We start from the raw sequence: 46,440 nt of genomic DNA on the forward strand, positions 1-46,440 counted from the left end.
TGCCGCACTGCTGTTCGGAATTGCGTTCCACCTGGCCACCGGGCAGCCCGTCATCCCCGTACGCGATGTCACGCAGGGCCTTGCCGACAACTTCAGCAGCAGCGGCAACGCATCCCTGTCTCGCGGTCTGATCGGCGGAGGCATTGTGGCGCTCATCCCAATCGTGTGGACGGTCATCTCCGCGCGGCGCACCAAGGCCAAGAAAGTCGACCCCGCCGATATTCCTGACGAGGACTGACTCCGTACCCCAGGTAAGAATCTACACCCTCACGTTGCGGCACACGCCCTCAATGTGCGGGCGAGAGTTAGGCAAAGAGCAGCTCGCCGAACTCCGCGAGGGCTTCCAGCCCCACGGGTTCGGCCGGCAGGAGCGGAGTCTGCGCAATAACGGCATCCGCACCCACCTCGGCGCGCAGGTGGGACACCCACTGCTCCTCCATCGCGCGTCGAGCCTCGAGGAGCTCCCCAGCACCGGCGGGCGAGCGCTTGTTCACGACGTATGCCAGCACTCCTACGTGCGATTCCGCGAGCTGATCGCGCAGCTCGATCGTCTCGAGCACGGGAAGACGTTCTGCGGCGAGCGCCACGACGAACCCCGTGACCGCCTCGTCCTGCAAGGTGGTCCGCAGGGACGACAACAGCTCGCGCCGTTCGTACAGCAAGTGGCGGATGCGCCGCTCGCGACGTGCCTTCGGGCTCCCCTCGTCGCCGGTCATTGGATTGCCACCCATGGCACGCACCGCCCTACCGAATTTGTCGGATCGCTGACGATTCTCCAGCAAGGCATCCGTCCACTGCGCCATTGCCTCGGGCAGGGACAACAGCCGCGACGTGTGGCCACTCGGCGCGGTATCGAAGACGATGAGGTCGTAGCGCTCCAGGCCGTCCCGCGTGAGCTTTGCGACACGCTCGAGCAGCGCGGCCTCGTGCGAACCGGGAGCGGCCGCCGCTGCTCGCAGGTAGCGCGTCACCTCACCGCGCATTCCATCAGCGACGAGTCCGTAGAGGTGTTCGCCGATCGCCTCGATGTGTTCCTTCGCGGCACGCTCGGGATCGATTTCGAGGGCATCGAGGTTGTCTGCCAACCCCACCGGCGAACCGCCTATTGTCCGTCCGAACAGGTGGCCCAGGTTGTGCGCCGGGTCGGTCGACACGAGCAGCACCCGGCGGCCCCCTCGAGCCTGGTCAAGAGCGACGGTCGCGGCGCACGTCGTCTTGCCCACGCCGCCCTTGCCTCCGAAGAAGATCACCCGCCGCGTAGACACGAGTTCACGCAAGGTCATGCTAGTGGCCTCCTCCTAACAACACTTGATGCCATCCGTGGGCGGGCGGTCCATGCCCATGCGGGTATGCCAGGCGTGGAACTCCTCGAGCACGATCGGGTAGAGCTCCATCGTGTAGGCGCTGGCGGGGTTGGGGATTCCGAGTGCCTCGCCACACACGTAGAGCATGAATAGGTCATCCTCGTCGCGCTGAGCCCGAGCGAGGGCCTGTCGGTAGGGGCCGTAGTAGTACTCTCCGAGCCCCTCGGTGAATGCGGCGAAGCCGCGCCGAAGCTGTTCGACGCGGCATCGCAACCCACCGTCCTGGCGGGCGGGCGTCCCGTTCTGGGACGCCTGCCCGCCCGACGAATCACAGCCCGCAGACTGGGGCGAATTATCGGTCACTTGGAGCCGGTTTCCTGCAGGGGATCGGCGACGGTGCGCCGCTCGACCGGATCCTCGTCTTCGGGTTCGGGATCGCTCCGTCCAGCCTTAACCATGGACGACACCGATTCGATGACGGTCCAGAGCGCGGCCACAAAGATCGCGGAGCCCAAGCCCAGCAGCAGCCAGTTCTGCGCGGCGAAGAACTCCCCAAGCTGGATCACCAGTGCCCAGAACGTCATGGTGAAGACGAAGAGGAGCGGGATGAGAATCGGCAGGACCGGCCTGCGTTTGCGCAACAGCATGACGCCCAGGACGGACAAGGTAAGCACCGCCAGGATCTGGTTTGTCGTACCGAAGAGCGGCCACAGGATCATGCCACCGTCGCCGGCTCCGCCCTCACCCGCACCGAATGCCAGGCCGAGGCCCAGTGCGAGCGCAATGATCGTGCCGACGACCGGGGTGATCTTCACACCCATCTGCGAGCCGATTTCCGCGATGATGAGGCGGTGCAGACGCACGGCGGTATCCATCGTCGTTGCGGCGAAGAGGATGGCCATTGTCGCGAGGACCGTTGCGGACAGGCTCAGCGGGATGCCGAGTCCCTCGTTGAGGATGTTGCCACCGCCGGCGACGAAAGCACCAATTCCGCCGTTCGCGTAGGCCTCCTGGAAGTCACCTATGGCATTGAAGCCGGAGGACACGGCGATGATCGTACCGAGCGCGAGCAGGCCTTCGCCCACTGCACCGAAGTAGCCGACGAAGCGGGCGTCGGTTTCCTTGTCGAGCTGCTTGGACGAGGTGCCCGAGGCGACCACGCCGTGGAAGCCGGAGATCGCGCCACAGGCGACGGTCACGAAGAGCAGCGGCCAGATGGGTGCCTGGCCGGCGGGCAGTTCCGAAGCCACCGGGTCGAGGAGGACCGTCGGCGCGGAGATGATGATCGCGGCATAGAGGATGCCCAGGCCGATGAACAGCTGGAGGCCGTTGATGTAGTCACGCGGCTGGAGCAGCATCCACACCGGCAAGAGCGAGGCGACGCCCGCGTAGAGAAAGAGGACGACGATCCAGAACGCCTGTGCGGACATGCCCATGATGGTTTCGGGCAGGACGATCGGGAACTTGTCGCCCAGGATGATGAGCGCGTAGAGAACCACGACGCCGACGAGCGAGACGATCGGCAAGTTCCACTTGAGACGGTAGATAGCCTGGCCGATGCACAGCGCGACGGCGATCGCACCCCAGGTCGGGATGACTGCGGACGGTGTGGTGACGAGCAGGCCGGCGATGATCGAAGCAAACACCGCGTTGACGATGATGATGAGCAGGAAGATAACGACGGTGAAGAGCAGCGAGCCCCGACCACCGATGTAGCGCTTGGCCAGGTCGCCGATCGTGCGGCCCTTGTTACGGGTCGAGGCCCACAGCGCACCGAAGTCGTGCATGCCGGCGAAGAACACCGTACCGATGGTCACCCACAGGAATGCCGGCAGCCAGCCCCAGATCATGGCGACCGCGGGACCCGTGATGGGCGCCGCACCCGCTACCGAGGTGAAGTGGTGTCCCCACAGCACCCACTTGTTGGTGGGCACGAAGTCGACGCCGTCGCGTTGCGCGTGCGCGGGGGTGATGGCGTGCTCGTCAAGCTGGTAGACCTTCTTGGCGAGGAACTTGGAGTAAAGAAAATAGCCGGCCAGGATCATTACCAGGCCAATAAACATGATGACGAGTGAGTTCATCTACGATCATCTCCCGCGGCCCCCATTGGCCGTAGTGGCGGTCATTGTCTTGGGCGGCGTCGACACTCGGCGCCACACCGCATATGTCATCGCATGAGCAGCCCACGATCAAACACCATCGCATGCGCGTTTGCGCACCATTTAGATGCATAAACGCTCTGCGATATGCGAAGAATCATAACTGAATTGCCATCGTTTCTGTGACTTGTATCCCAGTTACCTGATCACGTTCTGATTACGAATTCCATCACGTCGATTGCCGGAACCGCCGCCGAGGCGCCCGCCAGCGCCCGCGCCCCTGGCACCTTGGGCGAACCCCGAACAGCAGGCACCTCGGGAGCGTGTGCGGCACTCCCCTGACGCGACTCAGTCCGTTGTGACGGCCCCGACTGCAGCCGAGCGGACCAGCTTGGCGTACTTGCCGAGCGTGCCGTGCAGGCGCGGGTTCTCCGGCAGCGTCCAGTTTTCGCGACGGCGGTCGAGCTCGGCCTGATCAACGTGCAGGTCGATTGAACGGGCTGCAATGTCTACGGTGATCCTGTCGCCGTCTTCCACAAAGGCAATCGGCCCGCCGTCAACGGCCTCAGGAGCGACGTGGCCGATGCACAGACCGGTTGAACCACCCGAGAAGCGGCCGTCGGTGATGAGCAGAACGTCCTTGCCGATTCCGGCACCCTTGATCGCGCCGGTGATGGCGAGCATTTCGCGCATACCCGGGCCGCCCTTGGGACCTTCGTAGCGGATGATGATGACGTCGCCGGCTTTGAGCTTGCCTTCCAGAACAGCGTCCATTGCAGCCTGTTCGCGGTCGAAGACACGCGCGGTGCCCTCGAAGACATCGGCGTCGAAGCCCGCCGACTTCACAACCGCACCCTCCGGTGCCAGCGAACCGGTGAGCACCGTGAGCCCTCCGGTCTTGTGGATGGGGTTGCTCATAGCACGAACGATCTTGCCGTCCGGGTCCGGCGGGTTGATGTCCTTGAGGTTTTCCGCAACCGTCTTGCCGGTGACCGTCATGCAGTCACCCTCCAGCAGACCGGCATCAAGCAGAGCCTTCATGACCACGGGAACGCCGCCCATCTTGAAGACGTCGTTCATGACGTAGTCTCCAAACGGCTTGACATTGCCCAGGTGCGGGACCTTGTCGCCGATGCGGTTGAAGTCATCAAGCGAAAGGTCAACACCGGCTTCGTGGGCAATTGCCAGCAGGTGCAGCACCGCGTTGGTCGAACCGCCGAAGGCCATCGTCACGGCGATCGCGTTGCAGATCGATTCGTAGGTGATGATGTCCTTGGTGGTGATGCCGCGGCGCAGCAGCTCGACCACAGCCTCGCCCGATGCGCGGGCGAAGAGCGTGCGGTTGGTGTGGATAGCCGGCGGAGCGGCCGAACCCGGCAGCGACATGCCCATGGCTTCGGCGGCCGAGGCCATCGTATTGGCGGTGTACATACCACCGCAGGCACCTTCACCAGGGCAGACAGCGCGTTCAATGGCGTCGACATCGGCTTCGGTCATCTTGCCGGCACGGCAGGCGCCGACCGCCTCGAAGGCGTCGATGAGGGTGACTTCCTTTTCGGTGCCGTCCGACAGCTTTGCAGTACCCGGCATGATCGAGCCGTTGTAGAGGAACACGCTCGACAGGCCCAGGCGGGCTGCCGCCATGAGCATGCCGGGAATCGACTTGTCACAGCCGGCCAGGAGAACTGAGCCGTCCAGGCGCTCAGCACCGAAGACGGTTTCCACCGAGTCGGTGATGATTTCGCGGCTCACCAGCGAATAGTGCATACCCTCGTGGCCCATGGAAATGCCGTCGGACACGGAAATCGTGCCGAACTCCAGCGGGTAGCCGCCGGCAGCGTGGACGCCTTCTTTGGCAAAGCCGGCGAGCTTTTCCAGGGTGAGGTTGCAGGGGGTGATTTCGTTCCACGAACTGGCCACGCCGATCTGCGGCTTTTCCCAGTCGTCGTCGCCCATTCCAACTGCCCGCAGCATGCCGCGGGCAGCGGCGCGTTCGAGTCCGTCCGTTACGTCGCGCGAACGCGGCTTGATATCTGGTGTTTCGCTCATAAGCGCAGTCTAGATCCTCTTGTCCACATGCTGGAGAACGTGTGCACTATGTGGACAGGTTGCGGTCAACGCTTGTCTCGTCAGCCCAACCGGACCCGCCGCACACCAGCAGGTTCAGACCTTGTTGAACGGCTCCTCGCCCGCGGCAATCCTTTCAAGCTGCTCCGTAAGGATCCCCAGGATCCGCGGGAAGAAAGCACTCGTGTTGCCGCCGACATGCGGGGCGATGAGCGTGTTGGGCGCCTTCCACAGCGCGTGGTCTTCTGGCAGCGGTTCGGGGTCGACAACGTCGAGTGCGGCGTGCAGTCGGCCCGATTCGAGCTCAACGAGCAGCGCGTCCGTGTCGACGATCTTGCCGCGGCCCACATTGCACACGAGCGCACCGTCGGGCAGCTGCGCGAGGAATTCCGCGTTCACCATGCCTTCGGTGTGTTCGTTCAGGGGCGTGACGATGATGAGGACTTCCGTGTTCGGCAAGATCTCCGCGAGGTCGTCGTTGCCGTAGACCGTGCCGTGTTCGTCTTCCCGGGCGCGGCTGCCCACACGGGTGATCTCAACTTCGAACGGCTCCAGGCGGCGGCGGATTTCCTCACCGATGCCGCCGACACCCAGCAGGGTGACTTTCCTGTCTGCCAGGGACAAGCGACGCTGGTGATCCCACGTGCCGGTCAGCTGATTGCGCGCCGCCTCGTCGAGTCCCCGCAACCGCGCCAGAACGAGGGCGACGGCAAGTTCTGCGGTCGCTGCCGCATGTGCCCCAGCACCCGTGGTGACGGTGACCTTGCCGACCAGGTGGTTGACCACGTCGTAGCCGGTGGTCTGGGCCTGGATGAGCTTGAGGTCGTTGATTTCATCGAGTTTCGCGACGGTCGACTCCGCACCCAGATAGGGCAGGATCACAGCGTCGAGATCTGCCGGGTCGGAGTCCGGGTGTTCGGCCGACCACACTCGCAGATCCAGGGCGCTGCGTGCGCTTTCGCTCAGGCGCGACTGGACATCGCTGAGGAGGTCGGGGTCCGGAAAGGCGATTTTTGTGATCGTGCTCATGGCCTCATTGTGTCAGCCTGGCTGTGTTTCTTCCTGGCGCGGTTCACAAGGCGGACAGAGCCGGTTGGGTTGACGGGTCAGGGGTCCCGAGGTGGCGGCCACGAGGCGGAGCTCAGCTTCTCGTTTGTCTGCAGCTGGGTGCCGCTCCCTTGCCCCGGTTCAGCGGCCGAGCAGCTGATCGAACGGGGTGATGGTGTTTGGGTCGAACTCATCGACCGGTTCCACACGGCGCGAGGTGCCGTGGGCGCCCGAGGTGCTGGCGCCTCGTGAGTTTCCGGCACCCTGCCCGCTTCCCGAGGTGAGTTCCAGCAGTTCCTCAACTGCCGCCTCGATCCGCTTGCGCATGCCGGTCTGCTCTTCCGGCAGCCCCCAGTCATCGGTGGCGGCGAAGACCGTCGTCGGCAGAGCCAGCCCTTTGAGGTAGGCGATGAGGGGCCGAATGTGCTGATCCATGGCCAGGGAGTGGCGGACGGTGCCACCGGTGGAGGCAAGCAAGACGGGAATGCCGCGCAGACCGGCCTCGGGGAACAGCTGCAGGAACATGGTCAGCAGCCCAATGGGTGCCGCGTTGTAAACGGGCGCTGCGAGTACGACAGCGTCGGAAGTGCGGAGTTTGGCGTAGACCTCGTCGAGCTCGTCCGATGGCACTCCGGTGAGCATGGAGTCGACCAGCTGGTGGGAGAACTCGCGCAGGTTGATGATCTCGGTTTCGAGTGGGGCTGTTGACGCTTGTGGGTCTGCTGTCGCAGTTTCTGGCGCGGCTTCTGCTGCTTGCTTCGCGGCGTCGAGGATCCTCTGCGCCAGCCTGTTGCTGGTGCTCGATTCGGACAGCGAGGCTGTCAGCGCTGTAATCTTCACGGTCAGCCCTCCTGGTGTTCTTCGGCGGCGCGTGCACGTTCCTGGGCCGCCTTCGAGTTCGGTCCGCCACCGGGAATGGGGTCTTCTCCTGCTGCACGGCGAGCCATGAGCGATTCGTGCGTTGGCGCTTCCGGAACGCCGGGCTGGCGCATGGATGCGAATTCGCGGCGCAGGACCGGGACGACTTCTTCGCCGAGGATGTCGATCTGCTCGAGCACCGTTTTCTCCGGCAGGCCCGCGTGGTCGATGAGGAACAGCTGGCGCTGGTAGTCGCCGGCCCAGTCGCGGAAGCTGAGGGTGCGCTCAATGACCTGCTGCGGGCTGCCGACTGTCAGCGGTGTCTGCGTGGAGAACTCTTCCAGGCTCGGTCCGTGGCCGTACACGGGAGCGTTGTCAAAGTAGGGGCGGAATTCATTGACCGCGTCCTGTGAGTTCTTGCGCATGAACACGTGCCCGCCCAATCCGACGATCGCGTGTTCGGCTTTGCCGTGTCCGTAGTACTCGTAGCGCTGGCGGTAAAGGTTGACCATGCGCGCGGTGTGTGACGTGGGCCAGAAGATGTTGTTGTGGAAGAAACCGTCGCCGTAGTAGGCAGCCTGTTCGGCAATCTGGGGCGAGCGGATGGAGCCGTGCCATACGAAAGGCGGGATGCCGTCCAGAGGGCGCGGAGTTGCCGTGAAGCCCTGCAGCGGCGTGCGGAAACGGCCTTCCCAGTTGACGTTCTCTTCGCGCCACAGGCGGTGCAGCAGTGCGTAGTTCTCAACTGCCAGCGGGATACCTTCGCGGATGTCCTGACCGAACCACGGGTAGACGGGGCCGGTGTTGCCGCGGCCCATCATGAGGCTGATGCGTCCGCCGGCCAGATGCTGCAGGTAGGCGTAGTCTTCGGCCAGCCGGACGGGGTCGTTGGTTGTGATGAGGGTCGTCGAGGTGCTCAGGTGGATCTTCTCAGTTCGCGCGGCCAGGTGCGCCAAGAGGACGGTCGGGTTGGCCGGTGCGACGAACGGCGGGTTGTGGTGCTCACCGGTTGCGAAGACGTCGAGCCCCGCGGCTTCTGCGTGTTCGGCAATCTTCACGGTGCTCATCAGCCGTTCGTGCTCGGTCGGGATTGTGCCGTTCACGGGATCGCGGGTGACATCACCGATGGTGAAGATTCCGAATTCCACAGTGCGCTCCTAACACTCAGATTGAGTTGATTGAACTATCAACAATTCTAACGGAGAGGTGCCAGGGAAAATTCCCGACCCAGCAGATCAACCTGACCTCCACCTCGTGAGTTCATTCCGGCGAGCCACCCGTTAGCCGGAATCCGCGCCTTAGCCGCACGCAAACTCCCGTTAGCCGGAATCCGCGCCTTAGCAACCACTGCTAACGGGAGTTTTCGTTGCTAAAGCGTGTGGCAGGGCGCAATGACGAGGCGCCGCACCACTCCCCGGGGCCGTCACCTTGATGCTGGACTGCTGGTTCGATCCCACAAACGACTGCGGCCCCTGCCGTAAGACAGGGGCCGCATACAAAACCGCGTCCAGATCAGATCCAGATGGCCGGATCGACCAGTTCCACCTCGCCGTGAGTGGGGACGTGGCGTTCCTTGGGGCGTTTGATCTTCGCGGGGATGCCAACGGCGATCGTGCCGTCAGGAACATCACCCACAACGACAGCGTTCGCACCGACCGACGAGCCATCGCCGACTTCAACCGGCCCCAGCACAACAGCTCCGGCGCCAATGAGCACATCGTTGCCGATGGTGGGGTGACGCTTGACGGCCTCGGTGGACGTCCCGCCCAGGGTCACCTGGTGGTACAGCATGACGTCGTCGCCGATTTCAGCCGTCTCACCGATGACAACACCGCTGCCGTGGTCAATGAAGAACCGCCGGCCGATGGTGGCACCGGGGTGGATCTCAATGCCGGTCAGCGCTCGCACAGCCTGCGACAGCAGACGCGCGGGGGCCTTGCCGCCTGGCTTGTTCCACAGTCGGTGAATCCCCCGGTGCGCCCAAATGGCGTGCAGGCCCGGGTAGCTCAGCGCAGTGACAACATCGTTCGTCGCCGCAGGGTCACGGCGGCGGGCATTGTCGAGGTCTTCGCGCACAGCCGCCCGCACGTTCGGCTTAGACAAACCGACCGCGGCGGCCGTGCTGAGTGCCGCGCCGCCGGCCAGCAGCGCACCTTTGAGGAGTCGGCTCATCAGTGCATGTATTCCTGGAACAGCGGCGTCGACAGGTAGCGCTCACCGAGGTCCGGGAAGATGACGACGACGTTCTTGCCGGCGTTTTCCGGACGCGATGCAACCTTTTCGGCTGCTGCGAGAGCCGCACCTGCGCTGATGCCCACGAGCGTGCCGTCTTCACGAGCCACGCGGCGTGCAGCTTCAAGAGCTTCTTCATTGCCGATGGCCTGGACTTCGTCGTAGAGCTCGGTGTCGAGGACCTCGGGAACGAAGTTCGCGCCAATGCCCTGAATGGCGTGCGGTCCAGCCTGGCCTTCGGACAGAAGAGGTGAAGCTTCCGGTTCGACAGCGACGATCTTCACGTCCGGGTTGGCTTCGCGCAGAGCGCGGCCGGCACCCGTAATGGTGCCGCCGGTGCCGATGCCGGCAACGAAGATGTCGACCCTGCCGGCGTCTTCGAGGATTTCCTTGCCGGTGGTGGCGTAGTGCTTTTCGGGGTTGGCCTGGTTGGCGAACTGCGAAGCCAGCAGACCGCCGGTTTCTTCAGCGATTTCCTTGGCCTTGCTGACAGCGCCGTTCATGCCGTCGGCCTTGGGGGTCAGAACGAGTTCAGCGCCGAATGCGCGCAGCAGAGCGCGACGTTCCATCGACATGGATTCCGGCATGGTCAGCACAACGCGGTAGCCGCGCGAGCTTCCGACCATAGCCAGGGCGATGCCGGTGTTGCCCGAGGTGGCTTCGACGATCGTGCCGCCGGGCTTGAGCTGGCCGCTTTCCTCAGCGGCGTCGATCATGGCAACGCCGATGCGGTCTTTCACCGAGTTGGCGGGGTTGAAGTATTCGAGCTTGGCGAGGATTTCAGCACCGGTGCGCTCACTGGCGTGCTTGAGACGCAGGAGGGGTGTTTTGCCGACGAGTTCCGAAACACTGTTGTAAACAGTCACAGCTTTCCTTTGAGTTGATTCGAAAAGGTCCACGGAACTGCTGCCGGCAGTCCCGCTTTTACACGTGACACACCAGCCAATGGCTTCAGCTGCTGATCTTCAGTCCGGATAACAGAGCTGACCGGACATATATTCCCGATTATGGCCCGTCGACTTCGCGACAGCACAACCGGGGACGGCCGATGAGGGGCACATCACAGCCTGCGAGCATGTAGCCCATGCGCCAGACTGCGCTTCCCCACCGGACAATTCGCTCCCTTGTCGGCGCGGGCGGATGTCCCTTACCGTGTCAGTGCCTGTCGATAGGATGAGCGCATGGCAATTCATCCGATCGTCGTGTACGGCGAACCTGTTCTGCACCGCAAAGCCGATCCCGTTGTCGATTTCGATGATGATCTGCGCACTCTCGTCGCAGACATGTTCGAAACGCTGAAGGTATCCAATGGCGTGGGTTTGGCCGCCCCGCAGATCGGCGTTGGCAAGCAGATCTTCGTCTATGACGCGGATGACGAAGTTGAGGGCCGCCGTCGCCGCGGGGTGTTCATCAACCCGATTCTCACGGCGTCGCGCATTCCCGATTCCCGCCCGCACCCGGACACCGAATCCGAAGGCTGCCTGTCTGTGCCAAGCCTCGACTTTCCGCTTAAGCGCGCAAACAAGGTGACGGTCAACGGCTTTGATGAAAACGGCGAGCGCATTTCATTGAGCGCCGAAGGCTGGTTTGCCCGCATCATGCAGCACGAATTCGATCACCTGCAGGGCACGCTCTACGTTGACCGCCTGGATAAGCGCTGGGCGAAGAAGTGGACGCGCGCCAAAGCTGAATTCGGCTACGGCGAACCGGGCCTGTCTTGGCTGCCGGGCACCGACCCCGACCCGTTCGGGCACGAAGCTGTCGACGAAGACCTGGACTGATCTGACCAGGCGCCGCTCACCACTACACGCCTGACCGCGGGTATCCGCGGGGTTCTGTTGGCTGACGAGGCGCCGCTCCCCTGCCGGGTTCGCGTTACCTGCCGGTTTCGCGTTACCTGTCGAGTTCGCGGTCGAGCCCCACCGCCTCAGCTTCCCCACTGAATTCCGCGGCTGAGCTTTCAAGTTCACCCAGTAGCTGCTGGATGGACTCGACGTGCGAATCTGCCGCCAGCCCCAGGTGTTCGAGGTTGGTGAGCGCAGCGTCATCAGCAGCGGTGCGAGCGACCACGTCGAGCACGCGTTCCCCGATTTCCCGGGACTGTTCGCTGCGCTGCAGTTCGCTGAGTTTGACCGACAGGCGACCCAGACCTCCCAGGTAGTCGTGCATTGCGGTGACACGGTCGGCAATCGAACGGAATGCCGCGGCCAGCTGTTCTTGATAGGCGTCGATCTGCGGTGCGGTTCGCCTATCGCGCAGAGATTCGAGCTCACTGCGCAGCAGGTAGATTTCCTGGAGCCGCACGCCGATCGTCGACACGGCGTGGTCAAGGTCGATGTGAGACACATGGTCTTCCAGCACGGGGTCGTTCCAAGCTGGAGTGCGGCTGATCTGCTGTGCAATGTGCACTGTCAGGTGGAACAGCCGCTGTTCATCGGTGTCCTGCCGCCCAAAGGAATAGCCGAGCGCCTGAGGGGTAAGCCACATAGCGTTCTTGGCGTCTTCCAACGCCTTCTTGTTCAGCCGCTTAGGATCACGCAGGTAGCGCACACCCGTGTATCCGGATGTCCCGAGCGTGCCGGCGGCTGACAGGCCGGTGAGGATTGCGCCGGGATCCACGAGGTCACCCACGATGAGCGAAGCAACACCCGTAAGGAACGCCAGTCCGCCCGTGACGATCCCGCCGACGGTCGTTGTGCCAATGAAGACGGCGCGACTGGCAAGCACGTTCCGGTGCATGAGCGGACCGAGCGCTTTGGTGCTGCCGGAAGTGCTTGCCAGTTCGTACCCGCGGGCTTTCCACGCGCGGGTAACGGCTTCGCTGACGGAATCTGCGACCAGGAAACGGTAGCTGGGCACGGTTGAGCCCAGTTCGCGTTCCCACAGTTTCCGCCAGCGCGCAGTCATATCAGCCGATCTTCTTCATGATGAGTTCGCGTGCCTGCTTGGGGTCAGCCTGCCCGCGAGTGGCCTTCATGATGGGACCCATGAGGGCGCCGATGGCCTGCATGTGTCCGCCCTTGATGCGTTCGACGACATCAGGGTTATCGGCAATTGCGGCGTCCACGGCGGCTTCGAGCGCGCCATCGTCCTTGACGATTTCCAGCCCCTTGGCCTCCATGACCGTCTGCGGGTCACCCTCACCGGCAATGACACCGTCGAGGACCTTGCGCGCCAGCTTGTCGTTCAGCTTGCCGTCTGCGATGAGCTTTTCGAGTTCGGCAACCTGAGCCGGAGCCACGAGGGTTTCCGGTTCGACGTCCTGCTGCTTGGCCTGGCGGGCGATTTCACCTGTCCACCACTTGCGCGCACCCTGCGGCTTCGCACCGGCGGCGACGGTCGCTTCGATTGTTTCGAGCAGACCGGCGTTGATGACATCGCGCATTTCGAGGTCGGAGAATCCCCATTCGCCGATGAGCCTGCGGCGCTTGGCCGTGGGCAGTTCGGGCTGTTCGGCGCGCAGCTGTTCAACCCATTCGCGCGACGGCACAACCGGCACGAGGTCCGGTTCCGGGAAGTAGCGGTAGTCATCGGAATCCGACTTTTCGCGACCGGGCGAGGTTTCACCGGTTTCGTCGTGGAAGTGGCGGGTTTCCTGCAGGATCGATTCGCCGGCATCAAGCAGTTCGGCCTGACGGACGATCTCGTAGCGCACCGCACGCTCAATCGAGCGGAACGAGTTCACGTTCTTGGTTTCGGTGCGCGTGCCCAGCGGTGCATCCGGCGACTTCCGCAGCGACACGTTGATGTCGGCGCGCACGTTGCCCTGCTCCATGCGGGCCTCAGACACTCCGAGGGCGCGGAAGATGTCACGCAGTGTGCGCACGTAGGCGGCTGCGACTTCCGGTGCGCGTGCGCCGGTGCCCTCGATGGGACGGGTGACGATTTCGACCAGCGGAACACCCGCGCGGTTGTAGTCGACCAGCGAGTATTCGGCACCCTGGATGCGGCCGGAACCGCCCACGTGGGTGTTCTTGCCGGCGTCTTCTTCCATGTGTGCGCGCTCAACCGGGACCGTGACGATTTCGCCGTCTTCGAGTTCGACTTCAACCGAACCGTCGTAGGCGATCGGTTCGTCAGACTGCGAGGTCTGGAAGTTCTTCGCAAGGTCCGGGTAGAAGTAGTTCTTGCGCGCAAAACGGCACGATTCGGCGATCTCGCACCCCAGTGCCAGGCCGATCTTGATGGCCGATTCGACGCCCTTTTCGTTGACCACCGGAAGCGAACCGGGAAGGCCGAGCGAGGTGGGGGTCACGTTGGCGTTTGCGGTGCCGCCGAAGGTGTTGGGGGCGGCGTCGAACATTTTGGTCTCGGTGCCGAGTTCAACGTGGACTTCGATGCCGAGGACCGGATCGTATTTGGATACGGCTTCTTCGTAGTTCATGTTTCCGCTCCTCAGTTCTTGTCCGCTGCGAGTGCGGGGATGTTGTCGAGCACACTGCCGCCGCGAGCTGCGTTCAGCGCGGCTTCGAAGCCCGAACCGATCTGGTACAGACGCTCATCGGCACGTGCCGGTGCCAGCAGCTGCAGACCGACGGGCAGGCCGTCGTCTGCCAGGCCGGCCGGCAGGCTCATGGCGGGGATGCCCGCGAGGTTCGCGGGAATCGTGGTGACGTCTGACAGGTAGATCTCCATGGGGCTCAGGCGGTTTTCCGCACCGAATTCCCACGCGGTGTTCGGCGTGGTGGGTGCGATGAGCGCATCGACCTGTTCGAAGGCCTGGGCGAAGTCGCGCTGGATGAGGGTGCGCACCTTCTGGGCTGAGCCGTAGAACGCGTCGAAGAACCCTGCCGACAGGGCGTAGGTGCCCATGATGATGCGTCGCTTGACTTCCTTGCCGAAACCGGCTGCACGGGTAGCGGACATCACGGTTTCGGCGGTGACGGGGCCTTCTTCGGGTTCGACGCGCAGGCCGAAGCGCATGCCGTCGTAGCGGGCCAGGTTCGACGACACTTCCGACGACATGAGGATGTAGTAGGCCTGCACCGCGTAGCCGAGGCTGGGCACGTCGATTTCGACGATTTCTGCACCCTGCTTCTGGGCTTCGTCGACGGCGGCCTGGAACTGGGTGCGCACAGCGTCTGAGGTGTCGTCGCTGAGCAGCTGGCGGATAACGCCCAGGCGCTTGCCCTTCAGCCCTTCTTCGGCACCGCGCTTGGCGGCTGCGAGGAAGTCCGGGACTTCATCGGGCAGGGACGTCGAGTCCAGTGGGTCGTGGCCGGCTAGCACCTGGTGGAAGGCTGCGGTGTCGGCAACCGTGCGGGCCGACGGGCTCACGGTGTCCAGCGAGCTTGCCATGGCGATGATGCCGTAGCGGGATACCGAACCGTAGGTGGGCTTCATGCCGACCGTGCCGGTGAAGGCAGCAGGCTGGCGGATGGACCCGCCGGTGTCGGTGCCCAGTGCCAGGGGCGTCTGGAATGCTGCCAGCGAGGCGAGCGCACCACCGGAGGAACCGCCGGGGATCCGGTCGAGGTTCCACGGGTTGCGGGTGGGGCCGAACGCCGAGTGTTCGGTGGACTGGCCCATGGCGAATTCGTCGAGGTTGGTCTTGCCGAGCATGGGCATGCCGGCGGCCTTCGTCTTTTCGTAGACGGTTGCGGAGTACGGTGGCACCCAGTCTTCGAGCATCTTCGAGGATGCGGTGGTGCGGATGCCTTCGGTTGCCACGAGGTCCTTGTGGGTGACGGGCACACCGGCCAGCAGCGGGAGGTCTTCGCCTGCCGCACGGCGACGGTCAACATCGGCCGCTGCTGCCAGAGCGGTGTCGGCTGTGACGGTCACGAAGGACTTGACCTGCGGTTCGACGGCTTCGATGCGGTCCAGGTGAGCCTGGGTCACTTCGGTCGAGCTGTATTCGCCGGCCTTGAGACCTTCAGCGAGTTCAAGTGCGGAAAGCTGAGTCAGATCGGCCATGTCAGTCCTCCCCCAGAATCTGCGGTACGAGGAACTTGCTGTCTTCCTGCGCGGGAGCGCCGGAGAGAGCCTGTTCGGGGGTGAGCACAGGGCCCACGACGTCGGGGCGCAGGACATTGGTCAGCGGGATGGGGTGGCTGGTGGCCGGGGTGTCTTCCCCTACTGCTTCCTTGACCTGGGCGACGGCCTCGATAATGGTGCCGAGGTCGTCAGCGAGTCCTGTGAGTTCTTCATCGCTCATGGCGATGCGCGACAGCTGCGCCAAGTGCGCAATCTGGTCGGATGTGATTGCGGATTCCTCCGACATCGTCACCCTTTCTGCTTGATATAACTGCTGGTCTGATTGTACTTCCGCTGTCTCAGACGTCTTTTCCGGCCAGCAGCGCGTTGAACTGCTCTTCTGTCAGCACGGTGATGCCGAGTTCTTCTGCTTTTGCAAGCTTCGAACCGGCCTTTTCGCCAGCCAGCACGTAGTCGGTTTTCTTCGATACCGAGCTGGCGGCTTTTCCTCCGGCGGCGATGATGGTCTCCTTCACGGAGTCCCGCGTGTAGCCTTCGAGCGATCCCGTGGCCACGACCGTTTTGCCTTCCAGCGGCTTCGGCCCGGCGTCTTCGGCACTTTCTGCGACCTCGTCGGCCATTGACACCCCGGCGGCACTCCAGCGGTCGACGATTTCTGCGTGCCAGTCAACCGCGAACCAGTCGATGAGCGACTGGGCGATTGTCGTGCCCACACCTTCGACTTCGGTCAGCGCGTCGAGGTCGGCTGCCCGCAGCGCTTCCATTGATCCGAAGTGGGCTGCCAGCGCCCGTGCAGCAGTGGGGCCCACGTGGCGGATGGACAGGGCAACGAGCACGCGCCACAGCGGCCTGTCTTTTGCCCCCTCGATTTCCTGGAGCATGCGCAGGGTGCCCGCAGACGGCTGAGCCGGGGTTTTGATCTGGCCCTTGTCTGGGCCCGAGGTGTAGTACTCGGGCTGGTTGTAGAAGTAGCGGATGCGCTTGATGTTGCCGGTGGGAACACCGTTCTTCTTTTCTTCGCGTTCAACCCACACATCAGCGAGGTCTTCGGCTTTGAGGTCGAACAGGCCTGCTTCTGAGCGCAGCGGAGGTTCGTCTGGGCTCAGGGGGTTGGTCAGTGCGAGCGCGGCTTCTTCACCGAGGGCTTCGATGTCAAGGGCTGCCCGGGAAGCCAGGTAGAACAGGCGGTTGGCCACCTGGGACGGGCAGGTCTGCGAATTGGGGCACCGCAGGTCGCGGTCGCCTTCTTTCTGTTCGACCAGTTCCGTGCCACAGTCCGGACAGTGGGTGGGCATGTGCCATTCGACTTCTGTGCCATCGCGGTTATCAACCACCGGCCCGAGGATTTCGGGAATGATGTCGCCGGCTTTGCGCAGGATGACGGTGTCGCCGATGAGCACGCCTTTGCGTTTGACCTCGTAGCCGTTGTGCAGAGTGGCTTTTTCGACCGTGGACCCGTCCACCAGGACGGGTTCCATAATGGCGAACGGGGTCACCCGGCCGGTGCGGCCCACCTGCACGCGGATGTCGAGCAGTTCTGTGGTGACTTCTTCTGGCGGGTACTTGTACGCGCACGCCCAGCGGGGTGCTCGCGATGTGTAGCCCAGCTGTTCCTGCACCGCGAAGTCGTCGATTTTGATGACGATGCCGTCGATGTCGTGCAGGAGGTCGTGCCGGTGTTCGGCGTAGTGCTCGATGTAGGCATGCACGTCGTCTTCGGTTTCGCAGTGCTTGTAGTACTGCGAAATGGGCAGACCCCACGAACCTAGAATGTCGTAGACCTCAGACTGGCGCTTGGGCAGTTCTTGACCGTCACCGGCCTCCCACGCGGCAACACCGTGGACGAGCATGCGCAGCGGTCTCTGCGCTGTGACCTTGGGATCTTTTTGGCGCAGCGAACCGGCTGCGGCGTTGCGCGGATTGGCGAAGGGGTCCTTGCCGGCGTCAATGAGGCCCGCGTTGAGATCAGCGAAGTCTTTCAGCGGGAAGAAGACCTCCCCGCGGATTTCGACCTGCGCCGGCGGGGCGTCAGTGTCCAATTCCACCGGGATGTCTTTCAGCGTGCGGATGTTCGCCGTGATGTCTTCGCCGGTGTAGCCGTCACCGCGCGTGGCTGCGCGCACCAGTTTGCCGTCGCGGTAGAGCAGATTGCACGCCAGACCGTCGATCTTCACTTCCGACAGAAACTGCGTGCCGGCTGGAACGCTGCGCTTGACCCGGGCGAACCAGGCGTCGAGTTCTTCAACGGAGAAGACGTCGTCAAGCGAATACATGCGAGCCACGTGGTCGACCGGCGCGAAGGCTTCTGTGTCAAGGCCGCCGCCGACCTTCTGGGTGGGTGAATCCGCAGCGGCCAGTTCCGGGAAATCGGCTTCGAGCTGTTCGAGTTCGCGCATGAGCGCGTCGAAGTCGGCATCCGGAATCGTGGGGGCGTCGTGGACGTAGTAGGCCTCGCGGTGTTCTTCGATTTCAGCGCGCAGCCGGGCAGCGCGTTCGGCTGCCTGTTCCGGTGAGTAGGTGCTCATTCTTCTTCTTTCAGCGCGTTGTGAATATCCGTTGCGGCCTCCATGAGGCTGCGGCATGTGCCGGTGTCAGCCCGTGAGGGCAGCAGTCCTGCAGAAGCCGGTTCAGCAAGGCCGGTCAGGACACCGAACTGGGCTGCCGAGGCGCGGCTCATGCCGATTCTCTGCCACGGCTCCCACACTAACGCCAGGGTCTGACTTAACCGCGCCCGCTGGATGGTGTGCGGGAAGTTAAGCCACACCTCGTGCCCGGCATCAACCCATTCAGCCAGCCGCTCCCACCGGGCCAGACCGGCCGGAGAATCACCAGCCGCCACCTCGACAGCAGCCCCATCAGACCGAGCCGCTCCAGAGCCAGCCGGCAGATCGACAACAATCGACCCGGCACCGATGTCGAGCAGCTGATCAGAGTGCCGAATGTCCTTCCCACCGATCCGCACCTCGCCGAGCTTCGGCACGTGCAGCAGCGGGCTCTCCCCGCACCTGGCCAGGAAGGACTGCAGTCCCGTGAACACTGCCTGCTCCGGCAGGGCCGGCAGGGTCCGGAACCCGGAGTCGGTCGGCACGGAACCGGTGAGGATCGGGTCCAGGTGCCTCTCCACAATCCGCACCCGAGGTGCCTGCCCGGTCCTGCGCTCCACCTCGGCAAGGTGCGCCTGGACAGCGAAAGCGTAAGCCTGCAGGACATCGCGAACGGCACCGAAGTCGGACAGGACTGGCGCCCCAGTCGGCAGTGTCATGTGGCGGATCAGGTGCCACGGTCCAGGCAGCGTGAGAAGCGTGGGGCGTTCGTCGCAGTATTCTTCGACGGCGTCGAGGATTTGGGCGGTGTGAGAACGGCTCAGCCGCTGTTCGCGGCTTTCTCCCCTGGCCAGCCGCCAGACGGCGGGGCTGAGGTCGACGGGCAGGTCGAGCATGCCCGCCGCCGGTGCCAGGAAGTCCAACGCCCAGCGGGTGCCGCCCTCGGCAGGCTGGGCGATCTGCGGGATGGCCGGCAGGCCTTCGCCAGATGCGCTGACGGCGGCGCTGAAAGCCTCACGCGGTTCGGTTCCGGCCCACACGCCGGTTGTGGCCGTCAGGTTCACCTGCCGCGTCCTCGCAGCTGCACCGGCGGGACGTCAACGGCGAAGCCCATGATGCGGCCGTAGAAGCTCAGTTCTTCTTCCAGCGAGGTGCGGATGGCCTTGGGATCACTGAAGCCGTGGGCTTCATTGGGGAAGAATCGTGCGGCGTAGGGCAGGTTTGCCTTTTCCAGTGCGTCGATGAGTGCGCGCGCTTGGTTCGGCGGGACGACGGCGTCTTTTTCGCCCTGGAACACGGCTACGGGTGCGCTGATGTCCTCAAGGTGGTCCAGCGGCGATGCTTTCCGCAGCGTTTCGGGATCCCCACCGCCCACGAGCCCATCCAGGTAGCGGGATTCGAAGTCGTGGGTGTCTTCGGCAAGCGAACGCAAGTCCACAACCCCGTAATACGAGCTTCCGCAGGCAAACACGTCTGTTGTCGTCAGCGCCTGCAGCACCGTCAGGCCGCCGGCGGAACCGCCGCTGATGGCCACGCGGTCAGGGTCGATGAGGCCGTCTTCGGCCAAGCCCTGGGCGACAGTCACGGTGTCGGCAACGTCAAGCACGCCCCACTGGCCCTTGAGCGCTTCGCGGTACTGCCGGCCCATTCCGGTGGAGCCGCGATAGTTGACGTCGATGACCGCTATCCCGCGGGACGTGAAGTACGCGTGGTGCAGGCTCACCCGCGGCACAACGCGCGAGGTCGGGCCGCCGTGCACAAACGTCACACACGGTGGGGCCTGTTCAGCACCGCTGCCGAGGTGGAGGCCGGCTTCCGCTGCACTGCCCGGGTGGGTATCGGGGTTGGGGTTCGCGCTGGCGTTACCGTCCTCATGAGCGTCCGGCTTGCGCGGCGGGTACCAGACGGCTTGAATGCCGGAGTATTCGCGCACTTCGGCCCGCGGCAGGTATTCGGCAATGGTCGACCAGCTCTCCGGCAGCACGATCGACAGGGCCACCGGTTCGAGCTCACCTGAAGCGATGTCGAAGGTGTAGAGCCCATCGACCCGGTTGCGCCCGCCTGCGCGAATAAGGGCGACGGTGTCGCGGAAGTCCTCAATTTCAGCCCAGTCGATGTCGGCACCGAAATCCACGGGGCCGCTGCCCTGGTAGTCGGGGCGGCTGTCGGCCCACAAAAGCGCTGCAGTGCGCTGGGTTGAGATTCCGTCGCGCGCGGCGGCCGCCACGATCCGCTGCCCGCCGAGCACCGGCAGGTACCAGCGTGAACCCAGCGTCCAGAGAGGACCCCCGATCTCACCGGGGTCGTCAAGAACAGAGGCAACCTCCGCCTCGGGAGTTCCGGGAGTGCCGAGCGCACGGTCCCGAAACACGCGCACATCCACGCTCACCACGGACCACGAGCCGCGAGCGTCAGTGCTGACCGTCAGTGTGGAGCGGCTGAGCCATTCGGGCTGAAGAATCGATTGGCGTTTCTCAGCACCCAGGATGGCCACGGGCGAACCCTGCGGTTTGCGGGTCTGCGGGTCGAGGTCAGCCAGCAACAGGCGGGTGGCATCCCACGGCATATCCGGGTGGTCCCAGCCGATGAACGCCAGGTGCTTGGCATCCGGGGACAGCCGCGGATACGCCACAAAGTGCGGGCGGTCCTCCCCCGTCCAGTCCGCGGGGAAAAGCGAGCGCACCGGGGTGTCTGCGCTGGGGTCGATGAGAACAATGTCTCGAACAACGTCGTGCGGGTGCGCACCGCGGAATTCACGCACCGCGGTGAAAACAGGGGCTGACGAGGTGCCGGCCGGCTTTGCCGAGGAACTGCGGGCAACCGTGATGTCACCGAAGAGCACACTGCCGTCGGAGTCATCCGTCAGCGCCTGTGGGGCTGTGCTCGGGGTGACGGTGTAGAGGCGCTGTGAAACCCGGTCGACGAACACTATCGTGCCGTCTGCCGCACAGTCCCACGCGCCGCCGCCGTATTCGTGAACGCGCGAACCTGCCGTCAGGTTCTCCGGCAGGATGTCCTGAGGCTCGCCGTCGCCTTCGCGAAAGAAAATGCCGACACCCTGCTGCCCTGCTCTGCGCTGGGAGAACAGCACACCGCCTGCGGCAAAACGGGCACGGTCGATGGGCCTGGTGCCAGCCGCCGCCAGTTCGGCGGTGATGGGCGAAGTGAACGGCGAGCCGGCTTTCGGCCCAGGCAGCGAACTGTGTGATGCAGACTGGCCGGTCATGTCAGGCTGCCGTGCGGTCGATCGTGGCCTGGCCGAGCACCCGGGTGCCGTCGTAGACGACCATCGTCTGGCCGGGGGCAACACCGCTTAAGGGTTCGTCGACGCTGATGTGCATCAGCTGGCCGGCAGGGCGGGCCTGCGGGACATTGAATTCGGTTTCCGGCGGATCCGGCAGATATTCGCCCATCCACATGCGGGCCGGAACCGGTTCAGCGTGAGCGCGGATCTGCACTTCGCACTCCATGGCCCGGTCTTCCGAGTTTCCGGCGGCTTCCGGAGGCTGGCCGCACCACGTGGTGCGAATGCCCGTTAAGCGGGTGATGGAAAGGTCCGGCCGCTGGCCCACCGTGACGGTGTTCGTGCGGGTGTCGACATCGACCACGTAGCGGGGTTTGCCATCGGCGGTCGGCTTGTCGATGCCCAAGCCCTTGCGCTGGCCGATGGTGTACGACTGTGCGCCGTCATGTTCGCCCAGCACTTCGCCCTCTTTGTCTTTGATGAGACCGGGGCGCATGGGAATCTTGTCTGCCAGCCACGCTTTTGTGTTGCCGTCGGGGATGAAGCAGATGTCGTAGGAGTCCGGTTTGTTCGCCACGGGGAAGCCGCGTTCAGCAGCTTCGGCGCGAACATCGGCCTTAGCGGCACTGGCGCCGATGGGGAAATAGCAGTGGCGCAGCTGCTCTTCTGTCAGCACGCCCAGAACATAGGACTGGTCTTTGTTCATGTCCTGACCGCGGTGCAGCTGCGGGTGGCCGTCGACCCACTGGATTTCGGCGTAGTGGCCGGTGGCAATCGCATCAAAACCCAGGGCGAGCGCACGGTCGAGCAGGGCGGCGAACTTGATGCGTTCATTGCAGCGCATACACGGGTTGGGGGTGCGGCCCTGCGAGTATTCGGCGATGAAGTCATCGACGATGTCTTCTTTGAAGCGTTCGGAGAAGTCCCACACGTAGAACGGAATGTCGAGCATGCCGGCAACGCGGGCGGCGTCGCGAGAGTCTTCGATGGTGCAGCAGCCGCGCGAGCCCGTGCGCAGGGTTCCGGGCATACGCGACAGCGCCAAGTGCACGCCGACGACTTCGTGTCCGGCGTCTTTGGCTCGTGCGGCGGCGACGGCTGAGTCCACACCGCCTGACATGGCTGCCAGTACCTTCACGGTCCCTCCTTCGATTGGGCTGCTGGCTCTGAAAGCGCCCGCGATCTTACAGCGTCCTGCTGTGACAGAGCTCTGGTGTTACAGCGTTCGGGCCATTGATTCTATTCCTTACTGCGGCTCAGTCGGCCTGGCTCCAGTCGTAGGCGGAGTTCATGCCGGCTTTGCGTGCCTGCTCGACAACACCGGGCAGGGCTTCGATGAGCTTGTCGACCTCTTCTTCTGTTGTTCCGTGACCCAGTGTGAACCGCTGGGATGAGCGGGCCTCGTCTTCGCGGTATCCGCAGGCCAGGAGCACGTGGCTGGGCCGGTTGACACCGGCACTGCATGCCGAACCGGCCGAGGTGGCAAACCCGGCCGCGTCCAACAGGAACAGGAGGGAATCGGCTTCCGCTCCGGGGAAAGTGAAGTGGACGTTGCCCGGCAGCCGGTCCTCACGGTGACCTGACAGGTGAGCATCCGGGACGCTGTTTTCGATACCGGCGATCAGCCGGTCACGCAGACCGGACAGGCGCGGCGCCTCGTGAGCTATGTCCCCCGTTGCCTCCTGCGCGGCGGCGGCAAAAGCGGCAGCCCCTGCAACATCAAGGGTGCCCGAACGCAGCGAGCGCTCCTGGCCACCACCGTGCAGAACGGGGACCGCCTTGATGTCGCGCGACAGGATGAGAGCGCCGATGCCCACCGGACCGCCGATCTTGTGGGCCGTGACAGTCATTGCGTCGACGCCCAGGTCGGCGAAGTTCAGCGGCAGCTGTCCGAATGCCTGCACCGCGTCGGTGTGGATGGGAACGCCCGCGGCCTTGGCGAGTGCTGCGGCTTCCTTGATCGGCTGGACGGTGCCGATTTCGTTGTTGGCGTACATGATCGACACGAGGGCCGTGCGGTCGCCGTGTTCGCGCAGCAGCTCCTCCAGGTGGTCCAGGCGGATGCGGCCGTCTTCGTCGACATCCACCAGGAGAACCTGCGCACCTTGGGTTTCGAGCCAGCCGGCGGTGTCGAGGACGGCGTTGTGCTCAATCGGGGTGGTGATGATGACCGGGTGCGACAGTTCAGGGGCGGGTGTTGGCGTGCCCGCGCCTTCGGCCGGCACGCCGTTGCGGTGCCAGAACAGACCCTTGATGGCCAGGTTGTCGGCTTCTGTGCCGCCTGAGGTGAGCACCACCTCGGCCGGGGTCGATGCGCCGACCGCCCGAGCCAGCACCTCGCGAGAATCCTCCAAGCGCAGGCGCGACTGCTGGCCCAGCGAATGCAGGGCCGATGGGTTGCCGATCTGCTGCAGTTCGTCGGTGTAGGCCTTCAGCGCGGTTGGGCGCATGGGCGATGTCGCTGCATAGTCGAAATAGGAACGCACACACCGAGTCTAACGACCGCGGCGATACACTCTAAGGCGTGATTGCGTTCCTGACCTATGCCCAATATGCGGCCGCCGGGCTGCTTGCCCTGTGGGGCACCATCCAGGCCCTGCGAAACCGTCCGGCACCGATCGCAATGATCTGGTGGGCAGGCGCCGTGCTTCTGCTGCTGATCGTTCAGCTGGTCACCAGCATTGTGCTTTTCGGGCAGACAAACGCCGACCCGCTGCTGTTCTTCGGGTACGTGCTGACCGCAATCATCCTCGTGCCGATAGCCGCGGTGTGGGGATACATTGAGCCCAGCAAATGGGGACCGTGGGTGCTGGCCGCAGCCGGCGCCACCGTCATCGTCATGATTATTCGAATGGACCAGATCTGGCTGTGAACACCTCAGCGAACACTTCCGGCAACACCGGTAACACCAAGGCGTACTCGGCAATGCACTCCGGGCCGGGGCGCGCCCTGACCGCGGTGTACGGCATCTTTGCGCTGTCGGCATCCGCGCGGGCCGGTTACCAGCTTGTTTCGCACTTCGACCATGCGCCGCTGGCCTACGGGCTGTCCGCGTTTTCGGCTGTTGTTTACATTGTCGCGACGGTCTGCCTGGCAATCGCCAACCGCACAGCCCACCGGATTGCTGTCGTTTCGGTGCTCATCGAACTCATCGGAGTTATTGCCGTCGGCATTTTCAGCCTTGTTCGCCCGGAGCTCTTCCCCGAAGCCACCGTGTGGTCAGGTTTCGGCATCGGCTACGGCTTTGTTCCGCTGGTGCTGCCAGTGCTCGGCATCCTGTGGCTTATCCGCGTAGACCGCATCGCCCAGCAGTACGGGGCTTAAGCTGGCGGACCCGGCACCTCGAGCCAGAAGGCACCTCGCCCCCAGAAGAGACCTCGGCCAGCCAGCCGGCACCTCGGCCAGCCAATCCCCCAACAAAAACACCCGTTAGCAACAAATCCACGCCTTAGCCGCACCGAGACACCCCTTAGCCGGAATCTGCGCTTTAGCCGTAACTGCTAACGGGAGTTTTTGTTGCTACCCGGTGGTAACCGGCCCCAAGGGTACACCCCAACCGCCAAAACCAGCCCGAGCCAACCCAGGCCAGCGGCGCGGCTCAGTCGCCGGAGTCCTTGCCTTTGTCCTCGTCCTTGCCCTTGCCTTCGTCCTTGCCTTTGTCTTCGCTCTTGTCCTTGCCCCCGCCCTTTGCGGTGGTCTGTTTGCCGGACAGTGGGAACCAGTCGGGGCTGGTGAGCTTGGTCTTGCCCTTGCTGGTTTCAATGAGGAACGGGATTGACGCTTCGATTTCTACGCGGTTGCCGTTCTTCTTCCCCGTGGTGATGGCGGAAACCTGTTTGGGGAGTGTGAAGTTGAAGTCGTCAGGCACCTCGAGTGTGATGGTGCACCGCATTTCCGCCATCGAAACAGCACCGCCGCCCTCAGCTTTCACCGCGTACTTTTCGAAGTCGATTTCCGTGTACGGCTGGCAGCGTGATTCAACGCGCTTGAACGATTTGGTGTCTTTCGCGTACTCGTCAACGTAGTCGCGGTAGCCCTTGAAGCCGTCGCCGCTGGGGTCAAAGTCATCCAGCGAATCGCCGCCGCCGGATTTGCCCGCACCGCTGAGGTAGTCCTTGACCGCGGTGACGGTCTTGCCGAAATCGACGGCGTACTGTTTGCCTGCCTCAGCAACCTGGCCGTCTTCCAGTGCGAGGTTCGGCACACGCTCGGGATCGATGAAAAGTCCCTGTTGCACTGTCCATTCGCTGTTGGCATCTTCACGCGTCACCAGGAGGGCCTGCGTGCCGGATTCGGCATCGTCAGCATTGGCGAAGGCAAAGAACCACAGCGGATACTCCGACTGCTTCGGCCCGCCTGCAACCACCTTGTCGAAGCCGACCGTGCCGAGTTTCTTCTTTTCGGCTTTCGCTACGAGAACTTCAGCTTTTGTGCGGTCGAGCATCGGTCCGCCCTGAATTTCATCCAGACCTTTGCCGTCATCAGCAAGCGCTTTCTGCAGTTTCTTCGTGTAGTCGGTGATGAACGCCGAACCATCGCCGGCACGCAGCGGCGCCTTCGCGTATTCGCTGGACTGCGGAACCGCGGGCCGGGCAATCGGCGGCGCGCCGGCACACGCGCTCAGCAGCCCCAGTCCCGCAAAGGCTGCCGTCATCAGGCTGAGTGCGCGCTTCATCGGGCTCCCTCCGCTGTCTTCTTCACATCTGCCGAGGTGCCGCCCGGCTCCTCGCCTTCTGGCACCCGGGTGCCGGGTACCTCGGCATTTTGTTCGCCCGCACCGCGTCGGCGGCCCACCGCGACCTTCGGCTGGTCGTGCTTCCAGGACAGGAAAAGCCACACTGCAGCCGCGAAGGCCAGCACTGTGAAAGCCAGGCCGATGAGTGCCAGAGGAACAACACCGGGCGTGTCAACCGTGACGGTGATTTTGGCGTCAGCGAGGTCACCTTCAGGTGCGGCAACAACGACCATCTGCGGGTTGCTGTCAAGGCCCAGCCGAACCTTCGGCGATGTCCCGGTTTCCTGTGCAATCCACCAGTCGCGGCTTTCGGGGTCAGTCGGCAGTGAGTCTCCCCCGGCTACGAACCTGTGCTCGATTTCGCCCGGCAGTTTGATCTTGGTGGCTTCGTCGTGCGCGGTGCCCGTTAGATAGCTGCGAGCGTCAACCCCGTTGGCGGTTCCGATGAACACGGGACTGTCGGATTCGACGCTGACCTCCGCCACAGCATTGGTCACGGGAATCAGCTGCTGGTCGATCATGACTGCCTGGCTGCGTTCGTCAGCGGTCATCGCCTCGGTGCGGGCCTGCCCGTCAAAGCCGACAACGGACAGTGCTGATGTCACCAGCACCAAGCCGAGAACTCCAACCAGCGCCAGCAGTCCGGCGCTCAGAAGCCGTGTCATCAGAACAGTGCGCGCATCAGACGGCCGCGGGCTTTGACGACGCGTGCGTCTTCAGCGCCGACGGCGTCGAACAGGTCCAGCAGGTGCACGCGAAGTTTTTCGCGGTCGTCGCCCGCGGTGGTTCCAATGAGCGTGATCAGTCGTGTGAATGCGTCTTCTACGTGTCCGCCTGCTACGTCGAGGTCAGCGCAGTCAATCGCCGCGTCAACGGACGATGGGTTGTCGGCTGCGGCCTGGCGCACGGCGGCGAGGTCCTTATCGCGGGTGCGGCGCAGCAGGCCGACCCGGGCGATGCCGGCTTTCGCTTCGTCATCTGCGGGCGATTCGGCGAGTGCGTTCTTGTACACCTGTTCGGCCCGGTCGAGGTCGCCGGCTTCAAGTGCTTCGAGCGCTTCGGGGTGGCGGGGCCCCTGCTGCCCGGGAGCGCCTTTGACCCACGCGGTTTTGTGCAGTCCGGCTTGGCTCGCCGCCTGTGCGATCTGGTCAAACAGCTGGCGGATCTGCGCTTCGGGCTGCATACCCTGGAACAGCGGAACGGGCTGGCCCTTGATGACGGCGACAACCGTCGGCAGGGCCTGCACCTGGAATGCCTGCTGGATGGCGGGACTGGTGGCAACATCCACGAGTCCCAGCACTGCGCGACCAGCCTGGTCTTCAACGATCTTCTGCATGACGGGCAGGATCTGCTGGCTTTCGGGCTGCTGGCCGGAGTACAGCACGAGCACCACGGGCAGTTCCATCGACAGTCGGGCGGCCGATTCAAAGGTCTGCTCGTTCACTTCGAAGGCGAGTGCGGGAACTTCGACCTGGTTGGGGCCGGGTGCCTCGCTTGATTGTGCCGCACCGCCCGGTGCCGAAGCTGCCGAGGTGCCGTGTCCGCGAACCGCCGAAAGGTCAAGGCCTTCCTGGGCTCCTGGCTGGTCGGGCTGCTGAGGTCCCGGCTGGCCGGGCTGGTTCGGCTGGCCGGCCTGCGGGCCTCCTGCCTGCTGGCCGTGTCCGGGGTGTTCGGGCTGCTGGGGAATAGTCATGTTCTCCTCGTCAGTTGTTGCCGCTGAGTTTGGCGTCGGACATGGCGGTTGAAACGCCGATCAGGCGCACCTTGCCTTCGCCCTTCTTGGGCACGACGAATGCGTAGACCTGTGTGTATTCGGTCTGCAGTGTGCGCTGGGTTTTGCTTTCGCCGACGACCTTGGCCTGCGGGTTGGGCACTGTGAGTTCGCCGGTTTGGCCCTCGCGCGTTTCGGGTGACAGGGAAAGAGTCTGCACTGCCGAGCCGATCACGATGGCCGATCCGTCGGTGGTCGACTGGGCTGCGATCTGCTTGCCGGGGCTGTACTCAACCTTGGCCGAGCCGTTGCCCTTTTCGATTTCCTTCTTGATCTTCTTGAACGTGTCGTTTTCCTGTTTGGCGAACGCGTCGTCTTCGAAGTCGCCCTTGCGCTTGGCCTTGTTGGGCTTCTGGAGTTTTTCAGCGTAGTTTTCGACGGTCTGCTTGGGCGTCATGACCAGGCCGTCCTGATCGGCCGCCAGGAGGCCCGAACCGACGCGCGCATCTTCGACTTCGGGGAATTCAGCGCCGGGCAGAAGCACGGTCAGCGCCCACAGGCGGTAGGGACTGCGGGGGTCCTGCTGGCTGAGCATGACCAGCTGGGTTTGGTCGTTTCCGCTGACGACTGCCGATGTGATCCGCGGCCAGGTGTCGGTTGCCGAAGTGAAGTTCACCTTGACATCGTCAAAGGCCGGGGTTGCCGGCAGCTTGGCCTTTTTGTCCTTCTTCTTAATCTTGTAGGCGCCTTCGCGCTGCTGGAAGAAGCTGCCGTCGGCACGTTCGCCGAGTTTCTTCGTGTCGAGCTTGTCGTCGGCTTCCTTGATGGTGGTGTTGATGTTCTCCAGCACGCGTTCGAGCTGTTCGTCGGTGACGGAGGCTGCCGGTGCGGTGGGGGTTTCCAACGGCTGCGGTTCGGGCAGTTCCTGTGCACCACAGCCGGCGAGTGCCAAGCCGGGAACGATCGCGAAGGCCGAGCCCATCTGGGCCAGACGGCGACGGCGCTCACGGCGCGCTTCCTCGCGTTCTTTTTCGCGCTTCTTCGCTTTGGTGCCGGAGATGAACAGCAGGATACCCAGAACGATGAGGATGAGTCCGATGATGATCAGCGGGGTCGCCCACGGGTTGGTGGCGTCGTTCTGCCACGTCACCGACACCTGCAGGTCGGTCTTTTCGCTGCTGCCGATCAAGAACGAGGTGTCACCAGCCGGTTCGCTCCATGTGAAGGTCACCTGTTCGGCTTCGGTCGTGGAGTCTTCCCACAGGTCCGCCCCCGCGGGGTTGGGCACACTGTCTCCTTCACCGGCAACTTTTTCTGTGCGCAGCTCTTCTTGGGTTTTCAGGCCGGTGATGTCGAGGTAGGAGGCTTCGCCGAGCCACGCTTCGACGTTGGGCTTCGAGGCGTGGGCAACTGTGATGTCGCCGGTGCCCTTGACGGTCACTTTGGCTTCGCCGGGGTACAGGTTGAGAACTCCGGGCTCGATGACGGCCGCTGCGGAGCTTTCGTCCGTCTGTGTGGTCGCCGTAATGTTTTCCGGCGGTGCCCACACGGTCTTCTGAAGAACTCCGACGACGCCGAGTACAGCGCCCAGGACGATCATCACGACTGCAGCAATTGAGCGCACGCGCTCCCCTTCGATCAGCTTGCGGTTCAACTGTCCATTCTACGTACCCGACAAAGCCGAGTTTTGGGCGGACTCTCAGCGGTCTGCTTACGCACACCGGGCGGTGTCAGGCCGCACCGCTAATATGGGCGTCGTGGCTGTAGACAGAATTGTATGGATTGACTGCGAAATGACCGGCCTTGAGGTCGGCACGGACGAACTGATCGAAGTCGCGGCGATTGTCACCGACTTCGACCTCGAACCGCTTGACGATGGCATCGACATCGTCATCAAGCCGTCTGAGGCCGCGCGGAACAACATGAACGACTTCGTGACGAACATGCACCGTGAATCCGGGCTGATCGACGAACTCGACCAGGGCACTACGGTTGCTGACGCACAGAAGCGCGTCTTGGACTACATCCGTTCGCACGTCCCCGTTTCCGGCAAGGCGCCGCTGGGCGGCAATTCAGTCGGCACCGACAAAATGTTCCTGCAGCAGCAGATGCCGGAACTCGTCGACTATCTGCACTACCGCATCATCGACGTCAGCTCGATTAAGGAACTGGCCAAGCGCTGGTTCCCGTCGTCGTACTATTCGGCACCGGCCAAGACCGGCAACCACCGGGCCCTTGGCGACATTCTCGATTCCATTGCCGAACTCGCCTACTACCGCCGGGCGGTCTTCACCGCTGAAGCTCCTGACTCAACGGCCTCAGCGAAGATCGCCTCCGAAATCACCTCCGAGTACTTCCCCACCGACTCAGCCGAAAGTGACCAGCCGAAGTCCCCAGGCACCTCGGCAGACAGCTGAACATGAGCACCACCGCCGCTCCCCTGACATCGGCAGACGAAAGAAACGAAATCCCGCTGGGCAAGCGGGACTCCCGCTACCGTTTCTTCGAAATGATCCCGGCGCTCTTCAGCTACGGGAATTTGGCTGCTGTTGTGGTCCTTTCGCTCATCAACCCCACGTGGGGTGCGCTGTGGGTGCTGGCGATCGTCGCCTACATGTTCATTCGGGGTGTGCGCGGTGCGATTGACCTTGTGCGCGGACTGCGACGTTTTCGCCTGGCTGCTCGCGTGGACTGGAATGCGCGCCTGCTGGACATTGCGCTGGTCTTGGACGGCAAACGAGTCCCGCCGACCCCACCGGGATCGTTCAGGGCAGCCCAGCATCGGCAGCTGCTGCGGCAGGTGCAGAAAAACCCCCAGAACTACCCGCACCCGGCCAGGGTGCAGCACGCTGTCATCATTGCGGCGTACAACGAACCGTACGAAGTCATCGAACCGACCATCCGCGGGCTGCTGTACACAACGACACCGGCGGATCACCTGCACATCTTCTTCGCCTACGAAGAGCGCGGCGGCCCGGACATGCAGCTGACGGCGCAGCGGCTGAAGGAAAAGTACGGCGCGAAGTTCGGCACCTACGAACTCGTTGAACACCCCCGCGATATCCCCGGTGAAATCACCGGCAAGGGCGGCAACATCACCTACGCCGGCCGGCGCACAGCCATGTGGGCGGAAGAAAACGGCTACGACCCTGCCGAAGTCATAGTCACAACGCTCGACTGTGACAACAAGCCGTACGAAAGCTACTTCGACTACGTCGCCTACGAATACATTCGGGCGGAAGACCGCCAGCGGGCGTCCTACCAGCCGATCGCGCTGTACCTGTCGAACATCTGGGATGCCCCCGCGGTCACCCGCGTAATCGCATCGGCCAACTGCTTCTTCAACCTCACACAGACGGTCCGGCCGTTTTCGCTGCGGAACTTCGCATCACATTCGCAGCCGCTCGATGCGCTTATCGACATGGACTTCTGGTCCACGCGCACCATCGTCGAAGACGGCCACCAGTTCTGGCGGTCGTACTTCCATTTCGATGGCAACTACCGGGTGATCCCGGTGCACGTGCCCATTTATCAGGACGCGGTGTTGGCTGGGAACCTGGGGCAGTCGATCAAAGCGCAGTTCAAGCAGCTGTCCCGCTGGTCCTACGGCGCTTCTGACGTTCCCTACGCCGTTAAGGGCTGGGCCAATTCGAAGCCCAAGTTCTTCCGCACGCTGTGTCAGTTCATTCTGCTGTTGGAAAGCCACGTCACGCTCGCCAGTGTTTCTATCATCATCGCCGTAGGCGGTTGGGTGCCGTTCCTGGTGCTGCGTGCCACCGGCGAAAACGCACCGGAGTTCACCAGCAACATGCCGTTTTTGGTCGGAGCCATCCAGCAGGTGGCCATGATCATGCTGCTCACATCGCTGCTGGTGTTCGTCAACCTGCTGCCGCCCAGGCCTGTGCGCTATTCACGACTGCGCTCAGTGTCGATGCTCGCTCAGTGGCTGCTGTTCCCCTTTACGCTCATGATCTTCAATTCCTCGACAGCGCTCGTGTCGCAGGGCCGGCTGCTGTTCGGCAAGTACCGCGAAAACTTCGAGGTCACAGAGAAGACGGTTGTAAAGTCAAACGTCGAACCTTCGGCACGTCAGATCAGCCTGCAGCGCATGGACATAGAAAACGACGGCCGCTGATCCTATGTGCTCAGCCCGTCACGCGCACGTGACTCTGCCGACCGGGCCCACCGTTGTCATCGCGCACGACGACCAGCTGGTCGGAGTTCACCACGTGCCCATCAAGCACAGTCCCGAACCGGAAGTTTTCGGGCGGGAGCTCAGCTCCGCCTCGGCAGCTGGTGATCCGGTCATCGGACCGGCTCTTGAGCAGCTGCGTGAGTACTTTGCCGGGCAGCGGCAGACTTTCGATGTTCCTATTGCCCTGCACGGCACCGACAGTCAGAAGCGCGTTTGGCCGCTGCTGCTGGACATTCCGTTTGGCGAACTGACCACGTACGGGCAGATTGCCCGGCAGCTGGGCAAACCGGGCATGGCGCAGGCTGTCGGCGGCGCTGTGGGACACAATCCCATCAGCATCATCGTGCCGTGCCACAGGGTGATGGGCGCCGACGGCGGTTTGGTCGGCTATGCCGGCGGGCTTGAGCGCAAGCGGATGCTGTTGGAACTTGAGGGGCACACGCCAGACCGCCCGCTGTTCTGAAGATCCGGTGCCGAGGTGCCGGAACACCCGGGTGCCGAGACTCCGGGATTTGGTGCTCCACCTCGTAATTGTGCGGCAGATGCGGCACTCAGCCGCGCTGCTCCTGGTCTTTCTGTGAGCGGCGCAGGAACAGCCACGCCGCCACAATGACAGCCAAGCCCACGAGGATTGTCAGGCCACCCCACAGCAGGCTGCTGCTGCGAGCTTCAGCATTGTCGGCACCGGCCTGGCTGCCTTTCAGCGCGGAGTTGCGGCTGCCGTCTTCGGAGGACTCGGCCTGTTCGGCTTCGGGGGTGGGAACGGGGTCGTTGACCGCACCGTGGTTCTGTTCGGCATAGCCTCCAGAACCAGGGCTGGGGCTCTGCGGAACCCAGTTTGTGCCGCTGTTGCCGGTGTCCGGATAGCCGCCCTGCCGGCCAGAGCTGTCACTGTTGAAGCGGCCATCGGGAGGCAGTGGACTGCTGCTAGGCGGACCTGTGTTCGGCAGACGGGGGTCGTCGGCTGGAGGATCCTCGGGTTCGTCCGGCTGCTCCGGGACTGGTTTCTCAGTTGGCTTCTGAGTGGGTTTCGACGTTGGCTTCGGCTTTTCGGTCGGCGTCGGCGATGCCGAGGGGTCCTCAGACGGTGATTCCGAGGGGTCCTCAGACGGCGACTCCGAGGGGTCCCCACTCGGGTTGGGGGTGGGCGTGCCCGTCGGAGTACCGCTTGACCCGTCTGCGGGTTCACTCGACGGCGGAGGGCTGTTATCGCCGTCAGGATCGTACGGGGTGTCTGAAGTCCGCGATGCGGTTGAGGCTGCGGTGGGATTGTTTTCCGGCTGCGAGGCTGCCGGGATGGCGATTGTGAACAGCAGGCCGGAGGCGGCAAAACAGCACAGCGCGACGGCTATCGCCGGGCGCTTGAACGTGATTCTCATGCTGCCTTCCGGTGTGTGCATCAGCGTTGTACGTGCTCAAATGTGCGTGCTCAGCTGTTTCGAACGTCTGACCGAAGTACGGCGCAACGCCCGTTATTACCCTTCGTGTGCTTGTGCGTAGCCTCTGATTGTATCGGATTCGCTGCGGACGACCGCGTATTCGCCGTCCGAATCGACGGCCATGAGGTTGTTGCTGGTTTCGTAGGCGGCGTCACCTGCGACGATTGCGGGGCTGCCTTCGACCACTGCAGGCGTGTATGTGCCGCGGGGTTCCCCGAAGCGCACATCTTCGCCTGCCTCGTCACGTACCAGCAGGCCGGTCTTCATGTCGAAGAGGTAGGGACCGAATACTGCCAGGTGGAAGCCCTGCCCCCGTTCCCATTTGGCTTCGGAGATTCGGTTCGCCTGAGCTTCGACCGTTGACACGATCTTGCCTTGGCTGGTGTCGCTGACTACGACCTGCACAGAGGCGTCGGATTCTAGTTCAGTTCCGCTTTCGCCCCACACCGTGACGATTTTGCCGTGTCCGGCTGTCACCCATTTGAGGATTACGAGGTCGCGACCGGGTTTTTCGAGTGAGAACTTCTCCGTCAGGCCAGTGTCGGTGTCGGATACTGCGACGTCGCCGTCGAAGGCGGCGGTGATGATCTTCCGACCGTCGAGCCCCATGGGGGTGAAGCCGGATTCGATGCCCACAACGGGGTGCACTTTGTCATCGTGGAAGTGGTAGAGCTTGTCGTCGGCAACGACCATGGGTGATGTTCCGGCCAGCGAGATTTCGGCGTTCTTGGGAAGTTCGTACTTGCGGGTTTTGTCTTCACCGTCGAAGAGGACTTCTGCGGTATCACCTGAGCGCAGCAGGAGGACTGGGCGGTTGTTGATTTTGGTCTCGGCGGCGATCTGAATATCGCCGTCCATGGTGATGTTTGTGCGTTTGCGGCCGGTTGCCGGGTCGTAGATGTCGACGGTTTGGTTTTTGACTACGACGATTCCGCGTTCGGATGCACTGACTGATGCCGCAGGGTCGACAGGGAGTTCCCACGCAGGTTCATTCTTGAATCCGGGAACGACGCTGTCTGATTTTTTGAGGCTCAGTTTGGGCTGTTCGGCTCCACCGGAGACATTTGCTGAGGTTTCTTCCAGCCCGCCGTCGGGTGCGCCGACGAATGATGGGATGACCCACAGAACGATGACCACGATCAGCATGACGGCCAACACGATTGACGGCACCAGCATGGATGGCCTGCGTTTGCGGCGGTCTTCGCGTGCGGTCCTTGTTGGTTTTGGTTCGTCAGAGAGCAGCCGGGTCAGCAGTGATCCGTTGCCCTGCCGGGCGCGGTGGCGCCTTGCGGCTCGCCTTGTGCCGTTTTCTTCCGCGGTGCCACCAGGCTCCTCCACCGGCCTGTCTGCCCTTGCTGGCCGGGGTGCGGAATCACCCTCCGGGGATCCCGCAGCCGAGGCGTATGGCACGGCAGATTCTGTGAAGGGTGCCGAGGTGTCCGCCTGATTTTCCAGCCCGCTCCCCTGGTCGGGAGCTTTTGATTCTTGCGCGCTTTCGACAGTGCGGTCTTCTCTGTTCTCTACTGCGTTCTGCGGCTGGATTATGGGAAGTTCGCTTGTTGCCACTGTTCCATCAGCCGCGATGACCACGGAATGTGAAGAATCACCGTCGGTGATCTGCACGAATATGGGGTGATCGTCGATTGCCGCTTCGTCGCGGACGGCCGCAAGTGCTGCACCCAGGTCTCGGCAGCGTTCCGAGGCGCCGTCGATCGTCAGCAGGACAGTTCTGTCCTCAGCAAAGCTGACGTCAGCGTGCTTCATCCTCGGGGCTTTCTACTGGGGAGTCAGTGTCGTTGGTTCCAACGTGTCAGCGGGTGGGTGAACCGCTATTTCACCTGAGTGATTTTACGCCGCGCATATTGCAGTTCCCAGTTTGCACGGAAAACGTTATGGCTCGTTTATCTGCTGGTGAGAACGTGACTGTTCGCTGTGTGAATGCAGGGGTTCAGCAAGGCGCCTGTTGAGCTCGACGGAGTGAAACATGAGCCGATTTGGCCTTACGGCCGAGCGTGGCTTACCATTGTCAATGCTGTCCAAGCGGCAGTGATGGTGGCTATAGCTCAGCTGGTAGAGCACCGCGTTGTGGTCGCGGGGGTCGCGGGTTCAAGTCCCGTTAGCCACCCCAGTCAAAGCCTCGGAACGGAAGTTCCGAGGCTTTTCTCTTCCCACAGAAACTCATCGTGCGCGCCGGCCTGTCGCCAAGCATGCAAATATGACGATTTGTTACCGCTTCCGCCCGAAGTTTCTGCGGTTCCAGTATGTTGTCGGCAGGTTCAAGAGTTGCAGCTTTCAGTACCTGGCTGGCTGCACGACAACCCTCTCCATCGAGCGGGGTGCCCCAGGGGAAGAACCGGCATGAGCAAACGTTCATGCAAGTCGATGGATCCCGTCGCGCAGACGCACGGGATCCGGTTAGGAACATTCCCATGTCTACTCACCGTGGCAACACCGGTACAGGCACATCTGACAACGTCGACCCAACAGATGGTTGGGGCGAAGTCCCTGAAGCTGATCGCCCTCTGTGGTCTCGCTACATGCTCGACCACTGCCCTGCATTCCCAGGGGCGATCGCCATGAATTTCATTGCAGGCAGCGTCGTCAAGGGCGGCACGGGTGTCCCTCAATCTTGGAAGGCCACAGCCGCAGAACTGCACAATGCCGGGTTCAGCCCGATCCAGTACTTCTTACTCGCTGAGCTGCTGACGAGTGCGCGGAAGCAGGGGGAATTGCAGGAAGCCCTGCACGGCCATCTTTTTAAACAGTGGTTCGGTGATCCTTATCCGGATTTTCGGCTCAATGCGGATGCCTGGCGGCCCTGGCTTCAGCGTCTGCAGAATGCGCAGTCGCCCAGCCGAGCGCTCAGCCACATCCTTCATGGGTGGAACCTGCCGCCCTTGGGCACGGTGAGGTTCACCAAAGGAGGGAATACGCAGGTCGTTTCCGACTGATCAAGCAAAGAGCGTCCCGCCAACAAGGCGGGACGCTCACCGCTTACGAGGCGAAGCTCACCACGGTCTGCGAATCCCAGTGATCACATCTCAACAACCATCTTGCCGGTGTTGCCACCAGAGAAAAGCTCGAGGAATGCCTCAGGCATGGCTTCGATGCCGTGGCGGGTGGTCACGTCGTACTTGATGTCACCCTTGAGGACGAGCGGAGCCATGCGCTCCTGGAATTCAGGGGCGACGTCCAGATACTTGCCGAGGACGAATCCGCGCAGAGTGAGGCACTTGCCGATGGCAAGCGCGAGGTTGCGCGGCCCCGAGGGTTTCTCGGTGTCGTTGTATTGCGCGATCGCGCCGCACATGGCGACGCGGCCGAACTCGTTCATGCGGGCAATGGCTGCTTCGAGGTGTTCACCGCCGACGTTGTCGAAGTACAGGTCGATGCCTTCTGGCGCAGCTTCCTTGAGCTGTGCGGAAAGATTGCCTTCGCGGTAGTTGATGGCGCTATCGAAGCCGAGCTCCTTGAGCCGCTCAACCTTTTCGTCGGTGCCGGCCGATCCGATGACCTTCGATGCGCCGAGCTGACGAGCAAACTGACCGACAGCCGAACCGACTGCGCCTGCCGCGCCGGAAACGAACACGACATCGCCTTCCTTGATTTCGGCAATGCGGGTCAGACCAACATAGGCGGTCAGACCGGTCAGGCCGAGGATGCCGAGGTAGGCGTGCGCGGGTGCCATGTCGAGGTCGACGGGTTTGGCGGCTGACTCATCGACGACGGCGACGTCCTGCCAACCCAGCGAGTGGCTGACGTCGTCACCCACTTTGAACTTTTCGGAGCGGGATTCGCGGACGATGCCGACAGCGCCGCCGGTCATCGGCTTGTCGATTTCGAAAGGCGGAATGTAGGACTTCACATCGTTCATCCGGCCGCGCATGTAGGGGTCGACCGTGTTGACCTTGTTCTCTACGAGGATCTGCCCGTCGGAGAGCTCGGGAAGCTCAACCTCTTCGAGGCGGAAGTTGTCCATAGTTGGGGTGCCGGTGGGGCGGGAAGCCAGAACCCACTGCTTAGAAGTCGTCATGAAGAACTGCGTCCTTTCGCCAATGAGGCTTCTGCCAAACCAACAGGGCCTCGATGCTTGTCACTTCTCGCCCAGTCCAGCACTGAAAAGCATGCAAAAATTCCAAGCGAAATGGCAAAAGTTCGTCATCGTCAACTATTGCGCCAGCATCGACAACTGCACTATAAGCATCGTCGAAGAACAGATCCGGGTCTTCTTCGAACGGCCTATAAACTCGCCTGGGTTCACGTCCACGTGCTTCGTCAGCAATCGCCAACAGCGAATAGAAGACATGACGCATCGAGGCAAAATACCTATTGACGTCATCAAACTCTGGCATCGGACCGTCCTCCCCACAGTAGGGACTTAGCTGCCGCTCGTTTTCGTAAACAAAAGCAATCCCGCAGCCTGTGTGCTGTGGGGGTTAGTGTTCTCTTGAGCATTACGCACCTGTAGGCCGGCGCTTTAGCTGCAAGGACGCTGTGGTGAGGTCGTTAGGGTGTCAGTGTTTCGAGCAGGCCGTCTGCTCCGCTTGCTGCTGCGAAACCGGTGAAGTAGGTGCTGTGCGTTGCCTTCACTGTTTCGAGGGAATCTGAGCCGACAAGAACAACGTCTGTAGATAGTGAGTCGCGGTACTCCGCTTCGAGCTTTGCGTATTCTTCCATTGCCCGCTCCGCATCAGTGCCAAAAGACTCCTGCATGATGAGCTTGTCCTGGACATGGTCAAAGACGAGCAGGAAATGATTGATGTTGCTCATGACGCGCCCTCCTGCTTGTCAACGCTCGCGGTGAGCAGCTTGTTCACTTTGATGGTTTACATTTCATCATCGACATTGTCTGGTTCCAACTCTTTGGCCATGTTGTTTACATGCAAAGGATCATTTAGGGACTCAGGTCTGTTCGTGACGCATTCACGCACTCCGTCGATGTGCTCGTTCAGGCTGTCTGTGACTGAGGCCCACATTGGATCTAAGATGAAATCGATACCGGAGCGCCTCGCCAGCTTAGCGGCAGGAACAAAGTCACTGTCGCCGGCGATCATTACTATCTGGTTGACTAACTTTTGTTGCGCAAGAGAGGCTATATCGAGACCAATTCGCATATCTACGCCCTTTTGCGTTATATCAAGAACGAAGTCATCTTCGCACAAGTCTTCAACCCGCAGGCTCCCTGAACACAGCCGCTTCAGGGGCTTGTCTTTTAAAATATAGTTGCCTTGGGTTTCGAGCTTTTCCCCGCGACGCACGGCTACCTTGCGTTTCCTGGTGAGCGCTTTCAAAAAGCGCGTCATCCACTCAAACTGCTCACTTTTCCCAAGGTTTACCTGTTCTTTTGTGAGCGGATGATAGACGACTTTGTCTAACGGTGGGCAGTCGTAATAAAAGATACGATACAGACCGGCGCGTGATTCCCTGATGTGGCGCCGACAGTAAGCAAGAAGCTCAGCTGCTCGCTGTTCAGGATCTTTCTTCCCAAGCAGGGCGGCTGCTCTCTTACGGTAGAAGCCTCCGTCGACAAGCACAGCTGTCGTGATTTCACGAAGCGGCATTCTGTGATCTCTCGCACTGTGCATTTGCGGCCTCCACTGCATACGCGAAAACCTCAGTCGTCGGCACTCTCCTTATCGGTGGAGGGTCAACGGCTGAGGTTGATACGACCACAATAGTCGTGCCGCAGTCGACCAGTCAACCCTGCGCATGAAATACAGCCCCTCGCAACGATCGATGAGGCGGGAACGCATAGGCCTCAAACGAAAGAAACCGCCGCCCAGCGATGCTGGACGGCGGTCTTGGTGATTCGTACACCCCCCGGGACTCGAACCCGGAACCCACTGATTAAGAGTCAGTTGCTCTACCAATTGAGCTAGAGGTGCGCAACGAGAAACTACTATACACACTTCCTGCGGCGGTGGGAAATTGAAATCAGCCCAAATCCGACCTTTGTGACTAACCGCACAAGACCGAGCTGAGCGGCACCTCGTGCGATCAGGGAGGGCAGCCCCGACGCCAAACCAGCAGCCGCCCTAGCGGCTACAGGTACAGGCCGGTGCTGTCCTCGCCCGCGGTCTGCGAGATCGCGTGAATATCGCGTTCACGCAGAAGTGTGTATAGGGATCCGTCGAGTTCGACCTCGGCGCGGTCCTCTGGGTCGAACAGGATTGTGTCGTGCAGGCTGACTTGGCGCACATTCGGGCCGGTGGCCACCACCGTGCCCCATGCCAGCCGCTTGCCCATGGCCGCGGTTGCGGGAATGACAATGCCAGCAGAAGACCTGCGCTCCCCCGCTTCCTTGTCAGGTTCCACGAGCAGACGGTCGTGGAGCATGCGGATGGGAAGCTCGCCAGCGGTTTCTGCCGCCGGCCGAGTACGCGACGTTTCAGACATACAGCGAATACTTGCCGATCAGTGCCTGATCAGTACTTGCGCTGGCTGCGCACGATGCCCAGGGCGACAATCGCTGCGGCGCTGAGAACAAGACCACCGACGAGTGCGGCAGTGTCAGCGCGGACTGAACCGTCCGAGTTGACGGCAGCTCCCTTGACCCGGCCGGTTGCACGAGCGGCAATGGCCTTGGGGTGGACTTCGCCGATGAGGGTGTCGATGTTGGCAGCCAGGCGCTGTTCGCGCAGGCGGATGGATTCTTCGAGCTGTGCCTTCGAAGCGTTGTCGACAGTGATGTCCGAGGTGTAGACGTTGCTCACGCGCATTCCTTTTCTTCGGAAGTCTGCTTACCCACCCGAGCTTACCGTGACCGACTGACACTGAACGGCAGGTGGCAGAATGAGACGCAGAACTTACGCCCCGTAACGAAGGGAAGGCCATGACCCGACTGGAGATCGGCGACACCGCACCGGATTTCACCCTGACCGACCACACGGGTAAGGACGTAACCCTCTCGGATCTGCGCGGCACGCCCGTCATCGTCTACTTCTACCCGCGAGCGATGACTCCCGGCTGCACCACGCAGGCGTGTGACTTCCGCGACAGCCTGTCATCACTGAAATCAGCCGGCTACACAGTGCTTGGGGTTTCGCCGGACAAACCGGAAAAACTCGCCCAGTTCGTGGAAAAGGAAGGCCTGAACTTCCAGCTGCTGTCCGACCCGGACAAGCAGGTCATGACCGAATGGGGTGCGTTCGGCGAAAAGAAGAACTACGGCAAGATCGTCCAGGGTGTTATCCGCTCCACGATCGTGCTGGATGAAGAAGGTGTTGTGAAGGTCGCCCAGTACAACGTGCGTGCCAAGGGTCACGTGGAGCGTCTGCGCCGCGAACTCGGCATCGACTGACCAACCGGCAACAGCCGAGCCGCTTCCCCACCTCGGCAACAAGCCACCTCGGCACCTCGCCCCAATCCCGCGAACCCACCTCGAGCCCCACTGACCAAAGTCAGGGTCTTGTATGCTGGGTTCGCCCGCGCGAGTGGCGGAATTGGCAGACGCGCTGGATTTAGGTTCCAGTGTCTTCGGACGTAGGGGTTCAAGTCCCCTCTCGCGCACAGTGTGAAGTCCCGGGACATCGTTCACTCGATGTCCCGGGATTCTCTATGCCCTAGTGCCGTTGATTGGCGAGGTGCCGCTCGCCTCCCCCGTACCGCTCACTTCGCGCGGCTTACCTTGAGCTGCGCGCTTTGTCTCAGTCGGCCGCGGCCACGTAGGTCGTCGTTCACGTTGAGCTCGTCACCGGCGGATACGAAGCCTGCCAGGGTGCGGTCCTCTTCCAGCAGCGGCACGCCTGAGATTCGCTTGTCGACGAACATATGCAGCGCCTGGCGGATGGTGTCGCTGGGTGCCAGGAAGTAGATGTCCTGCTTCATCAGCTGAGCAACCAGGATGTCGGCAGCTTCCGAGGTGGAAGCCCCTGCTCCGGGCTGCTCGGCACTGCTTGTGGCCGGGTGGGCGGTGGTTGCTCGTGTTCCGGTCCAGCCGAGCACCACAGCGATGAGGGCCAGAATGACTGGACGGGGCCGAAGATGGTGGAAATGCCGTAGAGCAGGCCCAGAAGTGCGATGGCGACCAAGATGACCGAGGGTGGTCATCGCTCCCATGAGTCCCATGAACGTGCCGAGTTTGGGGCGTGGGGCCACGGTCAGCACCCAGCATGTAGGCAGTGGCGAACCATTGAACAGTGGGCACGCCGATCTTGAAGTCGGCCATGATGTGGGTGAAGCCGACGTTGAGGAACGTTTCGTTGAAGGTGGCGATGAAGGCGGCCAGGGTGGCCGCAAACATGATTGTCAGCAACCTGTTTTCTGCTGGGTGTGCGGGCGCGGAAGTGCGTGCGGAAGGAGACGCAGCCATGAAGCCTCTCTACGTTGGTTGAACAGGATTGGCTTCGGTGGCGTTGGCAGATTTACGTGCGGCCGCTCCTTCTGTGAGGAGCGGTTTATGGCCGCACTGCGTGTCTCGTATTCCAGGCCGCAGGCGCGTTTACCGGATCGCTGGGCGGAAGAGGCGGTGCGGGTTGCTATCAGGCGCAACCCTCTGCAGATGTCGAGTTCCGATTTCTCTGCTGTCACTCGCCTAGCTGAATTCATTTACTGAGGCTGTCATATGCTTCGCGGTTGGGGCCGCGCATAAGATACGCGGCCGCAGCCGCCGCGGCATAAAGTGTCCACGCACCCACGAAGAAGATCAGGTTTTCCTGCCAGTCCCCGACGAAAATCTCGTGTGTGCGAGTACTGCGATAGAACGAGTTCGTGACAGCAAGCAGCAATGCCGCTGCCCCGCTTGACACAAGTCGTATCCACAGTGCCCTCACCCGCGGTTGCGACCATCGTCGTGGCGGGTCAACAATCAAAAGAACGAAGCCGGTGAGAAATGTTCCGAAAAGTGGAAGGACCATCCAAAGAGTGCCGGCTGCGGAGAGCCCCACGGCGGGGATATAGAAAATTCCGAAACAGATTCCAATCCATGTCGTGTAGGTACGGATCGCGTCCCTGTTCATGAAAGTAGGCGTGTCGTATCGGGTTGAGCTTCTCATAAGCATGCGCCCCGCCACTGCCGTGAAGACGACCCAGCCCAGACCGAGAGATATGAGCGTCTCACCCCAATGTTGAGAACCGTAGTGGGTGGAGGCAACTGCATCAAAAGCGACCAGCACGAAGGTCGCAACTCCTGCACCTAGCACTCGGATCAGCAATGCTCGTCGGAGCGGCGCCTCCCATGCTGATGGCCGATCAACAACAAAAAGAAGCAGCCCCGCGAGAGGCGCAAGCCACAATGGGAGATTCACCGGGGCGACTCCAGCAGTGGAGAGCAAAGAACCAGGCACTACCGCGAAGCCAAGGATGAAACCTACCCAGTACACGTAGGTATGAACGAATGGTTTGAAACACTCAACCACTCATACCTCCCACGGACTTCAGCGCCGAAACCATGACGATTCTACGGCGAGAGGTACCCCATAGCGGAAGACGGAATCAGCGGTTCTTGCTGGTGACTCAACGCCAGAACCCAGCGATTACCTGTCTGCTAAGCAGCGGCCGGTCCTTTATCTGCCCAACGCACCCCAGCACATCTGATTCTGTGATGACGTCAAAGGCAACATCATCTTGAACGAATACCTCGGCTGACTCCCTACTGCCACATGCCCCATTCAACTTCCCACTAACTTCCCACTTAACTTCCCACAGTGTTATGCTGAGTGGGAAGTTAAGTGGGAAGTTAGTGAGCACTCGATGGACACCGAACGCCTAGAGTCAATCGTCCACGCACTGCGGCTGGTAGGGACTGACAACCAGCCCACCGAAGTCAAGAGCAATGCTGGCAAATCAATTCGCGAAACTCTCAGTGCGTTCGCGAACGCCAACGGCGGCCTCATCATCCTGGGTTTGGATGAGTCAAACGGATTCTTACCCGTGGAGGGCTTCGATGCGGCGAAAGCCCAGGACGCACTGGAAACTCGATGTGCCCAAACCACACCCCCGGTACGCCCAATCGTCGACATAGTCCCCTTTGAGGACTCCTTGATTGTTGTAGCGGAAGTCAATGAAATGACCTCCGAAGACAAACCCTGTTTCGTAACTGACCAGGGTAAATATGGCGGAAGCTATATTCGGGTTGGCGACGGTGACGTCCGACTTACACAATATGAAGTCGAGCGCCTCATTGAGGAGCGGACTCAACCCAAATGGGACGAACAGTCAGTGACGGAAGCACAGCTTGAAGATCTGCATTCAGACACCGTGAATGCCTACATGGCTGTTCAACGCGAACGTCGCCCCAAAACTTTTAACGACGGCACCGAAACCGCTATGAAGCGCCTGCGCATCCTTAAGGACGGACACCCGACCCTGGCGTCTCTGCTTGTCATGGGCGAATATCCGCAGGAATTCTTCCCGCGCCTCACAGTGACATTTGCCAGCTTCCCAGGAACAACCAAGGGCTCCGTCACTGAAGGAGTTCGACTCCTCGACAGCAAAACCCTCACGGGCACCATCCCGGAGCTCGTTGACGACGGAATCGAAATCGTAAAGAACAACATGCGCACTGCCGCGCTTATCGGCGAAAAGTACCGCTCAGACCTGCCGGACTACCCTCCCATCGCAGTACGCGAAGCTCTAGTGAACGCCCTCATGCACCGCGATTACTCACCGCACGCGCAAGGCAGTCAGGTGCAAATCAACATGTTCGTTGATCGTCTTGAGATCACGAGCCCGGGAGGACTGTACGGAGGCGTCACGGTACGAAACCTCGGGAAGCCAGGTGTGAGCTCAACCCGAAACCAACGCCTCTCTTCGTTTCTCGAGGACGTGAAGTTTCACGATGACGGCGGCGGAGCAGGTGTCGTTGCCGAAAACAGGGGCACAGGCATCGCAGTTATTCAACGCTCGCTCGCCGATGCCCTCATGCCACCGCCTGAGTACATCAACCGGCTAGACAGTTTCACGATTATCTTCCACCGGCGAAGAGTGGCAGAAAAAGAACGCTACGCGAGCGCTTTTGATCAAGTATTCACCGCACTGAAAGGGCAGGCGTCTGCTTCCACATCAGAACTTGTGCAAGAAACACGACTAAGCCGTACCGCGGTGCAAAAAGCCGTAAACGAACTCATCGCCGAAGGTGTCGTCGAACGTACTGAGCCACTGCGAAGCCCCCGGCAGCGCTACCGCATCAAAACGTAGCCGTTGTGCCGAAGAAACCCGGCACTACCGGACCACAACAGCTTCCCACAAGCTTCCCACTTAACTTCCCACAGTGTTATGTCGAGTGGGAAGTTAAGTGGGAAGCCGTGAAACACCACCCGGCCCAAGCTTCTTCACCTTTCACTTTTGGATCGACCTGGTCAAACGGCCACCACTCGCCACTCCCGTCAGTCGCCTAGATATTTGATGAACACCTGGCAGGGGTTCCATTCGTCCCACAGGGTGGGGAACACTTCGAGTTCTTTATAGCCAAGCGATTTGTAGAACTTGTTGGTCACGTCGTACTCGTCATAGTGGCCCGACTGAACAGTCTTGACCTGCGAGTATGAGTAGCCCAAACTTTTCGCCAGCTTTTCGTACTCGTCGTTGAGCTGTGTGGCTACACCGCTGCGATGGAACTTCTTCTTGACTCCCATCACGAATATGCTCGCTAGAGGCACAACACCTACCCCTGTAACCCACTATGCGGCGTCAGACCACCGGGGTGCGAAGCGTTCCATCTGCTCCAACACGTGAACGACTGCTTCGGCCCGCTGTTCCATCGGATAGTTGTATTTACGCAGCAGGGTCTTGATTGACCGGCGCAGTTTGGCCCGCACGTCATCGCGCACGGTCCAGTCGGTTTTCGCATCGCGACGAAGGGTTGCCACCAGGTCGCGAGCAATCTGGGCGAGCACGTCATCCTCCAACACCTGGTCTTGCGAGGCGCCATCGGCAATCACGTCATAGAACGCCAGTTCATCATTGCTCAAGGGTGGGCTGAAGGACTCACCGCGTTTGTTTTCCGCAACGATCTCTTTTGACAGTTCGATGAGTTCGGCAATGATCTCGGCTGACGTCAGCTGTTGGTTGGTGTAACGGTTCATCAGGTCGCGGATGCGCTCCGAGAATCGCTTTTCACGAACATTGTTATTGCCGGTCGCAGTACGTGCTTCTTTCAGAAGGTCACGCCGCAGAGCGTCAATGAGCAGCGCTGTTTCTGATTTGTCTTTCGCTTTCAGTTTGAGCGCTTCAATGTTCAGGTCCTGCAGGTTGGGCAGTTCGCGGTCGATTTCGCTGTACACGTCAATGACCTTTGACGACGCACTTGATTCAACGACTAGCTGGCTGAGCAGCGTTAGGACCTCGTCACTCAAAGGCTCGCCATTGGCCCGACTATCCGCCGCGTCCATCTTGACCAGCTGGTTGCGCACATCGGAGTAGAACCGCACGTCATTGCGGTACTGAGCGGCATCAGAACTTCCCGAAGCCAGTGCCCACGCTCTGGCCAGTTTGCCCGCGTACTCATTAAACTTTCTCGCCTTCGGGTAGCGACCTTTTTCGTCAGCTGTCTGTGGGTCACGCAGCTTCGCCAGCACGTGCAGGCGTGCTTTTCGCTGCTGTCCCCCAGCTTCCATTTCGCGCCATTCCTCACCGGCAATCGCGTTGAGCTTCTCGATGAAACCACGAACGATTTTCACTGCATCTTCGATGTTCTGCCCGATGACCTTTTCGTCTTCTGCTGTCGAGCTCTTGGTGAACTCGGCAATCGCCTCTTGCAGGTTGTCGATGAGCGGTGCGTACGCAACCAGCAGCCCGCTTTCCTTCTGCCGGAACTTGCGGTTGACTCGGGCGAGTGTCTGCATGAGCAGCGCACTTTTCAGCGGACGGTCCAGATAGAGCGTATGCAGCGGCGGAGCATCGAATCCGGTGAGCATCATGCCCTGCACAATGGCGATTTCGAGTTCGTCATCGGCGTCTTTCATCCGGTCTTTGATCGCATCCATGCGCGCCTGATTGCGGACGTGCTTCTGCAGGTGCGCAGGGTCGGATGCCGCGCCGGAGTAGATGACTTTGATGGCTCTTCCGGTTTCAGAGTGCGTGACGCGGTCT

General features: G+C 61.9%; 45 protein-coding genes, 3 tRNA genes and 1 riboswitch. Of the genes, 13 read left to right on the top strand and 35 right to left on the bottom strand.

The window, feature by feature from the left end; all coding sequences use genetic code 11:
- The coding region (locus HMPREF3092_RS11310; protein ID WP_176745690.1) for a hypothetical protein at positions 1-238 on the top strand (238 nt) is incomplete at its 5' end.
- A gap of 67 nt (positions 239-305) precedes the next feature.
- Here HMPREF3092_RS11310 and HMPREF3092_RS04240 read toward each other — a convergent pair.
- The 9 genes from HMPREF3092_RS04240 to cysK all read right to left on the bottom strand — a co-directional run bounded on the left by HMPREF3092_RS04240 (position 306) and on the right by cysK (position 10,473).
- Positions 306-1,283: an ArsA family ATPase gene (locus HMPREF3092_RS04240; protein WP_070423944.1), complete on the bottom strand. Its 978-nt coding sequence runs from the start codon at positions 1,281-1,283 to the stop codon at positions 306-308.
- 15 nt (positions 1,284-1,298) lie between these two features.
- Entirely contained in the window at positions 1,299-1,667 is a 369-nt protein-coding gene (locus HMPREF3092_RS04245; RefSeq protein ID WP_019174754.1) for a cory-CC-star protein, read from the bottom strand.
- Positions 1,664-3,385 (bottom strand): carbon starvation CstA family protein, encoded by a 1,722-nt coding sequence (locus HMPREF3092_RS04250; RefSeq protein ID WP_070423945.1) that lies wholly within the window; start codon positions 3,383-3,385, stop codon positions 1,664-1,666. Before HMPREF3092_RS04250 ends, HMPREF3092_RS04245 begins: the two co-directional genes overlap by 4 nt.
- 366 nt (positions 3,386-3,751) lie before the next feature.
- Complete coding sequence (gene ilvD / locus HMPREF3092_RS04255) at positions 3,752-5,452, bottom strand: dihydroxy-acid dehydratase (protein WP_070423946.1); 1,701 nt, start codon at positions 5,450-5,452, stop codon at positions 3,752-3,754.
- A 114-nt stretch (positions 5,453-5,566) separates the two neighbouring features.
- Complete coding sequence (locus tag HMPREF3092_RS04260) at positions 5,567-6,499, bottom strand: NAD(P)-dependent oxidoreductase (protein ID WP_070423947.1); 933 nt, start codon at positions 6,497-6,499, stop codon at positions 5,567-5,569.
- A 159-nt stretch (positions 6,500-6,658) separates the two neighbouring features.
- On the bottom strand, positions 6,659-7,357 hold the full coding sequence (locus tag HMPREF3092_RS04265; RefSeq protein ID WP_070423948.1) for an NAD(P)H-dependent oxidoreductase: 699 nt from the start codon (positions 7,355-7,357) through the stop codon (positions 6,659-6,661).
- Positions 7,358-7,359: 2 nt separating this feature from the next.
- Entirely contained in the window at positions 7,360-8,523 is a 1,164-nt protein-coding gene (locus HMPREF3092_RS04270; protein ID WP_070423949.1) for an LLM class flavin-dependent oxidoreductase, read from the bottom strand.
- Between the two features lie 364 nt (positions 8,524-8,887).
- On the bottom strand, positions 8,888-9,547 hold the full coding sequence (gene epsC / locus HMPREF3092_RS04275) for a serine O-acetyltransferase EpsC (protein ID WP_070423950.1): 660 nt from the start codon (positions 9,545-9,547) through the stop codon (positions 8,888-8,890).
- Positions 9,547-10,473: a cysteine synthase A gene (cysK, locus tag HMPREF3092_RS04280; protein WP_070423951.1), complete on the bottom strand. Its 927-nt coding sequence runs from the start codon at positions 10,471-10,473 to the stop codon at positions 9,547-9,549. Before cysK ends, epsC begins: the two co-directional genes overlap by 1 nt.
- A gap of 315 nt (positions 10,474-10,788) precedes the next feature.
- Between cysK and def the strand changes: the two genes are divergently transcribed.
- Positions 10,789-11,388: a peptide deformylase gene (gene def, locus HMPREF3092_RS04285; RefSeq protein WP_061943383.1), complete on the top strand. Its 600-nt coding sequence runs from the start codon at positions 10,789-10,791 to the stop codon at positions 11,386-11,388.
- A 112-nt stretch (positions 11,389-11,500) separates the two neighbouring features.
- Here def and HMPREF3092_RS04290 read toward each other — a convergent pair whose 3' ends face one another.
- From HMPREF3092_RS04290 to HMPREF3092_RS04330, 9 genes are all read right to left on the bottom strand, one after another.
- Positions 11,501-12,514, bottom strand: a complete 1,014-nt coding sequence (locus HMPREF3092_RS04290; RefSeq protein ID WP_070423952.1) for a hypothetical protein — start codon at positions 12,512-12,514, stop codon at positions 11,501-11,503.
- A gap of 1 nt (position 12,515) precedes the next feature.
- Positions 12,516-13,991, bottom strand: coding sequence for an Asp-tRNA(Asn)/Glu-tRNA(Gln) amidotransferase subunit GatB (gene gatB / locus HMPREF3092_RS04295; protein WP_061943389.1), 1,476 nt, complete (start codon positions 13,989-13,991; stop codon positions 12,516-12,518).
- 11 nt (positions 13,992-14,002) lie between these two features.
- On the bottom strand, positions 14,003-15,523 hold the full coding sequence (gatA, locus tag HMPREF3092_RS04300) for an Asp-tRNA(Asn)/Glu-tRNA(Gln) amidotransferase subunit GatA (protein ID WP_070423953.1): 1,521 nt from the start codon (positions 15,521-15,523) through the stop codon (positions 14,003-14,005).
- Position 15,524: 1 nt separating this feature from the next.
- The gene (gatC, locus tag HMPREF3092_RS04305; protein ID WP_019174733.1) at positions 15,525-15,830 is read right to left on the bottom strand and encodes an Asp-tRNA(Asn)/Glu-tRNA(Gln) amidotransferase subunit GatC; all 306 of its coding nucleotides are present in this window, start codon (positions 15,828-15,830) and stop codon (positions 15,525-15,527) included.
- 52 nt (positions 15,831-15,882) lie between these two features.
- Entirely contained in the window at positions 15,883-18,069 is a 2,187-nt protein-coding gene (ligA, locus tag HMPREF3092_RS04310; RefSeq protein WP_070423954.1) for an NAD-dependent DNA ligase LigA, read from the bottom strand.
- On the bottom strand, positions 18,066-19,151 hold the full coding sequence (locus tag HMPREF3092_RS04315; protein ID WP_070423955.1) for a hypothetical protein: 1,086 nt from the start codon (positions 19,149-19,151) through the stop codon (positions 18,066-18,068). Before HMPREF3092_RS04315 ends, ligA begins: the two co-directional genes overlap by 4 nt.
- On the bottom strand, positions 19,148-21,313 hold the full coding sequence (locus HMPREF3092_RS04320) for a S9 family peptidase (RefSeq protein WP_070423956.1): 2,166 nt from the start codon (positions 21,311-21,313) through the stop codon (positions 19,148-19,150). The genes HMPREF3092_RS04315 and HMPREF3092_RS04320 overlap by 4 nt, the downstream gene beginning before the upstream one ends.
- A gap of 1 nt (position 21,314) precedes the next feature.
- Positions 21,315-22,469, bottom strand: coding sequence for a tRNA 2-thiouridine(34) synthase MnmA (gene mnmA / locus HMPREF3092_RS04325; RefSeq protein ID WP_019174729.1), 1,155 nt, complete (start codon positions 22,467-22,469; stop codon positions 21,315-21,317).
- Positions 22,470-22,587: 118 nt separating this feature from the next.
- A complete protein-coding gene (locus HMPREF3092_RS04330; RefSeq protein WP_083274247.1) occupies positions 22,588-23,817 on the bottom strand; it encodes a cysteine desulfurase family protein in 1,230 nt (409 codons plus the stop codon).
- 38 nt (positions 23,818-23,855) lie between these two features.
- On the opposite strand from HMPREF3092_RS04330, the gene HMPREF3092_RS04335 reads away from it, so the two are divergent.
- A complete protein-coding gene (locus HMPREF3092_RS04335; RefSeq protein WP_019174727.1) occupies positions 23,856-24,203 on the top strand; it encodes a hypothetical protein in 348 nt (115 codons plus the stop codon).
- Complete coding sequence (locus HMPREF3092_RS04340; RefSeq protein ID WP_019174726.1) at positions 24,200-24,655, top strand: hypothetical protein; 456 nt, start codon at positions 24,200-24,202, stop codon at positions 24,653-24,655. The genes HMPREF3092_RS04335 and HMPREF3092_RS04340 overlap by 4 nt, the downstream gene beginning before the upstream one ends.
- 274 nt (positions 24,656-24,929) lie before the next feature.
- Here HMPREF3092_RS04340 and HMPREF3092_RS04345 read toward each other — a convergent pair whose 3' ends face one another.
- The 4 genes from HMPREF3092_RS04345 to HMPREF3092_RS04360 are packed head-to-tail and all read right to left on the bottom strand — an operon-like array spanning position 24,930 to position 29,431.
- The gene (locus HMPREF3092_RS04345) at positions 24,930-26,006 is read right to left on the bottom strand and encodes a DUF8094 domain-containing protein (protein ID WP_070423957.1); all 1,077 of its coding nucleotides are present in this window, start codon (positions 26,004-26,006) and stop codon (positions 24,930-24,932) included.
- Positions 26,003-26,731, bottom strand: a complete 729-nt coding sequence (locus tag HMPREF3092_RS04350; RefSeq protein WP_070423958.1) for a hypothetical protein — start codon at positions 26,729-26,731, stop codon at positions 26,003-26,005. Before HMPREF3092_RS04350 ends, HMPREF3092_RS04345 begins: the two co-directional genes overlap by 4 nt.
- Positions 26,731-27,759, bottom strand: coding sequence for a tetratricopeptide repeat protein (locus HMPREF3092_RS04355; protein WP_070423959.1), 1,029 nt, complete (start codon positions 27,757-27,759; stop codon positions 26,731-26,733). The genes HMPREF3092_RS04350 and HMPREF3092_RS04355 overlap by 1 nt, the downstream gene beginning before the upstream one ends.
- 10 nt (positions 27,760-27,769) lie before the next feature.
- Positions 27,770-29,431, bottom strand: coding sequence for a DUF8094 domain-containing protein (locus HMPREF3092_RS04360; RefSeq protein ID WP_083274248.1), 1,662 nt, complete (start codon positions 29,429-29,431; stop codon positions 27,770-27,772).
- 94 nt (positions 29,432-29,525) lie between these two features.
- Between HMPREF3092_RS04360 and orn the strand changes: the two genes are divergently transcribed.
- The 3 genes from orn to HMPREF3092_RS04375 are packed head-to-tail and all read left to right on the top strand — an operon-like array spanning position 29,526 to position 32,435.
- Positions 29,526-30,194, top strand: a complete 669-nt coding sequence (gene orn / locus HMPREF3092_RS04365; protein ID WP_070423960.1) for an oligoribonuclease — start codon at positions 29,526-29,528, stop codon at positions 30,192-30,194.
- A 2-nt stretch (positions 30,195-30,196) separates the two neighbouring features.
- On the top strand, positions 30,197-31,912 hold the full coding sequence (locus tag HMPREF3092_RS04370) for a glycosyltransferase family protein (RefSeq protein ID WP_070423961.1): 1,716 nt from the start codon (positions 30,197-30,199) through the stop codon (positions 31,910-31,912).
- 28 nt (positions 31,913-31,940) lie between these two features.
- Entirely contained in the window at positions 31,941-32,435 is a 495-nt protein-coding gene (locus HMPREF3092_RS04375; protein WP_305366916.1) for a methylated-DNA--[protein]-cysteine S-methyltransferase, read from the top strand.
- A gap of 88 nt (positions 32,436-32,523) precedes the next feature.
- Here the strand turns inward: HMPREF3092_RS04375 and HMPREF3092_RS04380 are convergent, their stop codons facing one another.
- Together HMPREF3092_RS04380 and HMPREF3092_RS04385 are read right to left on the bottom strand one after the other, a co-directional pair.
- On the bottom strand, positions 32,524-33,351 hold the full coding sequence (locus HMPREF3092_RS04380; RefSeq protein ID WP_070423963.1) for a hypothetical protein: 828 nt from the start codon (positions 33,349-33,351) through the stop codon (positions 32,524-32,526).
- 96 nt (positions 33,352-33,447) lie between these two features.
- Entirely contained in the window at positions 33,448-35,175 is a 1,728-nt protein-coding gene (locus tag HMPREF3092_RS04385) for a hypothetical protein (protein ID WP_070423964.1), read from the bottom strand.
- 288 nt (positions 35,176-35,463) lie between these two features.
- Here HMPREF3092_RS04385 and HMPREF3092_RS04390 point away from each other — a divergent pair.
- Together HMPREF3092_RS04390 and HMPREF3092_RS04395 are read left to right on the top strand one after the other, a co-directional pair.
- Positions 35,464-35,539 (top strand) — tRNA-His (locus HMPREF3092_RS04390).
- Positions 35,540-35,685: 146 nt separating this feature from the next.
- A riboswitch (SAM riboswitch) is annotated at positions 35,686-35,798 on the top strand.
- A 42-nt stretch (positions 35,799-35,840) separates the two neighbouring features.
- Entirely contained in the window at positions 35,841-36,362 is a 522-nt protein-coding gene (locus HMPREF3092_RS04395) for a hypothetical protein (RefSeq protein WP_256174377.1), read from the top strand.
- An 83-nt stretch (positions 36,363-36,445) separates the two neighbouring features.
- Here the strand turns inward: HMPREF3092_RS04395 and HMPREF3092_RS04400 are convergent, their stop codons facing one another.
- The 7 genes from HMPREF3092_RS04400 to HMPREF3092_RS04430 form a co-directional block, all read right to left on the bottom strand.
- Positions 36,446-37,444: an NADP-dependent oxidoreductase gene (locus tag HMPREF3092_RS04400; RefSeq protein ID WP_070423966.1), complete on the bottom strand. Its 999-nt coding sequence runs from the start codon at positions 37,442-37,444 to the stop codon at positions 36,446-36,448.
- Positions 37,431-37,763: a hypothetical protein gene (locus HMPREF3092_RS11180; protein WP_141737950.1), complete on the bottom strand. Its 333-nt coding sequence runs from the start codon at positions 37,761-37,763 to the stop codon at positions 37,431-37,433. The genes HMPREF3092_RS04400 and HMPREF3092_RS11180 overlap by 14 nt, the downstream gene beginning before the upstream one ends.
- Before the next feature lie 154 nt (positions 37,764-37,917).
- The gene (locus HMPREF3092_RS04410) at positions 37,918-38,181 is read right to left on the bottom strand and encodes a hypothetical protein (protein WP_070423968.1); all 264 of its coding nucleotides are present in this window, start codon (positions 38,179-38,181) and stop codon (positions 37,918-37,920) included.
- A gap of 56 nt (positions 38,182-38,237) precedes the next feature.
- Positions 38,238-38,972, bottom strand: coding sequence for an NYN domain-containing protein (locus HMPREF3092_RS04415; protein WP_070423980.1), 735 nt, complete (start codon positions 38,970-38,972; stop codon positions 38,238-38,240).
- 251 nt (positions 38,973-39,223) lie between these two features.
- Positions 39,224-39,296 (bottom strand) — tRNA-Lys (locus tag HMPREF3092_RS04420).
- A gap of 157 nt (positions 39,297-39,453) precedes the next feature.
- Complete coding sequence (locus tag HMPREF3092_RS04425) at positions 39,454-39,807, bottom strand: GroES family chaperonin (protein ID WP_061941052.1); 354 nt, start codon at positions 39,805-39,807, stop codon at positions 39,454-39,456.
- Between the two features lie 29 nt (positions 39,808-39,836).
- On the bottom strand, positions 39,837-40,124 hold the full coding sequence (locus tag HMPREF3092_RS04430; RefSeq protein WP_061941063.1) for a DUF3618 domain-containing protein: 288 nt from the start codon (positions 40,122-40,124) through the stop codon (positions 39,837-39,839).
- Between the two features lie 119 nt (positions 40,125-40,243).
- Here HMPREF3092_RS04430 and bcp point away from each other — a divergent pair, with 119 nt between their 5' ends.
- Both bcp and HMPREF3092_RS04440 read left to right on the top strand, forming a co-directional pair.
- Positions 40,244-40,711, top strand: coding sequence for a thioredoxin-dependent thiol peroxidase (gene bcp / locus HMPREF3092_RS04435; protein ID WP_070423969.1), 468 nt, complete (start codon positions 40,244-40,246; stop codon positions 40,709-40,711).
- Positions 40,712-40,838: 127 nt separating this feature from the next.
- Positions 40,839-40,920: transfer RNA gene (locus tag HMPREF3092_RS04440), tRNA-Leu, on the top strand.
- A gap of 99 nt (positions 40,921-41,019) precedes the next feature.
- Here HMPREF3092_RS04440 and HMPREF3092_RS04445 read toward each other — a convergent pair.
- Entirely contained in the window at positions 41,020-41,508 is a 489-nt protein-coding gene (locus HMPREF3092_RS04445; RefSeq protein ID WP_218079004.1) for a CBS domain-containing protein, read from the bottom strand.
- Positions 41,509-41,549: 41 nt separating this feature from the next.
- On the opposite strand from HMPREF3092_RS04445, the gene HMPREF3092_RS11185 reads away from it, so the two are divergent.
- Positions 41,550-41,744: a hypothetical protein gene (locus tag HMPREF3092_RS11185; RefSeq protein ID WP_141737951.1), complete on the top strand. Its 195-nt coding sequence runs from the start codon at positions 41,550-41,552 to the stop codon at positions 41,742-41,744.
- Between the two features lie 210 nt (positions 41,745-41,954).
- Here the strand turns inward: HMPREF3092_RS11185 and HMPREF3092_RS04450 are convergent, their stop codons facing one another.
- The gene (locus HMPREF3092_RS04450; RefSeq protein WP_218079005.1) at positions 41,955-42,524 is read right to left on the bottom strand and encodes a hypothetical protein; all 570 of its coding nucleotides are present in this window, start codon (positions 42,522-42,524) and stop codon (positions 41,955-41,957) included.
- Between the two features lie 577 nt (positions 42,525-43,101).
- Here HMPREF3092_RS04450 and HMPREF3092_RS04455 point away from each other — a divergent pair.
- Positions 43,102-44,547, top strand: coding sequence for an ATP-binding protein (locus HMPREF3092_RS04455; RefSeq protein ID WP_070423972.1), 1,446 nt, complete (start codon positions 43,102-43,104; stop codon positions 44,545-44,547).
- Positions 44,548-44,735: 188 nt separating this feature from the next.
- Here HMPREF3092_RS04455 and HMPREF3092_RS04460 read toward each other — a convergent pair whose 3' ends face one another.
- Together HMPREF3092_RS04460 and HMPREF3092_RS04465 are read right to left on the bottom strand one after the other, a co-directional pair.
- Entirely contained in the window at positions 44,736-44,984 is a 249-nt protein-coding gene (locus HMPREF3092_RS04460; RefSeq protein ID WP_070423973.1) for a GNAT family protein, read from the bottom strand.
- Positions 44,985-45,029: 45 nt separating this feature from the next.
- Positions 45,030-46,440: type I restriction enzyme endonuclease domain-containing protein (locus HMPREF3092_RS04465; protein ID WP_141737952.1), on the bottom strand; the 1,411-nt coding region annotated here is incomplete at its 5' end.

The sequence above is a fragment of the Brevibacterium sp. HMSC24B04 genome, assembly GCF_001806835.1.
In the GTDB taxonomy this organism is placed as follows: domain Bacteria; phylum Actinomycetota; class Actinomycetes; order Actinomycetales; family Brevibacteriaceae; genus Brevibacterium; species Brevibacterium ravenspurgense.

Coding starts and splice junctions, on each gene's coding strand:
- HMPREF3092_RS04240 (WP_070423944.1), bottom strand. CDS start 1,283: ATGACCTTGCGTGAACTCGTGTCTACGCGGCGGGTGATCTTCTTCGGA.
- HMPREF3092_RS04250 (WP_070423945.1), bottom strand. CDS start 3,385: ATGAACTCACTCGTCATCATGTTTATTGGCCTGGTAATGATCCTGGCC.
- ilvD (WP_070423946.1), bottom strand. CDS start 5,452: ATGAGCGAAACACCAGATATCAAGCCGCGTTCGCGCGACGTAACGGAC.
- HMPREF3092_RS04260 (WP_070423947.1), bottom strand. CDS start 6,499: ATGAGCACGATCACAAAAATCGCCTTTCCGGACCCCGACCTCCTCAGC.
- epsC (WP_070423950.1), bottom strand. CDS start 9,547: ATGAGCCGACTCCTCAAAGGTGCGCTGCTGGCCGGCGGCGCGGCACTC.
- def (WP_061943383.1), top strand. CDS start 10,789: ATGGCAATTCATCCGATCGTCGTGTACGGCGAACCTGTTCTGCACCGC.
- HMPREF3092_RS04290 (WP_070423952.1), bottom strand. CDS start 12,514: ATGACTGCGCGCTGGCGGAAACTGTGGGAACGCGAACTGGGCTCAACC.
- gatB (WP_061943389.1), bottom strand. CDS start 13,991: ATGAACTACGAAGAAGCCGTATCCAAATACGATCCGGTCCTCGGCATC.
- gatA (WP_070423953.1), bottom strand. CDS start 15,523: ATGGCCGATCTGACTCAGCTTTCCGCACTTGAACTCGCTGAAGGTCTC.
- gatC (WP_019174733.1), bottom strand. CDS start 15,830: ATGTCGGAGGAATCCGCAATCACATCCGACCAGATTGCGCACTTGGCG.
- ligA (WP_070423954.1), bottom strand. CDS start 18,069: ATGAGCACCTACTCACCGGAACAGGCAGCCGAACGCGCTGCCCGGCTG.
- HMPREF3092_RS04320 (WP_070423956.1), bottom strand. CDS start 21,313: ATGACCGGCCAGTCTGCATCACACAGTTCGCTGCCTGGGCCGAAAGCC.
- HMPREF3092_RS04345 (WP_070423957.1), bottom strand. CDS start 26,006: ATGAAGCGCGCACTCAGCCTGATGACGGCAGCCTTTGCGGGACTGGGG.
- HMPREF3092_RS04350 (WP_070423958.1), bottom strand. CDS start 26,731: ATGACACGGCTTCTGAGCGCCGGACTGCTGGCGCTGGTTGGAGTTCTC.
- HMPREF3092_RS04355 (WP_070423959.1), bottom strand. CDS start 27,759: ATGACTATTCCCCAGCAGCCCGAACACCCCGGACACGGCCAGCAGGCA.
- orn (WP_070423960.1), top strand. CDS start 29,526: ATGGGCGTCGTGGCTGTAGACAGAATTGTATGGATTGACTGCGAAATG.
- HMPREF3092_RS04370 (WP_070423961.1), top strand. CDS start 30,197: ATGAGCACCACCGCCGCTCCCCTGACATCGGCAGACGAAAGAAACGAA.
- HMPREF3092_RS04380 (WP_070423963.1), bottom strand. CDS start 33,351: ATGAGAATCACGTTCAAGCGCCCGGCGATAGCCGTCGCGCTGTGCTGT.
- HMPREF3092_RS04385 (WP_070423964.1), bottom strand. CDS start 35,175: ATGAAGCACGCTGACGTCAGCTTTGCTGAGGACAGAACTGTCCTGCTG.
- HMPREF3092_RS04395 (WP_256174377.1), top strand. CDS start 35,841: ATGTCTACTCACCGTGGCAACACCGGTACAGGCACATCTGACAACGTC.
- HMPREF3092_RS04400 (WP_070423966.1), bottom strand. CDS start 37,444: ATGACGACTTCTAAGCAGTGGGTTCTGGCTTCCCGCCCCACCGGCACC.
- HMPREF3092_RS11180 (WP_141737950.1), bottom strand. CDS start 37,763: ATGCCAGAGTTTGATGACGTCAATAGGTATTTTGCCTCGATGCGTCAT.
- HMPREF3092_RS04410 (WP_070423968.1), bottom strand. CDS start 38,181: ATGAGCAACATCAATCATTTCCTGCTCGTCTTTGACCATGTCCAGGAC.
- HMPREF3092_RS04415 (WP_070423980.1), bottom strand. CDS start 38,972: ATGCCGCTTCGTGAAATCACGACAGCTGTGCTTGTCGACGGAGGCTTC.
- HMPREF3092_RS04425 (WP_061941052.1), bottom strand. CDS start 39,807: ATGTCTGAAACGTCGCGTACTCGGCCGGCGGCAGAAACCGCTGGCGAG.
- bcp (WP_070423969.1), top strand. CDS start 40,244: ATGACCCGACTGGAGATCGGCGACACCGCACCGGATTTCACCCTGACC.
- HMPREF3092_RS04455 (WP_070423972.1), top strand. CDS start 43,102: ATGGACACCGAACGCCTAGAGTCAATCGTCCACGCACTGCGGCTGGTA.
- HMPREF3092_RS04460 (WP_070423973.1), bottom strand. CDS start 44,984: ATGGGAGTCAAGAAGAAGTTCCATCGCAGCGGTGTAGCCACACAGCTC.